Source organism: Phormidesmis priestleyi ULC007 (assembly GCF_003003695.1).
GTDB lineage: Bacteria > Cyanobacteriota > Cyanobacteriia > Leptolyngbyales > Leptolyngbyaceae > Phormidesmis_A > Phormidesmis_A priestleyi_A.
On the sequence record NZ_PVWG01000005.1, the window covers coordinates 112,322 to 169,312 of the forward strand.

The following is a 56,991-nucleotide window of genomic DNA, read 5'->3' on the forward strand; positions in this document are numbered from 1 at the left end:
ATTGCAGCCGTTTGATTGAGTAGCGTTTCTGCTGTCTGCTGGTTTGCAAACTCACGTTTTAGCGCCGCAGTCGCTTTATAGACTTTTCCATCACTTCCATCAATGAGCAGCGAGTCTCCCGTTTTGATCCGTTGGGTTGCCTGCATCGCCCCCACAACCGCAGGGATTCCTAACTCGCGCGCGATAATTGCGCCGTGACTGGTCATTCCGCCTTGTTCGGCAATTACACCCGCCGCTTGTTTGAGCAAAGGCAACCAGTCAGGCATGATCACAGACGTGACCAAAATCGTCCCCGGTTTGAGGTCGATCGGCAGATGTTGAAGATTGGTGATCACGCTGGCTTGAGCGATCGTTCGTCCTGATGCGGCGGCTAACCCAGATACGATCGGGGTGCCAAATCCCTGATTTAGAGAATCATCCAGGTTAATCAAAGCGGACTCGATCGATTGAGCCATCAAACCATCATCACTTTGAGCTTTAATTTGAGTCAGGTAAAGCCGTGGGGGATTTTGATCGGTGCGATATAGCGCCCATTCCAGTAAGAGCCGTGACCCAAAATCTGCGGTTAATCGTCGAGCAAGCTGCACAAACTGCTGCAACTGGTCAGCCTCTAAAACAAACTGCTGATCTTGAAGTTCACTCAGCGAATCGAGTTGCAGAGGGCGCACTCCTTCACCTGTTTGAGAATCTGCTTTCTCGTTTGATGAGGAGCCAATGTGATAAGCGATCGTCTTGCTGCCCATTTGAGAAGACACCGTGCCATTGTCGAGATTCAGTCGATAAAGGTCGGGTAAGACTTCTCCATTGGCGATCGCGGGTTCTAGCCCCCAAGTGGCGAGAATCTCCCAATCAATTTGAGTGTTTTGCAGATAGCCAGAGGCGATCGCGACTCCGATCGGCTGCACCAACACAGCCAGGTGAATCTGGTGAAGTGCAATGTTCGATCGCTGCCAATAAATCAGATTTCTCGCCCGAAACATTTCTGCCCAAAGCTGTTTTAAGCCACTTTCCAAAGAAATCTGATCCGACCAGCAAACTTGAGCCTCTAGCAGATCAGCCGCTTCTGAATGCAAGGATGTGGTTAACTCTCTCGGTTTTGAGGAGGCAAGCGCTAGCGAGGGGCGCAAAATCACGGCTTGGGTGGGTTCATCAGTCACAGAATGTAAGGCTTGTACAGTGGCTTCTAGCTCAATCGTCCACTCGATCGGCAAAGGGGTCAGCAAGATCGTCTGTCTAATTTGCTGCGAGATCGCTTGCAGTTGTCTCGCGTCTTCGACATTGAGCCGCAAAGACGAGTGCGCGAGGTCAAAAAAGAGCGGATCTGACCACTCGATCGTTTCTAAAAACTCTCGAAACCAGCGAGCAGAAAGCACAAACCCAGAAATAACGGGATATCCCTTCTGCCTCAAACGGCTCAGGTGAAAGGCACGATCGCCGACTTGCAGATGCTGATTTGATGAGATCCGATCGAGCCAGTAAAAATTGTCCACACGTCAGAGTGATTGAAATTTAGGTTCGATTGATCTTAAAACACGATTCCCTCACTCTTTGATTGCTCAACATTTAATCAATATTCGGCTTGAGTTTGGGTACGTTAACCAGGTCTTCACATTTGAGTCTCCTTGATGATATCTTCTGTGCGATCGTTGCTCAGTCTGTTTCTCCAGTCGGCTTGTCCGCTCTGCCAGCGCTCTACTCCGACAGAATTTTGCCCTAACTGCACGCGGCAGCTTCAGCAAAGTCAACTCCCCAATCCCGCCCAGTTTTGGCAAGAACAACCCGCTGTCTTTGCTTGGGGATGGTATGCCGGAAATGTGAGGCAAGCGATCAGGCAGCTTAAATATGAGCATCAGCCTCAGATTGCGCGTCCTTTAGGGCAGTGGCTAGCGCAAGCTTGGTTAGAGGCTAATCTCGATCGGGTGCCCGTGATTGTGGTGCCGATTCCGATGCACGGTGAGAAGCAGAGGCAGCGAGGCTATAACCAGGCAGAACTGATTGCCCAAAGCTTTTGTCAATTTACAGGTCATTCGATGCGAGTCGATGGTTTAGAGCGACTCCGTTCAACTGAGGCGCAGTTCAATCTCTCAGCCGCTCAACGAAAACAAAACCTACTTCAGGCGTTTAAGATTGGGAAAGCCTTTCAAAAAGAGAAACCTAAGTATCCCGTTCTCTTGGTGGATGACATTTATACGACTGGCGCAACCATTCAAGCCACCACACAGATTTTGCATCAACACGGAATTCGAGTGCGGGGTGTGGCAACAGTCGCCAAGGCGAGACTGTGGAAGGATGAATGAATCAGCAAGAACGCGCGATCGAGGGTGGCGGAAACTCAGAGGTGCCAAAAATTGGACTGGGGTCTAGCCCGGTAATTTGCTGAAATTCTTGGGGCGTTAAGCTGCTAGATATTGAGTGAGTTTCCCAATTTTTTAAGCGATCGTGCGTTTGCTGCAAAAATAAAATGCCTTTTTGCATCGGCACATTCATCCAGTTAACTATCAGAGTTTCGGCAAGTGCTAACTCAAGTAACGGCATCGCATAGGTTTGCAGCAGTTCTTCTAAATAGTCAGCAAACGCTTCCGTCTCTTTGCCTTCTAGCTGATAGCTGCTGACAATATGTTTGACTCGCTGCTGATTAATTTTTTCCTCAAGGGTCATCAAACTCCAGTTAATATTGTTGTAGTTTGTTGGCTTTATAGGTTATTGACTAATTTTAGAATATCAGGTTTCAGGAATTGGGGTTTGCTCAACAAAACGCGATCCTCACGTCAAAAATCTCTTCATTCGATCGTGATTGAAATCATTTCTTTTGATTGGGTGGCGCGAGCGAGATGACAAGTGACTACAAGTTGTGAGATAACCCAACTCATATCCTATCGCTCTCAAACTTTTTATGGATCTCAAAGCGCTGATTCGCGAAATTCCAGATTTCCCTAAACCCGGCATCTCGTTTAAAGACATTACGACCCTGTTGAGCAACCCAGAAGGGCTGAACTATACGATCAATACCTTGGCTGAAAAGTGCGGCGATCTGGCTCCTGATTTGATTGTTGGCATGGAGTCTCGTGGCTTTATTTTTGGTGCGCCATTGGCTTACAAAATGCGGGTCGGGTTCGTTCCCGTTCGCAAACCTGGCAAACTTCCTAGTGCCGTTCACTCGATCGAATACCAACTGGAATATGGCACCGATCGCCTAGAGATTCATCAAGACGCGCTGCATTCTGGTTCACGAATTTTGATTGTGGACGACCTAATCGCTACAGGCGGCACAGCCGGGGCCACTGCGCGACTGATTCAACAAACCGGGTGTGAGTTGGTCGGCTGTGCTTTTGTGATCGAGCTAAAAGACCTCAACGGGAGACAGCAGCTTCCCAAGGTTCCGATCATTACGCTAGTTGAGTATTAGGATAATGCTAACTGTCACTGATTTTTTAACCCCTGAACCCTGACCCCAAAATGACTGTATCTGTCCTTGGAAGACTCCAATCGGGCTGGGAGCGATTCACCGACGCAATCACCAGCGACACCTCGATATTTGTGGTAAAGCGTCTGCTGCAAGCGTTGCTGACATTGCTGTTAGCTTCGGCTCTGAGTTTCTTTATCATTCAACTGTCTCCGGGTGACTATCTCGATACGCTGAAAGAAAATCCCAAGATTTCCCCCGAACGTATTGAGCAACTCAGACAACAGTTTGGGTTAGATAAATCTTGGATAGAACAGTACTTTCTGTGGCTGTGGCGCATTGTCACTCAAGGCGATTTTGGCACGAGTTTTGCCTACAATCGATCGGTGGTGTCGCTTTTGATCGAGCGAGTTCCGGCAACGCTGCTGCTCGCAATTTCATCGCTAGTGGTGACTTGGGCGATCGCGATTCCGATGGGCATTACCGCCGCTATTTATCAACAGCGCTGGGTCGATCGTGTCCTGCAAGTCGTGAGCTACACGGGACAGGGCTTTTCTAGTCTAATTACGGCGCTGCTGCTGCTGATCTTTGCCCAAAACACGTCCCCCCTCTTCCCAGTCGGAGATATAACCAGTATTGATCACGCTGACTTATCGTTTTTGGGCAAAATTGTCGATGTTGGTTGGCACTTGATTTTGCCGACGATCGCCCTCAGCGTCGCTAGCTTTGCTGGATTGCAGCGAATTATGCGCGGGCAATTGCTCGACGTTTTGCGGCAAGACTATATTCAAACCGCACGAGCCAAAGGGCTGCCTGAAAATCGAGTCATCTACGTCCACGCTCTCAGAAATGCAATTAACCCGATCGTTACCCTACTCGGATTTGAGTTTGCCAGTTTGTTAAGCGGAGCCTTTATCACTGAGTTTTTCTTCAACTGGCCAGGGCTAGGACGATTAATTCTGCAAGCCGTTCAGGTTCAAGATTTATATCTAGTCATGGCAAGTCTAATGATGGGCGCAGTGATGCTGATTCTAGGCAACCTGATTGCTGATCTGTTGTTAAAAGCGGTTGATCCTAGAATTGACCTGGCGGATATTAACTAGGCACGGCATTGTTAAGGGGCACGGCAATGCCATGCCCCTACCTGAATTCGGGTTTTGTGGTTCGCAATTTTAATCTTTATGCTGTCTGAAACTTATTATCTAATTCGCTCTAGAGCCGATGGCAGTTATCTTGCCGCTTACCCTGATCGTAACGATCGTGACGAAGCTCGTTCGCCGCAAACGGGCTATGTTCTTTTGTTTCGTGAACACTTTGACGCATTGAGCTATTTAAACAAACATGCAGTTGGTGTCAGCGATCGCTTCTCAGTCGAAACGATGCCCGGAACGCAGTTGACTAGGGTGCTCGATCGCTGGGGCTTTAAGGGCTTTGGAGTCGTAGAAGATCCCCTTTTACCGCGAGTAGAATTTATGTCTAAAGGACAATAAAAACGCTTACATCTATCCTCCGATAGACAAAATAATTGCCTAAAACCAGCAAAACGTCACTCCAGATACAGACGCGAACACGCTGGAAATTGTGGGTAGATAGACACAGACTAAAATTGAATTTATTGCCAATCTCAAAAAATTTAGCTTCTATTTGGAGGAAGTTTGTATGAAGTCTCTGTTATCAACGGTTCGCTCTGTTCTCACGGCTTGTCTATGTGCGGTTCTCATGTTCTCACTAGCCATGCCCGCACTAGCTTCTGGTTTGCCAACCAAAGATCAGCCGATGAAGAACGAAGCCAGTGAAACCGCTAAGACGTATGAGCGCACAGCTAAAGACGCGATCGACCAGGGCGGTCCTCAAGGTCTTGAGGCCATAACCGAGCGGGCGCAAGGTGGCGCACTTAATGACATTCAAGGAACGGCTGGCGCTGAAAACATGAAGCGTCCTTCCAATTCTCAGGGCGCGGGTTCGATTGAAGACACCTTAAAGAAGTCACTTGAAAAAGCCCAAGACAAGTGATGCTGTCAAGTCCGTAAAAGATTCTGTACGTGAATTCGTCTCATCCAAGTCAAGCAGCATTAAATTTCAGGATTTAGGGGTAGATTCAAGATCTGCCCCTATTTTTTGTGACCTACTTCTCGACCCGGACAGAAATCACGCTAGTCGAAAAATTATAGGCTGGGCCATCTAGCTCGATCGTAGTGCCGACTTTGACTTTTTCACCCCCCAAAACAGGGCCATCTTTAGTCATCTGCGCCTTGCTCACCAGTGTCAAAACCATATCGTTAGCAAATGACACTTCAGGTCTGGGGTCTGGCAGCGCTTTCACAGAGCCATCAGGCTGAGGCACGATCGTATTTCGAGGCAAAAACTTCACCACCTTAAGGGTGGCTTCTCCCGATGGCTGTTTGCGAACGATGATGTTGGTTTTGTCACCCTCTTTAATCAAACTTTTAGGGTCGGTGGCACTCAGTCCGCGAACGACCACATCAACTTCGATCGGCTTCGGAGAAGAGGTTTGAGCGATCGAGCCAGACGTTCCTGGGAAGAAGAAAATCCCAAAAATCACCATCAAAATGACGAGTCCTGCCCCGACATCAAGAATGCTGACTTTGCCAAATAATCGACCTTGAGAATCTAGAAGAGCCATAAATACTAATCCCCGTTGCGATGTCAGAGAAGAAAACTGATTGCAAAAACGTGCTAAATTTCGCCCATACGGTAATGAGTTATAGCACGCTACTGACTGCCAAAATTCTAGAGTTTGCTTCAGATGATCGGCTGACTTTTAGCTCCCTAGATTAGCATGATCAATAGCAGCAGAAGACAGCGAACTACGGGTTCTTCTCGACGATCGTTCTGGCTGATAGAGAACTTTAGGGCAGACTGCAACCAATTTTCAATCACACCCGTCTCCTGTTTAAATGGTTTGCTCTTGGGCTGGTCTGAGCGCAGCGAATCCCTTCTTTATCTGAACTCGCACTTTTATGATTCATCAACGTTTTCAACGATCGTATCGGCGCTGGTTTTATCCCCTCATTTCTCTGGTGGTTGCCCTCAGCATTTGGGTAGGTCAACCGCTCGCTTCTCAAGCGTTTTCTTGGGCAGACTTGCTTTTAAGAGGCATTCAAGTCGTGCAGTTGTCTAGCCTCAACGATCGCCAAGAAATCGCGCTGGGTCAGCAAATCAACGAAGAAATTACCGGAAGTCAGGTCAGACTAGTTCGCGATTCTAGAATTACGAACTATGTAAATCAGGTAGGGCAGCGGCTTGCGGCTAAGAGCGATCGCCCTAATATTCGCTACACGTTTCAGGTTGTCGATGCTGACAGCATCAATGCCTTTGCGACAATGGGCGGTTTTGTTTACGTCCACCGTGGTTTATTAAAAGCCGCCGATAACGAGGCACAGCTTGCCAGCGTCATGGGTCACGAAATTGGTCACATCGCTGCCCGTCACGCCATCAAGCAAATGCGAGAAAAGTCAATTGCTCAAGGTTTATTGGGAGTTGCGGGCCTCGATCGCAGCACGGCAGTCAATATTGGCGTTCAACTCGCTTTAAATCTCCCCAACAGTCGCAAAGACGAATATGAAGCCGATCAGCGAGGGCTGGCGACCTTGGGGCGATCGGGATATGCTCAATCGCAAATGGCTGCCTTCATGCAAAAACTGGTGACTAGCAGATCAGCGCCGACCTTTTTGAGCAATCACCCAGCGGCCAGCGATCGGGTGGTGCGATTACGTCAACTCGCCCAGCAAAATCCGACCAGTGGCACCGATGGGCAAAACAGTGCAGACTATCGCTCAAGAGTGCAGGGAGTTTAAATCACAAAAGAGGGTCGATCACGAGCGTTGTTTCATCCCTTCTTCATCCTTTCTTTCTTTACCCTTTGTTAAGCTGTAGTCGCTGTCAGACCCCAGACGATGCACAGACTTCTCACAGGTTCGCTAAAAGTTGACCGATTGACCATTCCGATCGTGGGGTTGCCCCCCGCCCTAGACGGCACGACGATCATCCAGCTTTCAGATTTGCACTACGACGGCAGGCGATTGTCTGACACTTTATTGAGACAGGCAATCGAGGCGACTAATCAAGCCGAGCCTGATTTAGTGGTGATCACAGGTGATTTTGTCACAGACGATCCTGCCCCGATCTATCCCTTGGCTCTGCAACTCAAACATCTTCGCAGCCGCGCCGGGGTCTGTGCAATTTTGGGCAACCATGATCTCCATCACCGCTCTAGCAGAGCCACGATTACAGAAGCGCTCACTCGCATTGATGTGTCTGTTTTATGGGATCAGGTGATCTATCCATTTGGGGAAGGGCTGGCGATCGTTGGGCTACCCGAATATTGGTCGCCGGACTTTAAAGCGTCGAGAGTTCTTGATCAAGTCCCTCAAGCGGTGCCGCGCATCGTCCTTGCCCACAACCCCGATTGCGCCGAGCTGCTGAAACAGTGGCGAGTCGATCTGCAACTGTCAGGGCACACTCACGGCGGTCAGATTGTGATTCCAGGGTTGGGGAATGTTTCGGCGCTGTCTGCCAAACTCTATAGCAGCCTTCCGACGCGCACCCGAAACCGTCTGCCTTTTTTGCGGGCTTGCTATCGAGTCATGAAACACTGGGAATGGTCACAGGGCTTGTATCAGGTTGGTGACAATCGCCTCTACGTCAATCGCGGTTTGGGCACTTACTTTCCTGGGCGATTGTTTTGTCCGCCAGAGGTGACGGTGATTACGTTGGTCAGAAACCTGCGGCAAAGCGTCAGTAAATGAGACTTGACCAAATTGAGCGACCTTTCGCTTAAGCCGCTAGCACCTCTCGTAGTACGATCGGGGATAATCCTGGAACTGTGCGAAATTGACTGTCATTCGTCAGAAAGATAGTGCATCCCCCACTTAAAGCAGTTGCGGCATGAACTGCATCAGGCGTTTTCAAGTTTGTTGTTGCCCGTAGCCGAGCCGCACCGCGTAATACAGCCTGGTCGATCGGCACTAGCTGAATATCAGAAGACTGCAAGAACTGCTCATAAGTGCTAACAAGACCTGTATTGGCATCACGTAGCGGCACTACTAATGCTTCCATAAGAGTCAATTCGCTGCTGACAATCTCGACCTGCTTTGCCTGAACCATTGCCCACAAAGGCTGGAGCAACCCATAATAGTCTGGGTTCACCTCAATCGTGTAAATAAAGATGGAGGTGTCTGCATACACAACCGCCGATGCTGGAATGGTTAACTGTCCCATGCCTCCCGCTCCGATCGAATTTGCTGATCAATGTCCTCAGCCGTTCGGAAAGCATAGCGTTTACGAGCTTGCTCAATCATGTCCAGAACATTACTCTGAGAAACCGAAGCCTTTTGCGGCAGGACAACAAACACATCCACCTCGTCGCCTTCAGAGCCAGATGGCAATTGAATCTCAATCTTGTTACCTGGCAGCACTTTTGTGGTCACTTTGAAAGCAGCTTGCATAACGACTATTCCAAATCAGCTTCTACAGAAATTTTAAGTCAGGTTGCATAACCTTGGAGCTAAAGGTCACCGCCGCCAAATCGATAGCCTTTGCCATAGACCGTTGAGATTAGAGGCGTTTCTCCTTCAGATTCAATTTTGCGACGCAGTAAGCGAATCTGAGCCGCAAGCGCATTACTGGTCGGCTTTTCACCGTCGCTCCAAAGGTGTTGATAGATTTGGTCATGGGTCAGCAGTTGATTGGGCTGCCGCATGAAACACTCCAGCAGTTGGCTTTCTTTTTCAGAAAGCTCGATCGCCCGTCCTTTGCGATAAGCAATTTGATTTTGAGAATCTAGCTCTAAATCACCGACGTGGAGCCGCAGATCAGGAGCAGATTCTAACGTCGCGGGACGACGCAGTAATGCTCTAACTCGTGCCAACAATTCTCTTAGCTCAAAGGGTTTGATTAAATAATCGTCGGCTCCAGCGTCGAGTCCTTGCACCCGATCGTCGATCGTGTCTTTAGCCGTGAGAAACAAAACTGGGGTGGTGTCGCCGCGCGATCGTAACTGTTGGCAAATGTCTAAGCCTGACTGGTGGGGCAACATCCAATCTAAAATCAATAAGTCATAGTGATTTTGTTCGACGAGGTGTGACCCCTGACGACCGTCATAAGCCACATCTAAGGTATATCCTTCGCGCATTAACGATCGGCTCAGAGGGTCAGCCATTTCAATTTCGTCATCGACTAGAAGTATTCGCACGTTAAAACTCAAAACTCTACTTATGATTACTGTCGCATTACCCAAAGGTGCTTTGCTCAAAGACAGCATTCGACTGCTGCAAGCGATCGGGCTTGACTTTAGTGCTTTTTTAGAGGTGGGCAATCGTCAACTGCAAATCACCGATCCGACTAACACCGCTAGAGCACTGCTGGTGAGAAATTCTGATGTCTCAGTCTATGTCGAATATGGGCAAGCACAGTTGGGCGTAGTCGGCTATGATGTGCTGCGAGAAAAAAGCGCCAATGTTGCCCAATTAGTTGACTTGGGGTTTGGGCAATGCCGAATGTCTGTGGCAGTGAAGGCATCAAGTCCTTATCGATCGTCGCTCGAACTGCCGCTCAACGGACGGGTCGCTTCTAAGTTTGTCCGTTGTGCTCATGACTATTTTCAGAGTTTAGATTTGCCTGTGGAGATTATTCCGCTCTACGGTTCGGTAGAGTTGGGCCCGATCACGGGGATGTCTGAGGCGATCGTCGATCTGGTCGCGACGGGCAACACGCTGCGCGAAAATGGCTTGATTGAAATCGATGTTTTGTTTCAAAGTACGGCGCGGCTGATCGCCCACCCTCTCAGCTATCGCCTTGACACCGATGGGCTATATAACTGCGTTGAGCAGATTCGCAAACAGGTGAGTCAGCCCGTCGCGACGTGAGATTCGTTAAGCTTAAACAAACGTCAGTTCGGCGAGTTTTTTCGCTTCGTTGTCAGCGGCTTCTGCCCCCTAAATCCCCCAATTTGGGGGACTTCAAGCCAAAATTTTCGGTTCTAAGTCCCCCAAGTTAGGGAACTTAGGGGGCTTCCGAATTCACAGGTGAAACGAACCACTCCTGTCGAACTCACGTTAAACAAATGTCTGCCCTAAGCTCTGCGTGCGATCGTGCCGCAAGCTTTTTACAAAATTGCTATGACCCACTCTCTCGCTGATCAACCCAACCGTCGTCCTAAAGAAACGGATTGGCGACTTTTTTTGCGGCTGGTTCCTTACGCTAAAAAGAACATGCGGCTGCTGCTGCTGTCGATGGTGTTTTTGGTGCCATCGGCGATCGCCAATGCTATGCAGCCGATTTTGATCGGTCAGACCGTCTCGTTGCTCAAGCGAGAGCCTACGAGTTGGAGCTTTTTTAGCATTGAAATTGACTTTCTTAGTAGCCGATCGCTGACTGAGGGACTCAATTTTTTGGCGGGGCTATTGTTAATCACGATTCTGACGCGATTGATTTTAGACGGCACCCAAAGCTATCTCGTGCAAAAAGTTGGGCAGCGCATCACCGCAGACATTCGCAACGATTTGTTTGATCACGTCACGTCGCTGGGAGTCCGATTTTTCGATCGCACTCCAGTTGGGCGGTTAATCACGCGGCTCACTAGCGATGTCGAAGCGCTAGGAGAAGTGTTTTCAACGGGCGCGATCGGGGTTGTGAATGACCTATTTTCGATTCTGGTGATCACCGGGTTCATGTTCGCTCGGCAGTGGCAATTGGCAACGCTGCTCGTGCTGTTGCTGTTGCCAGTGACAGGGCTGATCATCTATTTTCAGCAGCAATATCGTAAAGCAAACTATAAGGCGAGAGAAGAATTGTCTTCGCTCAACTCGATGTTGCAGGAAAACATTACGGGGATCAGCGTTGTTCAGCTATTTCGACGAGAGCAATTTAACGGCGGACTCTTTCGCACCGTTAACAAACGCTATATTCACGAAGTCGATCGTACGATCTTTCACGATTCTGCGGTGTCTGCCACGCTAGAGTGGATTTCTCTCGTCGCGATTTCGGGCGTTTTGGGCGTGGGTAGCTGGCTCGTAATGAACCGTCAGCTTGACTTTGGGCTGTTGTCTACCTTCATTTTGTTTGCCCAACGTTTGTTTGATCCCCTGCGCCAGTTTGCCGAAAAATTCACCGCGATTCAAGCTGGGTTTACGGCAGTCGAGCGGGTCAGCGACATCATGAACGAACCGATCGAGATTCGCGACCCAGAAAAGTCACACAAGGGAACATCCATAACACCCACGACCCCCGGCGAGATTCGGTTTGAACACGTCTGGTTTGCCTATAAACAAGACGATTATGTTCTGAAAGATTTAGATTTCACGATTCGTCCCGGTGAGAAAGTTGCGCTAGTGGGGCCCACCGGAGCGGGAAAAAGCTCAATCATTCGCCTATTAAGTCGGCTTTATGAGCCAACCAACGGACGAATCTTACTCGATGGTGTTGACATCAGACAATTGCCCCAAGCTGAACTGCGGCGACGAATGGCAATCATTCTACAAGACGGATTTTTGTTTGCCGGAGATGTCAAAAGCAATATTACACTGGGCGAAACCTATACCTTTGATCAAATTCGATCGGCGGCTGAAGCTACCAACGTGGCAAGCCTGATCGAACGGTTGCCTCAAGGCTATAACACGATGCTGCGTGAGCGCGGCACCAATCTCTCTGGTGGACAAAAACAACTTTTGGCGTTTGCCCGTGCTGCCATTCGCGATCCCCAAATCTTAGTGCTCGACGAAGCCACAGCAAACCTGGATGTCGGCACTGAGTCACTGATCCAAGAAGCCCTAGAACGGTTGCTAGAAGATCGTAGCGCCATTATTATTGCTCACCGACTTTCGACGATTCGCAACGTCGATCGCATCTTGGTGCTGAAGCGAGGGCAGCTCGTTGAGTCGGGCAGTCACGAAGAGTTGCTCAGTCAAGGCGGGCTTTATGCGAGCCTATATCAATTACAAATGCTAGAGAGCTGAGTCTCCCTAGGATCATTGCCATTAAGTTGCCCGTTTTTGATGGCGATTCAATTCTAATCCTGCTTTTTTGCCTGCATGAATCGCTCAATATCGGCCACTGCTTGCTCTAACGTGTCGAGATTAATTTCTACCGGAGTCTCAGAAGGATGATCAACCACCTCTTCAACGGCTTCCGGTTCAGGGGTGACGACTTGACCTGCATCAGAGCAGAGCGTTTCTTGCAGTTTATCGAGCGACTCAATAAATGCTCTAGCTGCGGCACGTCGTGCGTCTTGCTGTTGCAGATCCATCATGCTTGACTCCAAATTCAAGGATCAAAATTCTAATCGGCTGAGGCTTTAAAAAAGTCAACATCCTTATAGGCTCAGTCGATCACGGTTTCGCTAAGTATCTACCCAGATCAGAATGCCCAATCTAAACTAAATGGTTTCATTACGATCGAGACTTCGTTGTTGATAATAACTTCATAGGGTTTGGTTTTCTTTAAAGTTTGGGGTTTTCTGAGGCACTCTTGCCTGAAAGGTTGTCTGATCCGCCCTTGTCAGACGAAAATAAGTAGAGCAATCAGCACCAGGAGGCAGATGTGACTGACGGATTTGATTACGATTTAGTAATTATTGGCGCGGGCGTTGGTGGGCATGGTGCAGCCCTCCATGCGGTTGACTGTGGGCTAAAAACTGCCATTATCGAGGCGGCAGAAATGGGCGGCACCTGCGTTAATCGGGGCTGCATTCCGTCTAAGGCGCTGCTAGCGGCGGCAGGTCGAGTGCGAGAACTTCGCAACGCTCACCACTTAAAAGCATTAGGAATTCAAGTGGGCGATGTCTCATTTGATCGAGGCGCGATCGCTAATCATGCAGGCGGCATTGTCACCAAACAGCGAGACGGGCTAATCAACAGCCTGAAGCGGGTCGGAGTCGATGTGATTCACGGCTGGGGTCGTGTCGCAGGTTCTCAAAAAGTGGCGATTACCACCGACGCAGGTGAGCAAGTAATCACCGCAAAAGAGATTATTCTCGCACCGGGATCAGTGCCCTTTGTGCCTCCGGGTGTGCAGCTAGACGGTAAAACCGTGTTCACCAGCGACGACGCAATCAAGCTAGAGAGTCTGCCACCCTGGATCGCGATCGTTGGCAGTGGCTATATTGGTCTCGAATTTGCCGATGTCTACACCGCTCTAGGCTGCGAAGTGACGATGATCGAAGCGCTCGATCAGCTCATGCCGGGATTCGATCCCGACATTGCAAAGCTGGCGCAGCGAATTCTGATCGCCCCTCGCGACATCGAAACCAAAGTCGGAATGCTGGCAATGAAAGTCACCCCCGGTTCGCCTGTGGTAATCGAACTTGCAGACGCAAAAACCAAAGAAGTCGTCGAAGTTCTCGAAGTCGATGCTTGCTTAATCGCCACAGGTCGAATTCCGGTCGCCAAAGAGATGGGGTTAGAATCGGTCAGCGTCGAGCTAGATCGGCGAGGCTATATTCCCGTGAACGATCGCTTAGAAGTCCTCTCAGCCGGAGAACCCGTTCCTCATTTATGGGCGATCGGCGATGCCACAGGCAAAATGATGTTAGCTCATGCGGCGGCGGCTCAGGGCGTGATTGCGGTTGAAAATATCTGCGGACGCGATCGCGAAGTAGACTATCGCAGCATTCCGGCGGCGGCGTTTACGCATCCTGAAATTAGTTTTGTGGGCATGACCGAACCCGCAGCGCAAGAATTAGGCAAAGCCGAAGGATTTGAAGTGTCTGCGGTGCGGACTTATTTTAAGGGCAACGCCAAAGCACTGGCTGAAGGAGAAGTCGAAGGAATTGCCAAACTGATCTATCGATCGGACACTGGAGAGGTTTTAGGCGCTCACATTATTGGACTCCACGCCGCCGATTTGATTCAAGAAGCGGCAAACGCGATCGCCAATCGCCAATCAGTTCGATCTTTGGCGTTCTTAGTCCACACCCATCCCACCTTGTCTGAGATTTTAGACGAAGCCTATAAACGAGCCGCAATCCACTAAGGATCGTGGATCAAATAACCTGTCAATCTTGTGATCAACTCGCTTGATTCGTTATGGCTGAGATTTTCGCCCCCTAAATCCCCATTCTGGGGGACTTTGAAACCGGGAATCTTGGCTCAAAGTCCCCTACTCGTGGAGGATTTAGGGGACACAAGCCGACTCAAACGGAGCCATCAACGAACTTAATAAACACGCTAGTTGAGTCCAAGAAGTTGCACCTTAATAAATCCACGTTCCTAGGAGAAGTTTGAGTTGAGAAACGTCAGTGATCCCAATTGCCCAAAACTCAGAACTATTCGGGAATTGCGTTACGCTACTAATTAGGGTTTTGTGTGGGTCAATGGTCGCAACGGCTCTGACTTAGACCGACTCAAATCATGCTGATTGTTTGTTTGTGGTTTCTGGCTACCTAAATGGAGATTCGTCGTCGTCCGCCTAATCCTGCAATTACTATCCCTTATGTCCGCTATCAGGCGAATGTTTTTGATGCAGAGCCGCGCCACATTTTAGAGGAAATCGTTTGGCAAAAAGAAGCTGAAGTCGCGAAGATGCGCGATCGACTCCCGCTTGCAGAGTTGCAGAAAAAAATGCAGTCAGTTGCCCCAACGCGCGATTTTGTAGCCGCCTTACGCCAAGGGAAAACTCACCCGGCGGTGATTGCCGAAGTCAAAAAAGCATCGCCCAGCAAAGGTGTGATTCGAGAAGATTTTGATGCCGTCGCGATCGCTCGATCCTATCAAGTGGGTGGGGCATCGTGTCTATCTGTTTTAACGGATCAGAAGTTTTTTCAAGGCAGTTTTGAGAATCTCGCACAAATTCGTGAAGTCGTCGATTTGCCTCTGCTGTGTAAAGATTTCATCGTTTATCCTTACCAGATGTATTGGGCGCGGCTACACGGAGCCGATGCGGTGCTGCTGATTGCGGCGATTCTCTCTAACAAAGACTTGCAGTATTTCTTGAAAATCGTCAAAACTCTAGGAATGGTGGCTCTAATTGAAGTGCATACGCTCGAAGAACTCGATCGCGTCCTTTCACTCGCAGGAGTCACGATGATCGGCATCAACAATCGCAACCTCAAAGACTTCTCGGTTGATTTAGACACCACTCGGCAACTGCTAACCGCACGGGGCGATCAACTTGCAGCACAGGAAATTTTGGTCGTCAGCGAGTCAGGGTTGCACACCTCTGCCGACCTGGATTTGGTAGTCGAGGCGGGTGCCCAGGCAGTTCTCGTTGGAGAATCTTTAATTAAACAGCCTGATCCGGGTCAAGCGCTTGTGCAATTGGTGACTCGCTAGGCTGATTTTTCTCGTCGATCGTTTTTTCCTTTAGCCAGGTCAGTGTTACATGGAGCCGATTCCCCTTCCTTCGCACATTCACTATGAGTTGTTGCTGCAACTGTTAGAGCGGCAGACAATGTTTGCAGTCAGCCAGAAAACCCAGCAGCGAGAGCAAGTTCACCAGTTAATCATCACGCTGAGAAAGGCTTATTCTCAACAAAAACATCTGGAAGAAAACTGTGAGCGAAATCGATTAGATATTGAATATCGCTGGTCACTCAACAGCCTTGAAGCGCCTCCCAACGTTGAAAAAACGGCAAAGCCTCAAGAACCTAAGATTTGACGATCGGGCGATTTTGGCCAGTCATCTAAGTCGTCGTCAATATTTCTGATTTTGCGTCTACTATAGGAAACTAAGGATTAGCTTCTCAGGTGAGATCAGGTTTTGGGGAGGTTCTGAGTGTCTGAACCGAACGCTGTTCATAGTTTAGAGTCATCGGATCAGCCACCCGATCGCTCTGTCGCGCCAGAAATCTCGGCGAAGTCTAGCATTCTAGCTGAGATAGACCAGATGCAAACCAAGATCCGCCACCAGCTTGAGCGAATTCAGGATTTAGAGTTAGCGCTAGACCAGTCGATTTCTAATTTAAACGAGCTACGGCTGCAAATCATCGATCAGCGCTTTCTAGAAGAGCAGCTTGCTTCCACCGAAGAGATTGCCAACGTTCAGCAACAGGCAATCAATCAGCTAAAGCGACAGTTTGCTGAGAAACAAGCCGCCTTTGAGCAGCAAATTCACCAGGCGCAGACGCGAGAGCAAGACTATCAGAGGTTGCTTGGAGCGGCAGAAACGTTTGCCCAAAATCAACAAGCTGAGTTAGAGCGATTGCGATCGCAGCTTAGTCACGATCGCGCCGATCAGCCTCAGCAAACTCACTTGATCTCCCAAATAGACGAACTGCAAGCGGCAATGCAAACCCAGCAGCAGCGAGTGTTGGAACTAGAATCTCAGGAGTTAACGGCGCGCAGTCTAGCCGCAAATTTAGAGCTACACCTGCAAGAAGCGCAGAAACAGATTCGACGGCTCTACCGCGAACTCAACGATCGACACACGGCGATCAATGAGTTAGAAGCCCGACTAGAAGGCGACTTTGCGATCGATCAGGCGAGTGATTCATCGTTAAATTCCTTCGCTTTGACGCAGACTTCAAACTCTACCCAAAGTTCGCTGCAAAAGGTGGAGGAGTTAGAGGCTCAGATCGTCAAGCAGATGGCAACTCAAGCGCTATTGCAACAGGCGTGTCAAGAGCTAGAACTCGATCGTGAACAAAGCCAAACCCGCATTGCCGAATTAGAGCGACAAGCCGCCGAAATGCAGGAGCAAATTCTTAGTCAAGCACAGCAAGCCAGCGAATATGAAACCGCCGTGCAGCATTGGAAAGATCGCTTTTATGGCACCCAAGATAAAGTCGCGCAATTAAAAGAGCTTCTAGAAACCGACTCGGCTGATGAGTCACCCGAATTAGCGGAGATCTTTGCTGCCATTCAAGCCGCATCGACGATCGCAGTCGAGCCATCCAATCAATTAACGAGCAGAACTGATTCCTTTAACGAAGATCTCAAAATTGATTTGCCCGACTTTTTGACCCGCCGCCGCACTTATCGAAACCGATCGTAACAGGGCATTTCTTGAATATTCAATCATCATTTCAGAACCCTAGATAAGATGGTAAGAGGCGACGATCAGAATGAGGTAAAGCCTATGACACCGCAACTCCGCTACAGCAAAGGCTAAATTAATTTCCGATTGGATTAAACCCGATCGCGGATTACTTATGCGATCCTGGATCATGCACAAAAAATTGCATCCTCCCACTTAGAAGGACATTCTCATGGACGACAAGCTAATGCTGATGATTCCGGGCCCGACCCCTGTGCCGGAACAGGTTTTGCTAGCGATGGCGAAGCATCCGATCGGGCATCGCAGCGCTGACTTTGGCAAAATTATGGCAGAAGTCACCGCCAATTTAAAGTGGCTTCACCAAACGCAAAATGACGTGCTGATTCTCACGGCGAGCGGCACTGGCGTAATGGAAGCCGGGATTATTAATTTTCTGAGTCCGGGCGATCGCGTGTTGGTTGGTTCTAACGGCAAGTTTGGCGAACGCTGGGCAGAAGTCACCGACGCTTACGGGCTAAACACCGAGCGAATCACGGCTGAATGGGGCAAACCTCTCGACCCTGAGCAATTTCGGCTGGCTTTAGAAGCGGATGTTGACAAGCAAATCAAAGCCGTCGTCATTACCCACAGCGAAACCTCAACGGGGGTGATCAACGATCTCGAAACGATTAATCGTCACGTTAAAGCGCACGGCAAAGCGCTGATTATCGTCGATACAGTGACGAGTTTAGGGGCAACAAATGTTCCGGTTGATGCGTGGGGCTTAGATGTGGTGGCATCGGGTTCTCAAAAAGGCTACATGATTCCGCCGGGGTTAGGGTTTGTGGCGGTTGGTGCCAAAGCGTGGGAGGCGTATAAAACGGCGAAACTGCCTCGCTATTATCTGGATTTGGGCAAATATCGCAAAGATGCCGCCAAGAATACGACTCCTTTCACGCCGCCGATCAACCTGTTTTTTGCGCTGCAAGCGGCGTTGCGAATGATGCAGGCAGAAGGGTTAGAAGCCATTTTTGCCCGTCACCATCGACTGTTGGCGGCAACTCGCGCCGCGGTGCAAGCGATGGCGATGCCTTTATTGGCGGCAGATGAGTGTGCGAGTCCGGCGATTACGGCGGTGATGCCAAGCGGTGTTGATGCCGAGCAGATTAGATCGGTGATGAAGAAGCGGTTTGACATCGTGTTAGCAGGCGGACAAGATCACCTCAAGGGCAAGATTTTCCGCATTGGTCACTTGGGCTTTGTCAGCGATCGCGATGTGCTAACGGCGATCGCTGCGCTAGAAGCCACTTTGCAAGAGTTGGGGCATGAGGGCTTTACGTCGGGTGCCGGGGTTGCGGCGGCGGCGAAAGTGTTTGCCAGCCATTAAGATCGTGGATTAAATCGGATCGGTTATTTGCAAGGTCTATGGGCACGGCAGTGCCATGCCCGTACACAGATTCGATCTTTAATTAGACGTAGATAGGGGCATTTCAAAACTGTCCCTATCATGTCACGGATGCCATTTTTTGTTGAACTCGCTCAACTGATAAGCCTGATAGGTCGATCGCCAATTCAGTTCTCTGATTAAAACGCCTTCTTTGATTGAAACATGAATTTTTGCAGAGTCTGAATGAATTGTTTTGGCGACTGGATCTTTTTGATAAGTTTGAAGCACATCAAGATTAAAAATCAGCCCATATAAAAGCTGTAGCCCGATCAAAAGGCTCAAATATCGAGTTTTTTTGACGCGATCGGAAGTTGCCATTAAATAAGTGACACTAAACAAAAGTGGTAACAGATAAGCATATTCATGAGGAAGCCTGAAAAACATGATTTCGTTATAGATAATGCACCATAAAGCACCATGAAATAGCAGTTTCTCAACTCGAACCTTTTGAAAAGGATTCGTGACAATTTTTTGATAGATGCTTCTGTCTTGAATAAAGAAGATGATCAAAAAAACAAAGGCAGGAAGTCCCCAGAAGTAAATATTTTTGTAGACAAATCTAGCAATAATGCCGACAAATCCACCAGAGGCATCCGGCCCAATTGCTAAAAAAGAAAGGGACATTCCAGAGGCGAAAAAAACAGGTAGGTAGAAAACGCCAGAAGCCACCAAAAAAACTAGAAAGCCTTGAATCAATGAGTTTCTAAGCTTAAGTTTTCCTTGAGTGTAAGGAAAGTAAAGTAGAAACGCGATCGCCACCATCGGTGCATAGGTCAACCTCGAAGAAACCGCCGCCGCAAACAGAAAGCCAGCCCATCTCGGCTTTTCTTTGATCAGAATGAAGAGTCCTAAAATAAAGAAAAACACCCCATAAATGTAATCCATTGATGTTGTGGAGGCGATAATCCAAAAGGGATTTGACGCAATTGCCAACACCGATAAAACAGCGATTAAAGAAGTCGTGATTCTTAAAAGCAGCGCATAGAAAATAAATAGACTTGAGACAGAAAGCACCACTGAAATAAAGTTTGCAAGATAAAATCCTCCAATTTCAGAAGCTAGTCCGATCGTCAATTCTGGAATTAAATTGCCTTGAAACCTGGATGGAACATATCTACCCTCGCTAATTAGCGTTTTCCAAGTATTTAACATCCGATAGGTGTCGTCGTCATTTCCATAGCCATTCAAGGCAAAAATGCCGTAACTAATGACTAAGAAACCTAGAATCCAATAAATGTTAATGAGTTTGGATGGTTTTATTACTTGAGTCATAGAGATTACTCCAAACGAGTTGATTCTAAGATTGGCTTACCAACGCTGATTTTGCATAATATTGTCGGGCCGCGATCGTAATGCCGATAAAACCCCACAACACCATGCCAAACGAACTCAACATCACATTATTTAACCCAATTTGAGAAAAGGTCGCGATCGCGATCGCTCTCGCTGCACTCATAAACGAATCATTCATCGCCTCACGACTTTGAATCAAACTCGCAATCAGCAATAGCAATCCTCCTAGATAAGGCAACAGTCCGAGCCATCCGAGTGTTAACAGCAGCGTTAAGATTCCGCTATCGTTGCTGCCAATGCTAGAGTCTTTAAGCACGAATCCCATTCCTAAACCAGGGATATTAGTTACAGCGTCTGTGAGAACTGTGCTGTAACCCTGCGATCGATCGGCGTAACTCACATCATTTTGCCCCGAAAATATGGTTTGAACACGAGTGCTGATTACTGACGCAAACGGATCGATCGTCGTCAACGGCAACACAACAATCATCATGACTAAGAGCGTCAAAATAAGCTGCATTTGTAACTTTGGTTTCAGTGATGGCAAAAATACCACTAATGCAACTACCCAACTCAGCCACGCCGATCGAGCCAACGATAATAGCAGTGAAAGATAACCCACGCTTGATGCTGGAAATCGTAGCGAACTTCGACTTGCAAACAGTAAAAACAATCCTGCGACCATCACACACGCAAATGGCTGCGGAGAATGCATGGTGCTAAAAACTCGGATTCCTAAAGGGTTTGGCGTTCCAAAAACTTGGGTAGTTTGATTCTGGAGCCAAAAACGATCCCATCCTGGCGCAATTAAAAACTGCACGACTCCATAGGCTCCCATCACCAACACGCCCCACACAAAAACGCGCTGAAGCATCTGACGTAAGTCGGGATAAATGCGCCAATTTGCGTAGAGATGATAGCCAAACGCAACCGGAGCTAACCAATTTAGCAACGGGACAACCACCGTTTGCGGTGGGGAGTTGATCAACCCAACCAAAAAGCCATAGACCACTCCCATCATGCAAAGCGCAAAGGGTAAACCTGTTCCTTTTATGGCTTTGGGCAACTCTTTGGCGAAGGTGAGCAGAGAGACGATCGTGACCAAAAACGGCGCTAACAGCACCGGATTGGGATCAGCCCATCCTGCTTGCACGTCTATTAATCGGCGCACAAATGCTGCTAAAAACCAAATCCACCACGTAAACCCCACATAGAGCAGGGGATAGCGCCAGTAGAGAAACGCCCCGATCGCCAGAGAACCAGCCGGAAATGCGTATCGCAGCAATCCACCTGCATGAACCGCTAGACAGAGCGCTGAGAACAGCACAAGACTGAGAATAGCAATCCAGGCGGGGGCAGGGTAGAAGAGGCGAGAGGGAGCAGGAGTCATAGTGAAAGGGCTTTTTCGTAGCATCGGAGATTGTCTTGTGCCACCCGTGACCATTGGTAAGTTTGGGCAGTTTTGTAAGCATTGCGGCGGAGTCGATCGAGCCATTCCCGATCGCCGATCAACTGTTCTAATGCTTGCTCGATCGCACCGCTATCTCGGCAGGGAATGACGATCGCGTCTTTGCCGTCTTGCACAATTTCTAGCGGGCCGGGTGTATCTGTTGTAATCGGCGCTAACCCACACGCCATCGCCTCAATCAGAGCAACGCCAAACCCTTCGGAAATTGTGGGAAAGAGTTTAATGTGATGTCCTTTGAGCAAGGTTGGCAGCGTGTTATTGGCGTAATAAGGAACGACCTTGACGCGATCTCGCACCTCTAGATCAAACTCTGCGTAGACCTCTTCGGCAGGACGCTCGGTGCCTAACATACTCACCTCGACGTGAGGATAACGTTTGAGAATGCGATTGAGCGCAGGTGTGCCATATTGAATGCCTTTGCGGACGATATAGCTGCTGACTTGAGCGATACGTAACGGTTCACCTGGGGCGGGAGTCGGCTCAAATGGCAGATTGAGATAATGATCAGGAATGCCATTGGGAACGATGTGAGCACGATCGGGATGAATGCCTAAATGATCGATCACATATTGACGATCGCGCTGATTGAGCAACAAAACGACATCAGCATAACGCATTGATGCAGCGGCTTCCCAGAGGCGAATGCTGCCGCGATAGAGCGGATATTTCCAACTCAGGCGCAGATTACCTCGTCGCGCTTCTTCCAGATATTCCAGGTGTTCGATGTGCTCTAAGCCGTGACACCGCGCGACTAAAAGAGGACGACGCTTGCGAAACTTGCTCAATAGAGTTGCCCACATCCAAGCATCCCCAGTGGAAGCATCGACCACATCAACCGCATTTTGATCTAACAATTGAGAAATTTGACGAGCGACGAAAATCGGAAATGCCGAAAATCTTGCCAGTTTGTGAAGTCGTTCTGGCATATTGTCGATCGAGTAATAGTGAACGTCGTGTCCTAACTTTTGATATTCTTGACCGAGCCGCCAGGTTACGCCAGCCGCACCCGCGTTGATATCAAAGGGATAATGACACGTAAATAACGTTTTCATTGGCTCACTAGATGAAAGGTCAGAAAGCTTTTACGATTTCAAAGCGCATCGCGGATCGGATACGTTTGAAACTGCATAGGGTGGGGCAATTGCTCCTTTTAGCAGGTTTTCCAGCTTCTCAAAATGCGTTTGGGCATTGAATTTTTGCTCGACTAATTGCCGTCCTTGCTGCCCCATCTTTTGCCCCAATTCAGGGCTGTTAATTAAGTGTTCAATGCTTTGCGCTAGGGCAGTGCGATCGCCCGGTTCAATTAAGAAACCATTTTCGCCGTGTGTGACCATTTCAGGAATCGCGGTGATATGAGTAGCAATAATCGGCAACCCCGCTGCCATTGCTTCAAGAAATACCCAACCAAACGGCTCGGCATAAGTTGGCATCGCAAACACATCAGCCTGGTGATATAACTGCAACCATTCTGGCGTGTAAGCTTTGATGTTTTTGTAGAGATAAATGTTGGGATGATCGGCTTGAATGGGTGTTTGCGTCACGAGGTGCAATTCGGCTCGATCGGCAAACTTTTCGAGAAAGACCTTCACCAAGTCATGTCCACCTTTGCGCTCAAAATCACCGCCCACAAATAGAATTTTGTAAGGTTTAGATTTTGTTGTAGAAGCAGCAAGCGGAATTTTTTTAAGGTCAACACCCGGATAAATGACAGTAACTTTTTCGGGTATAATGCCATAATCGTCGATCACCGATCGTCGCGCAGCTTCAGAGAAAGTCACAACGTCTTTTGCGGCTTCAAAAACTTTTTTATCAAGGCGAAGATTGGGCGAAAACGTCCATCGTAAGTTAGGTTTCGTGTATTCTCTCGAAGCTTGAGCGGCAGTGCGATCGAGGCTGATCACAGTAGGCATTTCTCGCATTAAATCTAGACATAAATAGGCAAGCGGCTGCGTGTGAAAATGCAGCGCAGAATAGTCGGCTTTGCCCAAGTTTCTAAGCAGAACTCGTCTTGACAAATAGGCAAGAGCAAGTTGAACCCGAAATAGAAAAAGATCAAAATTTTGTTTACGAACCCAGTGATTAGATGATTGATAACTTAAAAGGCGACGCAAAAGTTTGCTATGTAATTCTCGGTCTTGATCGTGCCAATAAAGGTCAATGTTGCAGCCGTCGGAGTGGCTAAAATAATTTTGCATCAGTTGCCCATACGTGCGATGCCCGATGTAGCCTTCAATAACCGAAAAGATTCGAGGAGTGTTCATTATGGTAGGCGAAGGTAGTTAGGTTTGTGCAACGTTTAGCAACGCTCTTTCTACTCCACTAATCATGCTTTCTAAGCTGAATTTTTTAGCCACATGATCAGAGCATCGCTGCCCAAATTCAGGATCAGTTTCTCGCCAATAAATTACCTCAGAAATTCGCTTGGCTAAGGCTTTTTCATCTCCAGCGGTCACTAGGTTAGCTGCAAACTCCCCCGTCAAAATTTCAGGAATTCCCCCGATATGACTAGCAACAACGGGCGTTCCACAAGCTAAAGATTCGATGATCGATCGCCCAAACGGTTCTGACCAGACACTAGGTAAGACGCTGATATCACTAGTTTGGTAAAGAGCAGCCGGATTTGATAAGTAACCTACAAATTGAACTCGATCGGCGATGCCTAAATCTTTTGCTAACTGCTCTAGCGATCGCTGATATCCCATGCCTTCCTCTTCGCATTCTTCGCCCTTCAAAACGTTGAAATGAACGACAGGTCTTCCAGCAATTATCAGCTTAATATTTGGCTCTTGAATGGCTAAAAGTGCGATCGCTTTAATAAGATATTCAAGTCCTTTATCCTCGTCAATTCGACCCACATAGGAAACAACTTTTGCACGTTCAGAAATCTCCCACTGTTTGCGGGTGGCTAAGAAATCTTGAGCAGGTCTGAACTTGTGAGTATCAGTGCCATTGTGAACTACCTCAATTTTTGAGTCAGGCAAACCATAGTCTACCCAACTCTGCTTAGTTTGGTGAGAAACGGTAATGCAGTGATCAACGCGATCGAGCGCAAAGCGAATTTGTCGATTAACCTCACAGGAAGGAATCTGAAAATAGCAGACGAAGGGCAACCCTCTTAACCGAGACAAGGCATAACCAAACGTCGCAGTATGACAGACGTTGCTAAACACAACGCTATTGGCGTAGACCGGAATTTTGCCAATTCCGACAACGTTACGAACAAACTGCAAAATGGTTTTGGGTCGGCGGCGATCGAACCCATAAGCGTCAATGTGCAGGGTAGATTCACAAAACTCACGATATTGGTCAAGCAAGTTGCCTTCTTGTTCATAGAGCAGTGTGACTTTGTGACCCCGAGCAGCTAAGTCACGACAGATTTCTATCAGGTTTTTTTCTTGTCCGCCTCGCAGTGAGGTCGGTTCTTGTTCTAAGGCAATTAAGTGCATCGATTTAGCCTCAATAGATGGGTTAGGAACGTGGATTTACTAAGGTGCAACTGCTCGGACTCAACCAGAGTGTCTAAGTTCGTTGATGGCTCCGTTTGAATCGGCTTGTGCCCCCTAAATCCCCCATTCTGGGGGACTTTGAGTTAAAATTCCCGGTTTCAAAGTCCCCCAGAATGGGGGATTTAGGGGGCGAAGATCCCAGACATGACAAATCAGGATATTTGATGACAAGATTGACAGGTTATTTAATCCACGCCTCTTAACTTCTAAGGATTAAACATATAATCTTTTATCCATCAGTTTTCACGTCTACTTCGTGTTGCATTCGGTGATAGTGCCATAGTTTACCGCGCTGATTTAGAAGTTCTTGATAAGTGCCTTGCTCAACAATTTGACCTTGTTCTAAAACAACGACTTTATCAGCCCGAATAATCGTTGATAAACGGTGTGCGATCGCAATCACGGTGCGTCCTTCTGAGATGTCTTCTAGTGATTGCTGAATCAATCGTTCTGACACTGAATCGAGAGCGCTGGTGGCTTCATCGAGAATCAGAATTTCGGGATTCCGCAAAAGGGCACGGGCGATCGCGAGTCGCTGCCGTTGTCCACCTGAGAGCCGTACTCCTCGATCGCCTAGCATGGTTTCAAACTGGTGCGGCATTTCTAAAATGAAATCTAGCGCGTTTGCCTGTCTCGCGGCGTTCCAGACCTGCTCATCGCTGACGGTTTCTAACCCGTAGGCGATGTTATAGCGCACCGACGCATTAAAAATAAACGTGTCTTGACTGACGATCGCCATCTTTTGCCGCAGAGATTTAGTGGAAAACGATCGCAGATCCCGACCATCCATCAAAATGTGTCCCCGTGTCGGGTCGTAGAAACGAGGAATCAAATCAACCAGAGTTGTTTTTCCTGCACCCGATGCCCCAATTAGCGCCGTCATTTTGCCGCGAGGAATGGTTAGCGTAATGTCTCTCAGCACCAGAGATGCCGGATCGTAACCAAAATCAACCGCAACGAACTCGATCGCCGTTTTTAACCCTGCAAACTGATGAGTTCCATCTTGCAAATAGGGTTTGTTGTCGGCTCGCAGCACCTCGGTAATGTTAGCGATCGTGCCTCCATATCCGCTCAACTGTGCCCGGTTGCCGTTCAACTCATGCACCGCCGGAACGAGCCGAAACAAAATAAACAAAAACGTCAGCAGTGACGCAGTTTGCAGCGTTCCATTAGCCACGAAGATGGTAATCGCCACAATAATCATGCTGATTAAAACGGTGGTCGCTAACCCCTCTGCAACGGGTCTCACGACTGCACTGCGGGTTGCCGCTTTCATGCTGGTCTTGAGCATCGCCTGACTGGATTGATAGAAGCGTTTGCGCTCATAGTCTTGAGTCGCAGAAGCTTGCACCGTGCGAATGCCACTGATAAACTCTAACGAAATGGTGGTAAATGCTCCAGCGGCGGTTGACATCGCAAAACTGCTTTCACGCACTCGCGAATTTAGATTTGATAACCCCACTGCCAATAGTGTGAACAACATCAAAGCAATCACCGTCAATTGCCAAGAGATTGTAAACATCAACGCTGCATAGACTACTAGCGTTGATCCTTTAGTAATCATGTAAGCAATCAACGAAAATGCTGACTGCAATCGACCCAGTTCACCCGTCAGCGTATTGATCAACTGTCCCGAATGCGTCTTGCCAAAATAGCTCAGACTTACCGCTTGCAGTTGTTCAAAAATCTGTTTGCGAAGACGATCGACGAGTTTTTGCTGCGTTAACTCGGTGTAAACCTGGGTTAGGTAGTTAAATCCGGCTCGAATCCAAGTGGAAGCGAGAATTAGACCAGACACTCGATAAAGCCGACTCGTCGCGGAGGTATTGACTCCCAAAATCCAAATATCAAACCAGTTCAACCCAGTTTGAAACGGTTTAGCAGTCGGACTAACGAGACTTTGCAAAAACGCTAGCAGGAATCCGAACCCAAATCCTTCAAAGGATGCTGCACACAACGCAAACGTGATCGCTGCGATCGCAACCCCCGGAAAGTATTGAAACTCTCTCAAAATCAAGGAATTATCGCGCCAAAAGCCAGTTGCTTTGACCCCACTCCGCACCACATTAGGAAGCTTAAATCGCATGGATATCAATGAAACTTGGTTTAGCTCAATTCAACACGCCCCAAAGCCTGATAGCACTTTGGGCACTGTTCTTAGAAGAATTTTTAGATCCTCGGTTAATGACCAGTTACGCAGATATTCCAGGTCAAGATCGTTCACCATGTCAATGTCTAACAGATGCGATCGCGCTTGAATCTGCCAAGCTCCGGTAATTCCAGGCAGGGCATTCAATCGCTCTAACATTTCTGGACGAATGCGAACAGCATCATAAAGCGCCCAGGGTCGCGGCCCTACTAGACTCATCTCGCCTAACAGCACGTTAAATAGCTGGGGCAATTCATCTAGGCTATATTTTCGCAACCATCTGCCCAGAGGCGTAATCCGAGGGTCATCGTGCCGCTTATGCAGGTTGGTGTGCGCCTGATCTGCCATGATTTGATGGTGATGCTGTTCGGCGTTGACCGTCATCGTGCGAAACTTTAGCACTCTAAATAATTTGCCTCGCTGCCCAACCCGCCACTGCCGAAACAAAATTGGTCCAGGCGTGGAAACCTTGATTAGAGCTGCGATCGTCAGCAGCACCGGACTCAACAACACCAGCATCAATGACGCTAGGCTGAGATCTAACACTCGCTTACAGCCCCAAAAAAAGCCAATGCGCTTGTGGGGGAGTTTAGAAGCGGCGGGCAATCTCAGATAGAGCGTTTTGTGCGAGCTTTCACAGGCATTTGCCCAAAACCTCAGTCCAGATTCACCCAAACTGGCATCGGCACGCACCAGCCGAATGGGGGAGTGGCTTAGACAGTCAATCAGCCGTCGTTCATTGGTCAGGGGCGGTAGATGGGAAGGATGACTCTGCTGCTGCGATCGCAAGACGAGCAATTGTTTTCGTCGCCATTTGAGTACACAGATAGGAGAATCAACCCCCAATCTTTCCCTGACTAGAGAGCGGCTTTCCTGCAAAATTGGAGGATTAAAAGTCGTCATAGAGGTTTGACTGAAATTGCAATAAAAGACACAAATCGAAGGAGACAAGCCGACAATAGTTGAGCGTTCTAATCAATGTTTTTTCAGGTGCACCCCTGAACGTTTCTCAACCACTCTAAGTATTAAGTAACTTAAATATTAATAGGCTGACGAGAAAAAAAATCTACTCCAAGTTAGATCCGTAGTCGTTAAATTAAACTCTAAAAGTGAAATCTCGCATGGGTCTTTGTCCATAGACCCTGAGTAATTAGGAAAAAGAAAAGACGGCTTCACTTTTGCAAGTGATAGAAGATACAAACCATGAGTCAAAAAACTAAGGGTAAGAGTTGAACTTCTCTCAGGGTAAGGAGAGTAAGTTTATATACAAGAAAATTTTAAGCCTGCGAAAGTCTGACTTGAAATCGAGTCGAGTAGGATTTATTTCAAGAGAGATTAAACAGTTGTTTGAACGCTGTTAGATAGTTAAACCCTCTATTTGTAGCGATCGCTTCTAGTAGTAGATCTACGGAGACGCGTTTTATTAGAGTTTACTAAGTTATTAAGGATCTGGAAGATAATTCACCTATCTTTTGAGGGATTTTGAAGAAATAGGAGTGCCTTTTTACCTAAGAATTGCAAATTAAACAACTCTGATAACTTTGTAGGTCAGCCATTTTGCCTGATTGAAACAGCCGAGATGGCTGTCCTACATTATTTAATCCAGGATACTAAGCTGAACCTCGACTCTTGGTTTAAGAAACTGCCACGTTCCGATAATATTGATTGCCAGGAATCGCTGCGCCATTTGCGATCATGCCAACCAGATTTAAACGATTCATGGCCGTCACTGCTTGGGTCACCTCATTGCGCGTCACCTGTCCAACTTTGCCGACCAGCAACGTGCCATCACAAAACGATGCCGCCAGCATTGCATCGACAATGCCTAACACCGGGGGCACATCGACGATCACCAAATCATAGCTCTGCTCAAACACCGTCATCAGTTCCTTCATGCGACGAGAACTGAGCAACTTCACCGGGTCGCTAGGAGCCGGGCCCGCCGTCAAAACCGAGATCGAAAGATCGCTGTAGGTGCCCGCCAGTTGAATCGCATTTTGACTCAGCATCCGATCGCCCGACAGCAGCGTAGACAGCCCTTGTTCGTTAGGCAACTCAAGCTGTTTGTGTAACCCCGGACGACGCAAATCAGCATCAATGATCAACACTCGCTGATGCAGACGCGCCGCACTGATTGCCAAACCGAGCGCGATCGTTGATTTTCCCTCACCTGCCAGCGCAGAAGTAACCACCAGCGACCTGAGCGGATTCGCCGCCGTCAATAGCTGAATATTCTTGTAAATCAAATCCAGTGACTCGCGGAATGGGGCCCAGTGAATCACCTGCATCATGGAAGGAGCCAAGTTTTCGGCTTTTTGAAAGGGCATCGCGATCGATCGAGGATTGATTTCCCCCAATGGCACTTCTGGCACCATACCCAACAGCGGTAGCGGAACTTGCTGCTTGAAATCTTCAGACGTGCGAACCGCATCATCAGCCGCCTCTCGCAAGAACGCTGCAACGCCGCCTAACATCAAGCCGCCCACCGCTCCGAGCAGCAGATTTCGTAGCCAATTTGGGCCAATTTGTTGCCCGACTTTGGGCTGCTCGACCACCTGCCAATCGAATCCTCCACGCGCAATTTCTAGCCCTAGATCCTGCCGCGCTTTGAGGAGTTGCTGCAAGGTGTCTCGATTCACCTGCACATTGGGCTGAAGGCGATTGTATTCAGCCAGCAAACTCGGAAACCGCTTTAGCTCACCTCGAAGCTGTAGTTCATTATTGGTAAGACTGCGATCGCGCGCTTGGGCAGCAACCAAATTGACTTGCGACTCCACTAACGCACTCGCAAATTTCAGGTCATTTTCTCCGAGTTGCCCGATCGCAACCAGTCCATCACCCGACTGAGCGATCGCCGCCGCTTGTGCGCCTAAAATTCGCTGCACTTCTTGCTGCAAAAGCGCTTGCTGTTTCTGTCGTTGTTCACTCAGTTGATCAATAAATGGGCCCTTTTTAAAGCGTAAGCGTTGCTGAACGATCGCCACCTCGGTTTTTTGAATCTCGTTGAGCAATGCCTGATAGCGCGGAGATTGACTCAGCCGAGCCGCGATCGTAGCTTGTTGAGGCGATCGCGCCAACTGCTGTTGTAGTGCTCCATAGCGAGCTTGCAGATCTTGCAACTCAGTCCGATTGGCACGCTGATCTTTCTGCACTGCCGCCAGAGAATCGACCATTGACTTTGACTGAAGTTCAGGGTCGATGAGATCTTGATTTTTGCGAAATCGCTCTAGTGCGGCTTCTGCCTGATTGACTCGCGCCTCGACTTGCGGAATCTGTTCGTTAATAAACCCCAACCCTTTAGTCAGCCTCGCTTTTTGCTGCTCCAGGTTATATTGCTGATACACCTGTTGAATCGCTTGCAAGACCGCTTGGGTTTGTTGACGATCGTGACCCGTGTAAACCATCTCAAAGATGCTGGTATTGATCTTGTCGTTACCTCTCTGCTCGATCACCTGGCTGACCGTGAGTCCTTTCTGAAGGTCGCCTACGTCAAGGTTTGAGCCGTTGAGTTTTAACTGGTCAACCGCCCGTTGCAGCAGTTGCGACGATCGCATCAAATTTAACTGCGTGGCATTATCGATCTCAACATTAGAGTCTGCAAACGATGGGGTAGCTGGGTTATCGGTTTTGCGACTGCGATAGTTAGACTCACTCAACAGTTGCATTGAGCTACGAAAAGTCGGCTTAGAAAATAGGGTAAATAGGGCGGCTCCGATCAGCGACAACCCTAACCCGCCGATCAGCCACAGCCGCCGCCGCATCAACACCGACAACAGTTGCCCATAGCCCGGATCGGGGTCGGCAGCCGCGATTAAATTTAGATGACTCTCAGCCACGATAGGAACTCCTTTTGCAAAACTCAACTCATCGCTTCTATGCCAGACAAACCTCCTGAATGACGCGATCGACCGACTCGAAAAAGACGCTTTCTGAGAAGCGACTGAGGGCATGGTGACGAATGGTGCTGTAATCCCAGGAGATTTTTCTTGCGTCAAGCAACGCCGTGTGCAGCGATTCGGGAGTTTGTGACTTAAAGAAAATGCCTGTCTTGCCAGGAACTTGAGTGTCTAGCACACCACCTGCCCCATAAGCTATCACAGGGGTGCCACTGGCGTTTGCCTCGATCGGCACTAAGCCATAGTCTTCGAGGGCGGTGACAATCACCGATCGTGATTTTGCCAGCAGTTGTTTACGATCGACATCGCTGACGTGCCCTAAAAATTGAATATTCTTTAACGCACGGGCTTGCAGCGTTTCTCGTTCGGGGCCATCGCCAATGATCATTAACTTCCAGCCCAGCCAGTTAAACGCTTCCACAATCACATCAATGCGCTTATAGCCGAGCAGTCGAGCCGACGCTAGATAAAAGTTTTCTTTTTGAGCCGAAAACGTGAATTGCTCACTGTCGATCGGGTAGTTAATCACCAGAGCAGGCTTATCATAGGTTTCTTGAATTCGACGTGCCACAACGCTAGAGTTGGCAATATATAAATCTGGCTCTTGAGCGAATGTTAAATCTGCCTGCCGCATTCTTTGAAACAGCGACTCAATCAAGGGATAAAACGGCTGATAGGCAGTGTATTCGCGCAGGTAAGTTTTGGTGTCCCATAAAAAGCGGGTAACATTATGACAAAAGCAAATGTGCTTGGCATCGGGGCGTTTTTTCACCCCTTTTGCAAAAGTGGTGCTGCTGCTGATAATCAAATCATAATCACTTAAATCAAGGGCCCGAAACGCTGAGTAATAGAAAGGCGCTAACAGCTTAAAGTATCTAGCTGCATGAGGAATTTGCTGCAAATAAGTGGTGTAAACTCGCCGATCGCCCAGATCGATCGAGTGCTGTGGCTCATAGAGAGACGTGAAAATGTCAGCATCGGGGTAATGCTTGCAGAGCAACTCAAAGACTCGCTCCGCTCCACCCCGTTGCGTCAAATAGTCATGGACGAGGGCTACTTTCATGACTGCACATTGAGTAAAGGCAATGGTCTTGGAGCAAATTTTTGTTAAAAAGAGTTGCTGTTAGGAATGAGAGCTAAAGGACAAATTAAACAGGTTCAATAAACGTCAGTTCATGAGTTCTTTTACTTCGTTCTTCAGGGCTTCTGCCCCCTAAATCCCCCATTCTGGGGGACTTTGAACCGGAAATTTTGGCTTGAAGTCCCCCAAATTGGGGGATTTAGGGGGCTTCCCGAATCCACAATCGGAGCAAACCGCTTCTGTCAAACTGACATTAAATAAATTCAAACCGCGCTCGACCTCAATAGAGTTTTAGACAACGATTCATCGCAATACTCTAGTTTTGCAATAGCAACAGATCATCACTCGATCGGAGGATCATCTCGCATCTTTCTATAGGTCTAATGACATGATCGATTTGACCTATGTGAGATTAGATGTTGGCGATCGCTTAGTCCTCATGGATCTCATCAGAACGCAAATCGTCGGGTTCGTTTAGCATTTCTGGCGCAACTCCAGGATTTTCGATTAGCTCTCTGGGGTTGCCTTCATATCTGCTCGTAGATACCAAATCCATTGGGTTGACGGTTTTGGCTTTTAAGGCTTCGGCGTTTTTGTTCTCGAAATCTGGCAGTCTTTCAGTTGGCTCATTGCTCATAGCAAAAATTTTCAATCACGACTGGCATCAGCTTAAGAATGCGATCGTGTAGAGAACGCCTCTCTATAGGCAGAGTTTGTGAGGAGAAGATGAAGCTTCTGAGACAACGTGCGATCGTTCAACGTCTAGAACTGATCTTCAGTTTTGCCCAATATTGACGGTTCTAGCCAGCCGGGGACATAGTGACTCGACTTGCGGAGTTCGCGATCGAGCGCTTTATAGTCTGATTCTTTCTCAAAAACCAACCCCCAAAACTGAGCAGAATGGTTGAGATGAGTGGTGTGACAAAGCTCGTGAATCAGCACATAGCGCACCAGATGAGTCGGCAAAAATAAGAGCTTATAGTTAAGGCTAATGTTTTTTTGCTGAGAACAGCTTGCCCAAAGCGTCTTTTGCCCCCTGACCGAGGCTTTGTTAAACGGAAGATTTAATTCTTGGCTGACTGACCATAGCCACGGCACCAGCCGCTGATAGGCTTTGTGACTGAGCCACTGCTGCAATAGTGACTTGCAGGCATCTTCGTTTTGAGTACAGCCGCGCAAAATCAGCCGCGACTTGTCTTTCTCGGTGAGCGTGACTCGCTGAGAATGGGTCGGTTGATATTCAACTTTCCAGCATTGGTCGATCGCTCTAAGCTGCAACTGATCGGGCAACTCGTGAGAAGCTTCGAGCGAGAGTTGTTGACGCTGCTCTTCTAGCCGCCCGATCGTTTTCGCAATCCAACTTTGCTTGGTGTGCAAAATTTCAGGAATGCGACTTTGATCAAACCCTTTGGGAACGATCACCTCTAGTCCGTCTTGAACGGTCATTCTCAGGCTGACGTGTTTTGCCTTCAGGCTTTCCCGAACTTTATAGCCAGGTAGCGCCGTAAGCTGACTCGTGATCAGTTTAGACTCAGCCATGTGTATCCATCGCGGCAAATGCTAATCAGTGAAATAAATCAACTTTGAAGGACTAACTGAGGCAGTCAATTTTTTGCCAGATTTTAAACGCTACCGCAACTGGCTGCTAAGAAAATTAATCATTATTACTACTATTAATAATAATAATAATACACAGGATCATCGTAGTTGCTTTGTGATACTCGAGACCCTAACTCCGATTTGGAGAGGCAAGGTTGCGAAACTGCGTAAATTGAGGCTCAAATAAAAGTTTCACCGTCCCGGTCGGCCCGTTGCGATGTTTGCTGATGATCACTTCAGCGATGCCGCGATCGGGTGTGTCTTTGTTGTAATATTCATCGCGATATAACATCATTACGAGGTCGGCGTCTTGCTCAATTGACCCCGACTCGCGAAGGTCAGACATCATGGGACGCTTTTCGGTGCGGGACTCAACTCCTCGGCTCAGTTGAGATAGCGCGATCACAGGCACGTTTAACTCACGGGCAAGACCTTTCAGCGATCGCGTAATTCGTGACAACACCTGCACTCGATTTTCGCTGCCGTTCCCTTCCATTAGCTGCAAATAGTCGATCAGCACTAACCCCAACGCGCCACCCTGCTCTGCCTGAAGGCGACGAGACTGCGATCGCATTTCATTTGCCCCTAAATTAGGCGTGTCGTCAATAAAGATCGGCAACTGCGACAATGTGCTGATGGCGTGTCCCAGCGGTTCCCACTCATTCTGGCTGATCCGCCCTGCCCGTAGTCGCCCACTCTCAATTCGCACTTCACTGGCAAGTAATCGTTGCACTAGCTGATCTTTTGACATCTCTAAACTAAAGATGGCAACAGGAAGTTTATGATAAGCCGCAATGTTGCGAGCCACGTTCAGGACAAAACTCGTGTTATGAACACAAATGTCATTGGCAACGAAATTGTGAGTTTCTGGAATGGTTAAGTCATAAACTTGTTGATTGCCTAGCGGCTCGATCTCAACAATTTCGTCCCAATACACTTCACTAGTTGCCGCTTGAAGGGGACGATCTAGCAAAGCCATCTTGCCCGACTGAACGTTACTTCGTCCAATCTCAAGGGGAATTAAATCTCGACTTAGTTGATCGGATTTGTCGGCGATCGCTTGACTGACTTTTTGAAGTGCCGATTCTTTGCCGAAGATACCGACTTCTGCAATAAATGTCTGCATCGATCGCGTATCGGTAATGTCGAGATGGTATTTAGGCGATCGCGACTTCAATGAAGCAATCACTTCAAAGCGCAGCAGCAGATGCTGAATCTGTTTTGCTAACCGATGGTTGACCGCAGCATAGCCTAATTGAGATTCACCACTCGCTAAAACCGTTGCCCAGCCATCAGTCACAAACAAGCGGTTGAGAAAGAGTGCCACCTGCGATCGCGGCAATTTGAAGACGATCGCCGGAATTTCCTGCATCTGAGTAGCTGTGTCGCAAAGCAATTCGACTTCAGAATCTCGAATGGACTCCGTACCAAAAACTTCTAGCTTGCGAGGCACGGCAATCTTTTCACCGAGGTTAAGCAGCGCTAGCGATCGCCAGCCGTCGATCGTCAAATAGGGATGGCTCAAAGTCGAATCGACTGAGCGACCCGATCGCGTCGTCACTCTAAAAACGGGCTTGATCCCATCATCGACAAACGCTGAGGGCCGGGTAAATCCAAACTTCCAGTCAGTGTTTAAGGTCAGGAGAGTGGCACAGCCGTGATGATAAATTTGCTCGATCGTCGTCACGCTGCCGTCACTTAAAACGATTTCTGAGTTAGCTGCCAGACATTTTCCCATCGACGGGCGACCTGCAACAATGATCAGATCCGATCGCTGAAACCCCTGAGTCATCGCGTCTAAATCATAGAAGCCGCAAGATAAACCGGGCGTTGCCATGCCTGTTGAAAGGCGCTCGATTTCTGAAAAGGTTTGAGTCAGCACATCGGCTGCTGAAACAAGTCCCTGCTGTGGGCGCGCTTGAGTGACGTTAAAGACCTTCTGCTCTGCGTCATCTAAAACCGTTTCTAACTCTTCAGCCGTTTTGTGACCGAGTTGAGAAATTTCTTGCCCGACCTTGATTAGCTTACGGCGCAAAAATTTATCGGTGACAAGCTGCGCGTATTGGTCAATGTTGACAGCGCTCACCGTGCGATCGACCAACTGCACTAATTTGTTTTGTCCGCCCACCTTATCGAGCAAGCCGCGATCTTGCAGCCAAGTGGTGACGCTCATCAGATCGGTTGGGCTGCCCTGATTTTGAAGGGCGATCGCCGCTCTAAAAATTTCTCGATGAGCGCTGAGATAAAAGGCTTCTGGTGCAATTAGATCGAGAATGCGAGTCAGCGCTTCGGGGTCAAGCAAGATGCCTCCCAAAATCGCTTCTTCTGCATCAATATTTTGAGGCGGAACTTTATCTTGAAACGGCTGAAAGTTAAGCTGTTCTTGAGCCATGACGGGGCAGTTTCAACAAGGTGAAGGCAAATCAAGGGGTGAGCTACCGCCTCGCTGCTCTACTCGCCCCTCAATATACTGTTAACAATAGTCTAGCAGAGACTAGTAAAAATGTACTTGCTACAGAACTTTGAGTGAAAAAATTCAAAGTTCAAACCCGATCGCTAGCTGGCAACGACTTGAATGATCACCGTTGCGGTTACTTCAGGATGCAGCTTAATTTCAGCCCTATATTCACCAATCTTGTGAACATCGGGGAGCGTAACGCCACGGCGATCGATTTCTTGCCCCGTGATTTGTTTGATCACATCTGCCACTTCTTGGTTGGTGACGGTGCCAAAGATCGCGTCATTCTCACCGACTTGTTTAGCGATCGTAAAGCTGCCCGCTTTTTCGAGTGCCGCTTTTTGAGTGGTTGAGACTTCCTTCAGTTCTGCAAGACGCTGACGCTCTTTCTCTTTGCGCCGCTCAACCTGCTTGAGAAGACCCGCCGTTGCATTTTGTCCCTTACCTTGGGGGATCAAATAATTTCGGGCATAACCGGGGGCCACTTCGACCAAATCGCCCGATTTACCCAGCTTACTCACGTCCTGATTAAGGACTAATTGAACACGCTTCGCCATAATATTCCTGTTGTCAACTGTGCCGCAGAACTTCTTATTTTACCACGGTGTGATGGGTTTAAAGCCTTGCCCTTCAGGGCAAAAAAAGCTATAGTCCCTATACGTTGTCGGGGCATCGACCGTTAGGTTAGGCAATGTCAGACAGGCTACGCCTGCAATTGCTGTTTGATCCTAGAATTCTTCAGGCTTTAGCCAGAGGAGTATGTCAATGGAGAACGGAGAAGAAAGGCTTAATTTTGAGTTTGAGAGGTGCGATCGCGCGTCTTTTCACCCTTAAAGTCAAGCCTCTAATCCCTTATCCAATTCTCATCTTAATTTAGTGACTAAAGACTATCAGAAAGAGTCACTTTTAACGGGATTGAGAGTGGATTAGGCATTCGATCAGAAAACCAGAACCCTTGTTCCAGAACCATTGTCGGCACCAAACGATACTCTCCGGGCAAAAGGGGAGCTTGAATGGTTGCCACGATCGCGGTCGATTCGCCAGGATTTACATCTGAAGGCAGCAAAGTTCTGAGAGGCTCTCTAGGTAACCGCCCTGATAGGTCAAACCATCGGTAGGAAAAATGGGTTGGGTAACGCCCCCAAGATGACCAGGTGAAGTTGCTCGTGTTCTTAAGAATCACAGGGAGTTGAAAAGAGTCGCCTGTTTTCAGAAATTTTGGAAGAGTACTCGGCAGATATTGAATATCCACCGCAGGAATGGGAGAAATCGGAAGCTGATAGTGAGTGACTCGAAACTGAGGTTCATGTGAGAAAGTTAGTTTCGAGCCACCCTCAGTTTTTGAAAGACGAGAAATCAGGCAAAGCCGCTGAGGTTTTTCAATCCCTCCCTTTTGAGACTGCATCAGCCAGTTCGCCACTTGAGGAAAACTCATCGGCTTGTCAGAGCTGTAATAGTTAGGCGGTAAATTTCCTGAATAACCATTCACAACGGGCACATTTGCCTTTAGCCCGGCCCACATTGCGGTCAGTTGATCCACAACCTGGGCTGGAAGAGTTTGCGTATACGCAACTTCACAGCCCTGCATCAATTGGGCCGCCTCAGCTTCTAGCTTTAAGTAGGGTGTTTTATCGTAGGCAGGAATATTAAAAGTTATCTGCTCTATCAGGCACAAACCGAGGAAGATAGATGGAAGTGATGTCATCCTCCTTTGTCCTCCCAAAGCTGTTCGTCGATTTAGAATCGAGTTGAAAAACGCATCAGCACTTAAGCAAATTGCAATGAGTAAATAGCAATCTATTATCGTCCAGATTCGTGACACCGCCCGAATCGCAGTCGCTCCTGGAACCAGGCTATACACAAATTGCCAAAGGGAAAAGCCGTTCGGGAATCGTAGCGAGATTGCGAACAGCAGAGCCGACACCCCTAGACAAAGCTTGACGAGCAAAAAACGCTGAGGTGGAATTTTCTGTGCTATCCCAGCATACAGACCCAGACCTAATAGACCAATCACCGTAAAACCTAGAAACAGCGAATGTTCCCAAAAAAGCGGCAGTTTAGCAGAGACCGAATCATACCAAACCATTCCCCAAGGTGACTGAGGAGACGGAAGAAACCAGGAAACCAGACGAGGAAGTATTTGACTCACCTCTGCGTAAGTGCGTTCCCCAATCAACGCTTTAACTTGCAGATAAGGCATGAGCGTAAGTACCATACCGAGTCCCCATCCTGTAAACATGAGCAGAACAGATGCCCAGTGAGTTCGGCAAAAAGCGGCAAATCGAACCCCAAAGCTTCCAGTCCCTTCGCTGTAACCAGGGCGTTCCATAAACCAAAGTAAAGGGATGGCAACTAGCAAACTCAGCAACAGAAACCAGCCTAGATAGATCCCAGAAAGAACCTGCAAATAGATCAGCAGCAGCGAAAGTGCTAATCGTCGGCGAGTAGGCTGGCGGCTAAACTCCCAAAGACACAGCAATGCCAATGGAGTAAAGAATTGGGGAAACAACTGCGAGTGGGAAATCTGAGAGATTCTAGGCATTCCAAACGCGAACAGGAACGCGCCCAGTCCTGCGAGTTCCCGTCTAATGTGTTGACGGTGTAGCACAAAAGCGAAGCCAAAGAAGTTCAGCGCAGAAACCAGCATCATCCACAGTTGGAATGCGGTATCAGTCGAGGCAAAAGCTCTGAGCAACCAATAGATAGGTGCTGCTCCCCACAAGTTGTCTGAAAAGGCTAGGACATTGGGAAAAGGATAGAAAAAGGCAGGAGACCACGGGGAGGCAGTGTAATTTCTGTTAAAGACAAGCTGGAAGGAATGCTCTAGAAAGTACTGATTCAACCAAGGATCTCCTGGATCTCCTGGCATTTTAGAAAAGCCGCTAAACAGAGTGGGATAAAACATCATGATCAATCCCAGCAAGCAGAGAAGCAGATAGAACCACCCAGTGCGAGAGCAAAACTTTACCCACTTCTCCAAAAGCCTTGAGGCGTTGTGCTTCGATCGGGTTGGGTTAAACATCGGGCGTAAACCTTTCGTAAGACTGACCAGAGGCAGAAGAGACCTTTTTAGAGCGAAAGAGGTTGTATTTGAGAATGCAGAAAACTGCTCTCACTCCGTCTTTCCAGGTAATTTTTTTACCCTCTTTGTAGGTGCGTCCGTAATAGGAGATGCCGACTTCGTAGATCCGGCAACCCATTCCTGCGACTTTGGCAGTGATTTCTGGCTCAAACCCAAATCGATTCTCTTCAATTCTGATTGACTGAATCACGTCTCGCCGGAATGCTTTATAGCAAGATTCCATATCGGTGAGATTGATATTAGTCAGCATATTGGAGAGCGTGGTTAAAAATTGATTGCCAATCATGTGCCAATAGTAGACGACGCGATGGGGCTGACTGCCCATAAACCGTGAGCCAAACACAACGTCTGCTTTGCCTTCTAAAATCGGTCGAATCATCACGGAAAATTCTCGCGGATCGTACTCCAAATCAGCATCTTGGACGATCACAACGTCTCCAGTCGCAGCAGCAAACCCTGTTCTCAAAGCCGCCCCTTTACCCCGATTTCTAGGGTGGTAGATAACCTGATCTACCTGGGATTCAACCACTTGTTTGAGTAAATCTATCGTGCCGTAGATCGAACAGTCATCGACGATGATTACTTCAATCTCAACACCCAGATCTTTGACTGGAGAAGCTTTTACGGATTTAACAACTTGACTAATGGTGGAAATTTCATTGAAACAGGGAATGACCACTGATAGTTTCATAGGGGAAGTCCGATCGCTTTAGAAACCTGCAAACAGCAGAATAAACTGGATTGAGTCGCAAAAGCTATCGCATCTAATTAATCAACTCCACCCATGCCATCTAAGGGTTGTGAAGTCTGTCTGTTTAGTTATCAAAATCGGACAATCTTGCTTTTTCTGTTATTCGTTTGTCATAGTTTGATCGCTTCTCCCACCTTCATCACTCGTAGTTGGCTCTTCACCCCTTGCTGCCTGAGCGCTTGAGCAAACGCTTCAGGAGTCCCTGTTAAGGCTGGAAACGTGCCAAAGTGCATAGGAATCACCGTGACAGGATTGACCAATTTAACCGCCTCTGCTGCCCGTGTGGGGCCCATCGTAAAGTGATCTCCAATGCAGGCAAGCATCAAGCTGACTTTGCCAAACCGGGGGATCAGCGTCATGTCTTGAAATAAATCAGTGTCGCCCGTGTGGTAGATCACAGGCCCATTTTTGACGCTGATTAAAAATCCACCAGGGTTTCCGGCATATTGAGCAGGGCTGCCATCAGATGCCACCGCAGAGCTATGAACGGCTGGAATAAACGCCACTTTGACATCACCATTCAGCAGCGTCAGTTCTCCCCCAAAGTTTCCTTGAGTCTCTAGCCCTACGAGATCTTTTGGATAGCTGCCGTAAGCTACTAGGGCTTGACCTAAATCAGCCGTGCTTACGAGTTTAGCTTTTGTTTTTTGAGCGATCGCCGTCGCGTCTCCAACGTGATCAAAATGTCCGTGAGTGATTAGGATTAGATCAGCGCGATCGAGCTTTGCCAAATCTGCTTTTCCAGTCGGGTTGACTGGGTTAGTGAGCCAGGGATCAATCAGCAAAACCTTACCCGAAGGGGTAGTTAGCTTGAAGGCAGATTGTCCATACCATAAAAGTTGAGTGTTGAGGGCAGGTTGAGCAGTGCTGCTAAAAACGTTGCAGCCAATAACAACCACCGCCAAAATCAGTGCCGCTAAAACACCGCCAACCTTTGCAGATCTCATCCACTTCAAAATCGTCATTTCGTCAAATCCTTAGCATCAGCATCTCTTTGTGAAGATTAATCTTAAGCAAAATAGTGACAAGCCACATCATCTTTAAAGCGAAATCTGACTTCAGCAAAATTTCGTAGTTGATTGCGTCAATTTACCATTGACATTGCAACACGGATACCCTTGCTGACCTCTTAAAAAGGCTATACAGTTGAGTCAGCATTATTTGTAGGTTCGCCAGTCTTAAAGAAGCAGTTTTACCAGATCTGACTTTTTTAGAACTCTGGCGGTGCCTGCAAACCCTAACGCCCCTGGGGGAGATGAACACCTCGAAAAAGACCACTGCCTGAGCAGTTTGTGGAGTCTAGGGATGAACAGAAAGTTTGAAAAGTGGTTGACGATCGTCGCCTTGGGCAGTTGGGTCGCTTCGATGGGGGCACTGGTTGCGATCGAAGTTGCCTCGACTCAACCCCCGTCTGATCAGTCTTTGCTTTCAGAGTCCCAGGCGATTCGTCCTCAACGGCGAAACTCACAGTTTGCCTCGGTTTTAGACTCGCAGTTTTATCAGCAACTCAAACAGTCTGACGCTCTGGCGAGTTTAGAATCTGATCGGGGGCACTGGCTCGATCGGACGCGGGTCAGCAGTGAGGTTTTAAGTCGAGATTTTTCTGAGTTAGACGTTAAGAACCAGAAACCAAGCATCAGCAGTTCTCTTAACCTCTTTGCCGTTTCACCTCATATAGGATCAATGCAGCAGAAATTGCCACGTTGAGCGACTCTACACGTCGACTTAATGGAATTGTCACCTGTCGATCGGCGAGATCATTTAATGCCTGAGACAGCCCTGCGCCTTCGTTTCCCAGCAAGATCAGAGTCGGCTGACAAAAATCAACTTCCCAATAAGTCTGAGGTGCGGTGGGAGCGGTAGAGATGACTTGCATCCCCGCAGCTTTGCACTTGAGAACCTCTGCCGTTAGATCAGCACTCACCGCCATTGGCAACCGAAACCACTGACCTGCTGACGATCGCAGCACTTTAGGGTTATCTAAATCAACACTGTCATCACTGAGCAGCAAGCCTTCTGCGCCTGCCGCTGCTGCCGTACGGATAATCGTTCCTAAATTACCAGGGTCTTGAATTGTTTCTAACATCAAGCCCAACTGGGTGAAATGCAGAGGTTGAGCGTGAATGCGCCCTGCGGTCGCCACAACGCCGTCAGGTTCAACAGTGGTGGCGATCGCCCTAAGCACGTCTGGACTCACTAACTCAATTCGCTGGGCAATGTCTGTGAGGTTTTGCCATAGCGTTGGGTGCTGCGATCGCCACGCTTCAGTGTGGCAAACTGTTTCTAACGTAGCCTCAGCCGCACAGGCTTCTTCCAGCAAATGCGTCCCTTCTAATAGAAAAAGCTGCTGTTCTCGCCGTTCTTTGGCACGATGCAGCTTACGCAATTGCTTGATCAAAGGGTTTTGCAGGCTCGTCAACATTGCGTTAGAAAAACTGAGAATAGGGCAAGCGATCTTCACCGATCAGATGAAATGGCAAGACCGATTGAAGAAAATTTTTACGAAACTGTAAAATAGCTGACCTGGAATGATTGAAGTTTCGTTACAAAACTTTAGTTATCCATAAGTAAATTTACAGTAGTCGGGGAGATGATTAGCTTCACAAGAATCTTGATTTCTCACGAACCCCTGAGAAAAATATCTCCCCCAACAATGCGGAACCCGGGACTTGAACCCGGAAGTCCTTGCGAACACTAGAACCTGAATCTAGCGCGTCTACCAATTCCGCCAGTCCCGCATGAGACATTTAAGCGTCACGACCTCCAATCTTGCAGTAGATTGGTCTACCTGTCAACAACTTTTTGGTCGGGGTTGAGCGATCGAGATCACAGTTACACGGTTGACTTTTGTGGGCTGTCAATCCAAAGTCTGGACATCTGCGATCTTTCCGGTAGAATCGAAACCAAATTTAATGTTAAACCAGGAGGACAAGCCCATTACTTCCGCTCTCAGCCTGCCCAACTCTCAGTCTTCACCCGAAGAAACCAGTTCAGTGCTTCAAATCTGGGGAAAAACCCCTCTGAGTGGACATGTCAACATCAGTGGCGCAAAAAATTCGGCGCTAGTGATCATCGTCGGAGCGCTACTCTGTTCACAAGATTGCCGGATTCGCAATGTTCCCCTATTAGCCGATGTCACCCGGATGGGCGAAATCTTAGCGGCGTTGGGGGTCAAGCTCACTCAAAACGCAGATGTTCTAGATATCGATGCGTCTCATATCAGCCATACAAAAGCGCCCTATGAATTGGTCAGCCAACTTCGGGCCAGCTTTTTCATCATCGGTCCCCTGTTAGCCAGAATGGGCGTAGCACGGGTGCCCTTGCCTGGAGGTTGCTCGATCGGGGCCCGCCCTGTCGATTTGCATGTCCGCGGTTTGCGAGCGATGGGTGCCCATGTGCAGATTGACCACGGCATCGTTCATGCTTATCTGACGGGTGCCAACAAGCGACTCCAGGGTGCCAAAATTTACCTCGACTACCCTAGCGTCGGCGCGACTGAAACGCTGATGATGGCAGCCACCCTAGCCGACGGTGAGACGACGATCGAGAACGCGGCTCAAGAACCCGAAGTTGCAGATTTAGCTAATTTCTGTCGAGCAATGGGGGCGAAGATTCGCGGCGCAGGCACGAACACGATCGTGATTTCTGGCGTTTCTAGTCTGCACTCGGTCGATTACAGCATCATTCCCGATCGCATTGAGGCAGGCACCTTTTTGCTGGCGGGAGCAATGACCCGATCGGAGATCACTCTATCGCCAATTATTCCTGACCATTTGACTGCGGTTCTCGCCAAGATGCGAGATATTGGAATTCGAGTCGTGATGGATAGCCCTAAGCAAATGAGAATCTTGCCGAGTCAGAGCTATCGATCGACAGACATCGAAACGCTTCCCTATCCCGGCTTTCCTACGGATATGCAAGCGCCGTTTATGTCATTGTTGACCCTGGCTCAAGGCGATAGTGTAATCAGCGAGACGGTGTTTGAAAACCGCCTGGGTCATGTGCCCGAACTGAATCGCATGGGTGCAGATATTCGCGTTAAGGGCAATCACGCGATCATTCGCGGGGTCGCGATGCTGTCGGGTGCGCCTGTGGTTGCAACTGACTTGAGGGCTTCGGCGGCACTGGTTGTGGCAGCTTTGGCAGCAGAAGGCAAAACGACGATTCAGGGATTGCATCACCTCGATCGTGGCTACGAACACCTGGAATTAAAGCTGAAAAAGCTCGGCGCTAAACTCCAGCGCGTCCAAGAACCCTCTGATCTGGAACCTGCGACACCGCCGATCGAGTCAGGCTCATTGAGTTCGCCAGCTTAGAATTGTGGACTCAATTGCAATCTCCATGAGATGTGATAGCCATTTCAAAAACAACTGCGGCGGATTGGGCAGATTGTAACGATCGCGAGAGGGCACGACAGGTCGTGCCCCTACCCCACCCACGCCGATTTGTTACATTCACACATCGAATTTGGTATGAACCCCAATTCTGAGAAGAACCGAGAACGGATCAACGTCTTTTCTACCTTCGTTGCTTCATGCTCAACGCTATACTGGCTTTGAGAGTCCCTTTCGACTACCTGCATGTCTTTCTCAAAGTCGCTCCTTATTGGCTTAAAGGCTGATCAGTTCCGTCACCCCTTGGATTTGGCAGCCACCAACTCGCTAAAACAGCTACCTGGATTAGATCTGCTGATCCGCAATCTGCTGGGCCCTGTGGCGGAACAGTTTTTTTATTTAGAAAACATCGCTTCGAGCATTCTCGTTGGCGAACAACAGCTTCCTCAAATTCATAATTTGTTGCTAGAAGCCTGTCGAGTGCTAGATCTTGAGCCGCCACAACTCTACGTGCGTCAAAATCCTGTGCCTAACGCTTACACCTTCGCGATGCGGGGCAAACAGCCGTTTATCGTGATGCACACCTCGCTGATTGAGTTACTCACCCCAGAAGAGATTCAGGCGGTGATCGCCCATGAGCTAGGGCACCTTAAATGCGATCACGGCGTTTATCTAACTCTTGCAAACATCATGGTTTTAGCTGCCGGACAGCTTCCTCTGGGCGGCGCGATCGCCCAAAGTTTACAGGCTCAGATTTTAGAGTGGGTTCGCTGTGCAGAATTTACATGCGATCGGGCTGCCTTACTCGCGACCCAAGATCCCAAAACCATTATGTCTGTGATGATGAAGCTCACAGGCGGGTCGCCCTCTCTAGCGAGTCAACTCAATCTAGATGCCTTCATTGCTCAGGCACGCGCCTATGATGAAGTGGGTAACACCGACGTGGGGCAACTGCTAAAACAGATGCAGACCGCTCAGTTAACGCATCCGGTTCCGGTTTTGAGGGCGAGGGAGATCGATCGCTGGGCAAGCAGTCAAAGTTATCAGTCGTTGTTAAAAAAGCAAGCCGTAGGCTATAATAGCGAAACGCAACCCAAGGGCGGATGGCGAAATTGGTAGACGCACCACACTCAAAATGTGGCACCGAAAGGTATGGGAGTTCGATTCTCCCTCCGCCCATTTTAATAACACGTATTGGTTTCAGCGTTTTTAGGGTTGTCTATAATGCTGTAAGAAGTGCGAGAGAATTAACTTTCATTGATGGAACTGGTAGAAGACTGGTAGACATGCTAGAAAGTACTTCCTTAAAGCCTTACCAGACCCTATTCATGCAGTTCTTCTAAGACTCTGATTTGCGAAATCGATAGCCCACGCCTCGGATGCTTTCGATCCAGCCTGCGCCTCCGATCGAGTCAATCTTTTTGCGAATGCGCTGCACACACATCTACCACATTGGTATTGGTGTTGAAATCGTAGCCCCAAATATGTTCCAAGATTTGCGTTCGCGTGAAGACGCGTCCGGGCGATCGCATCAGATATTCCAACAAATTAAATTCGCGAGTGGTCAGTTCGATCATGTGTTGATCACAGGTGACTTCTCGTGTGATGCGATCGAGCTTAATCGGCCCGACCGACACTAGATTTTGACGATCGCCCGTGCTGCGACGCATGACAGCATGGATGCGGGCAACCAGTTCTTCGACAAAAAACGGTTTGGCTAAATAATCATCGGCACCCAGGTTTAGACCTTCTAAGCGATCGTCGAGTTCATTGCGGGCGGTTAGCAAAATCACTGGCACATTTTGCCCTTTGCGGCGCAGACTTTTGAGAATAGATAGCCCATCTTTTCCCGGCACCATGATGTCTAGCACAATCACGTCATACTCGTTTTCGGTCGCACAGACATAACCACGATCGCCGTTGTCGCAATAATCTACGACAAACCCCTGTTCCTTTAAGCCAGCACGAACGAAGTTAGCAATTTTGGCTTCATCTTCGACAAATAAAATGTGCATACAGATTTTGTGCGGTCAAGCATTGTTTTTATTGTCGCTTGTCACTTGCCAGTGCAGTGCCTTTATATCAATTTGGGAAATACTTGCTACGGATGAACGATCGCTGAGGGCATAGCAGTGCCGTGCCCCTACGAGGATTTGTCGGACTCATTAGACCTCCTGCATGAATAAAATTCTCGACGTAAACCCCCCTTAGAACTCGCCCCCTAACCCCCAATTCTGGGGGAACTGGAGTTCAAAGTCCCCCAGAATTGGGGGATTTAGGGGGCGTTCTCGGATTCGTGCAGGAGGTTTATTGATGAAATTAGTATTAGATTACAAAACTGTAATTTAGAGAATGGGCAAACCGTCATTTTGGGGTGCGCTTAATAGAACCATAGACCGCTACTCAATCAAAGGAGACTGCTCATGATCACGACCCGACGACTGCTGACCTTAATGGCACTGCCTGTTCTAATTGGCTCATTTGGATCTGCGGCTTTGACTGCAACCGCTCAATCTTCAAACCGACTTGCTCAAAATTCATCGCAGCCTGGTGAGCAGGGCAAGAGACATCGAGGTCCAGATTTCGCCGCCGCCGCTCAAAAATTGGGCATTTCAGAAGCCAATTTGAAAGCAGCCTTGGGCGTTCCGGCAACGCCTCCAACTCCTGGCACACTGGGGCAACGCCCAACCCGACCCGACTTTAAAGCGGCAGCAGCCAAGCTTGGCATTTCTGAGCAGCAATTGGTGAGCGCGTTGGGCGTTCCCTCTCGTCCGCCTGGTGCAAATTTTGCCACCGCCGCTCAAAAGTTGGGCGTGTCAGAAGCTAATTTGAAGGCAGCGTTAGGAGTTCCAGCAACGCCCCCGGCTCCGGGACAGCGCTCGCCTCGACCCGACTTTAAAGCAGCAGCGGCAAAACTCGGCGTGACTGAGCAGCAACTTGTGAGCGCGTTGGGAATGCCGCCCCATCGATCGCGAGATGGCAATCGTCCTGATGGTGCGCGTCCTCCTCAGCAATAGGTTAAGTGGGCTAAGTTAAGTGGAGATGAGGGATGAACGAATTATTTCATCTCTCTCTTCCGCTCTCTCAAGCAATTAATTTCTGAAGGATTATGAATCGCATCTTTCGTCAATATCATCGCTGGCTCGCGATCGTCTTTGCGCTTCCCTTGCTCACGACCCTGATCACTGGCATCAGTTTTCCGATCGCTAAATCACTCAACCAGCCTCAACTAGCAGAGTTGCTAATTCAGATTCATACGTTAGAAATTGTTGGACTTGAGAATATTTTTCCCATTATCAACGGGATTGGATTACTCGGTTTATTGTCCACAGGAATTTATATGACCCGTCTTTTTCGGCAGCGTCACTATCCCTCTTAAAATCTCCATTTAGGAACCACCGTGCAACGCAAACTGTTTAGCAATGGCACCGGGTTGAATGAGAAAATTCGCCTTCAGGGAGAGATTTACCGCGTCATCGGCGTTATGGAATCGAAAGGTAGTCATGGGTCCATGGATCGCGATGATACGATTTATATCCCATCGACTACGATGTCGTCTCGAATTGTGGGTAACAATGCTCTTAAAGGCGTTTCGGTCAATTCCATTCTGGTCAAAAGAGAGAATCAAGACGCACTCGTTGCTGCTCAGTTTCAGGTTACTAATCTATTGCGGCTGCGGCACAATATTTCTAACCCCAACAATGATGATTTTCGGGTCACAAACCAGGCTGATTTGATCAGCACTTTCTCAAATGTGATTGGCGTTTTGACGATTTTCGGATTTGTGTTTCAACAATTTAATTTGCTTCCTCGTGCAACTGCCCTCGAAAATGTGATGTTGCCGATGGTCTATGCCAATGTTTCAAAATCGGTTCGTCGAGAACGAGTAACTCAGGCATTAGTGCGAGTGGGCTTAAGCGATCGCTTGCACAATCGCCCCAATCAATTATCTGGCGGACAGCAGCAGCGAGTAGCAAGGGATTACGATCGTGCTCGTCACTCACAAACCTGACATTGCGGCACAAACAAAACGTATTATTTGGACTTTCCTCGATTAGCCCGTACTTCCGTGCAGGGCGGAACAGCATTGAAGCAGAGGGATTTTTTATGCTTTTCAAACACCCTCTGTTGCCGCTTTAGCCAACTGCTTGATAGGATCGGCAGCATAGTTGGTGGAGAAAGTCATGACGATTCAGAATCGCGATCGCGCCTCAGCGTTTTCCTCAGCCCTGGGAGTGCAGACCGATGACTGACTTTTGGAGCCAACTTTTTAGTCTGAATTCGTTTGTGCCTCACGGACACTGCTACCTATGGCAAACCAACCTGGTGAGCCTGCACGTCCTCTCCGACGCACTCATCGCCCTGGCTTACTACTCGATTCCGATCACCCTGTTCTACCTGGTGCGGAAGCGGCAGGATCTGCCCTTCGAGTGGGTCTTTCTCTTGTTTGCTGCCTTCATTGTCGCCTGTGGCACCACCCACGTGCTAGAGATCTGGACGCTCTGGTATCCGACTTACTGGTTATCAGGACTGGTCAAAGCGTTCACAGCCCTAGTTTCAGTCGTCACTGCCACCCAGCTATTCCCCCTAATGCCAAAGGTTTTGGCTCTGCCCAGCCCAGCCCAACTTGAACACGCCAACCTGGACCTTCAGTCTCAGGTGACAAAGCGGCTCCGCATTGAGGAAGAACTGAAGCGCTATCAAACCCAGCTTGAGTCTTTGGTTGCAGAACGCACGCACGAACTAACGCAAGCAAACCAAACGCTGCAACAGGAAATCGCCGAACGCAAGCGGGTAGAAGCGGAACGGAAGCGGCTACTGGCACGAGAACAATCTGCCCGTGCTGAAGCCGAACAAGCTAATCGGATCAAGGATGAGTTTCTAGCGGTTTTGTCCCACGAACTCCGTACCCCTCTCAACCCGATTATCGGATGGTCGAAGCTGCTTCAGAGCGGCAAGCTCGATCGCGCAAAAAGTCGAGAAGCCCTAGAGACGATCGAGCGTAACGCCAAACTACAGGTACAACTGATTGATGACTTACTAGATGTGTCGCGAATTTTGAGCGGCAAGTTGAGTATCAGCGTCACCTCTGTTGACCTGAATGCAGTGATTGCAGCAGCAATGGAAACGCTTCGGTTAGCAGCCGAAGCCAAAGCGTTGCAGATTCAGACAACGATTCCTGCCAGTGCCAACATTGTGACGGGAGATGCCGTCCGCTTGCAGCAGGTAGTGTGGAATCTGCTATCAAACGCGATTAAGTTCACGCCCACCGGAGGGCAAATCGAGGTAAGTCTGACCCAGGCAGACACCCAGGTGCAAATTCAGATCAAAGATACAGGCAAAGGAATTCTGGCTGATTTTTTGCCCTATGTGTTTGACCACTTTCGACAGCAAGATGGAACAACCACCCGTAAATTTGGCGGCTTGGGGCTGGGGTTGGCGATCTCCCGTCAAATTGTGGAATTGCACGGCGGCAGAATTGGGGTCGAAAGCCCAGGTGAGAACCAGGGGGCTACCTTCACGGTTGAACTGCCCGTCTTGCACACCCCAAATGCTGTCGAAGCAGTTGCCGACATAGCTTTGACTGCATCAGACGATCGTCCCCTGGCAAATCTGCGGGTGTTAGTAGTGGATGACGAACCTGATTCACGCGAGTTTGTGGCGTTTGTGGTAGAACAAGCAGGAGCCGAAGTGATTGCGGTTGACTCTGCGATCGCGGCGCTGCAAACGCTTCAATCCATCCATCTCGACATTCTCTTAAGTGACATCGGCATGCCAGAAATGGATGGTTATGCGCTCATGCGGCAGGTGCGTCAGTTACCTATTAATGGGCAAATTCCGGCAATTGCGCTCACGGCTTATGCGGGAGAAGTGGATCAGCAACAGGCGATCGCAGCGGGTTTCCAGACCCATTTGTCTAAGCCAGTTGAGCCAGCCGACATTGTTGCGACTGTTATCCGGGTATATGGGCGAAAGTAGAGCAGATTCGACCCCAGCGAGTGTTTATTGATGCCATGACGCAGTTTTGCTATTTGTCGAGTGATGTCTTTCAATCGCTGACCGCTTATCCAGGCGAAGCCGATGAACAAAGAGCAGCCTTGGTCGGGTTTCAAAAGCATCTAGCTAAACCACTCGATCCGACTGTTGGAATTGCAGCCGTCTCGGAGTTAGGCCAGTTGTACAAGAACGGTCACTCAAGCTGATTTCCTTTGGCAATCTACTAGACCATTCGACCAAAAAGCGATCGTTGAGGAGATAACATTGCTGGTAGACAAACTTACGCATTTTGACCAAAACCTCGGAGGTTTAAGCCACTCTGTCGGTCACGATGCTTGATTCTTGGTTAAAACCTCCGAGGTTTGCGTAAGTCCTAACAAAGAATCATCGTAGTGAGTGCTGAAACTGTTGAAGGGCTGACAGTGCCGTTAGCAGAGTAGTTTGACGAGTTTCTAAAGGCAGGTCAGGAGCATTGATAAGAAACTGAATCTGGGTTTGCAACGCTTCTAAAAAATCGTGAATGTTGGGTGTTTCGCCATCATTGAGTAGACACAATGGGGCAGGTAAATGGGTGTCGTCGTCGATCGCTGCCAATACTTTGTTGGGGTCTAGCCCTAATCGCTGAAGGGTGCGCTGTAAAGTTTCAATCACGTCGTGCATTTCGATCGGATCAAAAACGCGCAGAAGGCTGGTTTGCGTGATGATCCCCAAATTTTTCCCCCAGTTCCAAGACACCACAAGCCGCCGCACTTGTCGCTGTTCCATTTCTTGGTGTGCTGTCCAGAGAGAATCTTCGCGATTGAGGACAAAGAGCGGTGTACTCATCACCGTCTGCGCTTGAGTTGTATTCATATCTAAGCCCAACGCCTGAAAGTGAACGATATCGCGTTCGGTCACAATGCCAACCGGATGCTGGACTGAATCTTCGCTAGATGCTTCGACGATGACCACACAGCTAATGCAATGAGTTGCCATGAGTTCTGTCAATTGCAGAACGGATGTGGTGGGTGATGCAGCAATGACTTGATGAGACATCACCTCAGCCACTCGCCGGATTTTTAGCAAGTTGGTGGGGCGCAAAATGTGGCGAATGCTATCGAGGGAGATCACCCCAACGAGTTGATGTGGCTCGTTCACGATCGCCAGATGTCGAATGCGATGACGACGAAACAGGAACAATGCTGCAAAAACGTTATGGAGCGATTCTTCAGTCATGCTCAACACGGGATGGTGCATCACATCAGAAATCTGAGTGGACTGGAGCGAAACGCCCAAAGCAGTTAATTGCACTAAATCGCGCTCGGTGAAGATTCCAAGTAATTTCTGATCTTGCATTACCAGTACGCAACTCGATCGTGCCCCACAGAGCGGATCTCGCGAGTTTGATTGTTGAGCAAGTTCGGCGGTTTTGTGCATCAGGGTAGCAACTTCACTCACCCGCGTATTCGGCATCACAATCAGGGGGCTACGATCGATTGCCTCATCGAGCGGAGGTGCCCCTAACGATCGGTCAAAAGACGTAACCATAATAAGAAATTAAGACAAACCACTTTTCAAAATTATGAGACTTGGCTGTGTAATTTCTGCACCATTGGTCACGAAATTTTCAGGCCCACAAAATTTGTTGCTGTAAATTTTTCGTTGACTGTAGGGGTAGCGCCCCCGTGCCTACCCCTGGCGGAGGGCTTTGCCAGATTCCTCGATTTGCGGTTCTAAGCCTGAAATTCTGGGGGTGCGTCCATATAAGCGATCCAAGACTCGTTTGACTGAAATGCGCTGCCACTGCTGACCGCGCTTGGTGGTGTAACCATTCTGATTCAGCCAGTCTGCAACCTGCTGGAGAGATTTGCCAGATTTGTGATGTCGGCGAATCAGTTCGATCACCTGCTGTTCATTGGGGTTTTCAATCAGTTCTCCATCGATCGATCGCTGTCCAAACGCAGGAGAACCATAGCCGATATATCCACCCTGAGCTGCTTTTGCTCTGCGTCCTTGCTCTAGCCGTTCCCAGATCTCGCGGTCTTGAAAGTTCTCGGCAGCCATCGTCGGTAATCGGGTTTACTGAAATTGACTCTTAGAGCAATCTATGAAAATCGCTCATTTAACTGAGATAACAGTTTTTGCAGTCTATAACATCTTCCCTAAAACAGAATGTTCTAAACGACGGATTTTTTAAGTAACTGTTGGGCGCGATCGATCTCCTCTACAGTTCCTTCAACCATTAGTAGAACATTGCCGTTCGCGACCAGCCGACTATATTTTTTAGCTTGCTCGGCGGTCATCCCTAAGCCAATTAATGCACCGATTAAGCCACCCGCAGCCGTGCAGATTCCGCCACTCAACAGCGTGAACGCGATCGCAGAAGACAGCACGACTTGACCGACACCGGGAAGGGCAAGCAGTCCGGCTCCGAGTAACAGCCCAGACGCACCGCCGACGAGATTTCCTAAAACGAGTCCTTTCTTTAACCCCGTCGCTGTTCCCGTAATTGTTCCAACGTTAGAGGCAGGAAGTTTTAACAAGGCAGTATCTTGAGAGGTATTGTAGTTTTGACCGACTAAGAAGGCTTGCGCGATCGGGAAACCAGAGAGAACTAGTCGATCGAGCGCTTGTCCGGCTGCTTCAATCTTAGAGAATGTTCCGATCACTCGTCGCTGCTGCAACACTTCCTTAAGCATTTCTTTTTCCTATGGAATAAAAATTTCTGTATCTTTAACTACAGTTTATCTTCTTCTTTAGAAAAAACGAGCAGCAGTCAACATATTGTCAGCGTGTTGTGACAAGAAAAACGATCGCCGAATTTTGATCTAGCGATCGCACTGAGGGGATGAAATAGCTGTAGGGGTAGCGCCCCCCTGCCTACCCCGGACGGAGGGCAACCACAGGGAGATTGCCCCTACCTATCCCTAAATTGTTCACCGTCGGGGCGCGTACATGATTACCAAAACGCCGAGCAGCGCGATCCATCCGCCGAGCCAATCGTATTTGTCAGGTCGAACTTTATCGATCAGCCAACCCCACAGAATCGATAGGACAATGAAAACACCACCGTAAGCAGCGTAGGCCCGTCCAAAGCTAACAGGTTGCAGCGTGGGAAGCACACCATAAATTGCGAGAATGATCACGCCAAAAACGGCAAGCCAAACGCTTTTCCCTTCACGTAGCCACAGCCAAAATAAATAGCCGCCGCCAATTTCACACAGCCCAGCCAACACGAACAGCAGTAAAGATTGAACCATTATTTTTTGCGAGAATCGCTCACCGTTGCAGGCTCTTCGATCGTTAAAGCCGCTTCGTTTTCTTCACTGGTGCGAATGCGAATGGCTCGGCTCACCGGAATCACAAACAGTTTACCATCGCCGATCGTACCTGTTTTGGCGGTTGAAACAATGGTATCGACCACAGCATCCGTGATGTCATCGTTTACCACAATTTCAATTCTAACTTTGGGAACAAAATCGATCGTGAACGGTTTGCCTTCCATGTCGAGCAGTCCGAGAAAGGCCAGCGGTCGCCCTTTTTGCCGCCCAAAGCCCTTTGCCCCTGTGACTGTCATTCCCTGAATACCCAGCTTGACTAAGGCTTCTTTGACAGCATCTAACTTAGCAGGCTGAATGATAGCAAGAATTAAGTTCATAAATTGCGATCCTAGTGATTGACTTTAGCGCTGTTAAGTAAGTAGCTGGAACTAAAGATCCTCATCCCCAACCCTTCTCCTAGGGAGAAGGGAGCAAGATTCAAAGTCCCTCTCCCCAAGGAAAGGGATTTAGGGTGAGGGCAGTTTGCAGCATCTTACATTTGATTGAGTCTGTTTACTTAGCGAGATTTTGAGGAGCCGACGTTATCGCGCAGCGGGTGACTCAGATCTGATGGTAGGAACAGCGGTTTGCCTTTGAGTAAGCTATCACCAATTAAGTAAGCAAAGCCTGCAACAAAAAACGCGATCGCAATTCCGATCGCCGTAATTGAGTTGATTTGGGCATTTCCCGTTCCGGTTAAACCATAGTAGAAAATGCCGCAGACCATCGCCAGATTCATCACTAAACCCAGCGATGGAATCACGATCGTTTGGAGAGGATTGTTTTCACCATCAAGCAGATGTTCTAACGTTGCGATCAGCGTCACACCGCAGGTAATTCCGTAAAGCATGAACGTGCCAATGTTTGAGACTAGAGTGACGATCGTCACGTTATCCACACTCTGCACAGCATACGCACCGATCAATGCGGATAATCCCGTCAGAAAATAGATTCCTAGAGAAGGCGTGTTGTAGCGACCATGTAGAAATCCAAAAACGGCGGGCAGCTCTCGATCGGCTCCCATTGCATAACTGATTCGGACTCCAGTTGAAAGCGATGACAAACCTGTCCCAATCAATGCCATCACAACCGTACTCGCCATGATGATCTGCAAGAGAAATCCGTTGCCAAACAGTAAAGCATCGCCCAGAATTTTCGCCATATCTCCGATCGGCGCACCCGATGATAATGCGGCTGCAAACCCAGTCACCGTTTTACCGTCAACCGTTGCAGTATATTGATCGCCAATAAAAAAATTAGCGGCAAAATACTCGAAAAAGTAACAGATGCAAGCCTGGATAAACAACGATAAAATCACACTTCTAGGAATATCTCGCTGCGGATTTATAGCTTCTCCTGCCATCGCGGTGGCAGATTCAAACCCAACGAGTAGAAGAATTGCGATCGTGGCTTGATAAACCAACCCAGTTAAATCATGTGGAACGACAACGCTAATCGCATTCGCATGTTCATAATTGACGTTAGGATGACCCAGGCGATAAATAATCATTAACAATCCTAAAAACGTCAGCGAGGCAATTTGCACCACGTTAATGATGATGTTAATCAATGTAGAACCTGTCACACCGATTAAAGCAATCCCGCCAATAATTCCAGCAAAGACAAAACAAATCAAAGTTTTACTAAACCAATCTGAGGCAAAATCAGGGTTAAACAGTTGCCCAATGTAAACGATCAACGTTCCCATAAAGCTCACCATGATGCCGGGATAAACCCAGTAATAGAGGTGGGCAGCCCATCCTGTCACAAACTTTGCCAGCCGCGCTAGGCGAAAATGTTTGTGGTTTTCTTTCGCTAAAATTGCCGCCTCAGCGTAGTAATAAGAACTGCCTGCACCCGCATTTGGGTAAGCCTTGGAAAGCGTCGCATAACAGCTTGCTGTTAACAGTGCAATGCAAGTTGCAAGCGCGATCGCTGCCCACATATTTTTGGCAGAGTTGGGCAGCGCTTGAAGCTGGTAGGTCGTCCACAAGAAAGCGCCTGGTGCAATCAGCGCCATTGCGTTAATTGTAATTCCTACCAATCCTAAGGTAGGCTTTAGTTCACCGCTTGAGTTTGTCATAGTCTGCTGTTACATCCGTCTAACTCGCTAGACTATCTTTAAGAGCGAATCCTCTATAAATCGGTATTAAAAGGTACAAAAATTGCTCAATGTTCTGCTCAATGACTTTACAACATCAGTAAATCCAGGGATAAAAGCATTAAATTCTAACTCAGGATTAGACTTTTGTTAGTTTTCAAACTATTAAGTTAACGTCAGTTCGACGAATTTTTTCGCTTCGTCAACAGCGGCTTCTACCCCCTAAATTCCCCATTTTGGGGGACTTAGAGGGCGAGATAGACTGGTAACGAAGTCGTCGAATTCACGTTAATTTATGCAAAAATTTTGATATTTCTTGAGCTTAGTATTTTTCGATACAAAAATCTTAGATTCCTGTTTCTACTATGTACTAAATACAAAGACCTTTAGCACTGTCCAAATGCTGTTGTTTGGGGATTTGAACCGAGCATCTTGTTACATCTGTCGGTTCTATGTTCGGGCTTCTCAAACGCATGGGAGACATGATAGGAGATATGGCAACGCTGCACCTGTTATGAATCGAAGTATCAAGTCGCTTCTGGAAAGCGCTCTCTATTGATTTGAAAGAGTGACGCAAAGTAAGGTCTTTCCCACTAGTTCACCAGGAGGTCAGCGCAATGGAACAAGAGTTTAATGGCTCACTTGGGTTACAGGAAAAAAAACAATTATTCGAGGAAAAGAAGCACGAAAAGCCCAAAAAACACAAAAAGCATAAAGTCCATCTCGAATTTCAACCGAATCACAGTGAAAGTGAACCTCTTGAACAAAAGAAGCTTGACAAAAGCGAGTATGAGAAAGAACTTGCACGACTACAAACAGAACTTGTGAAGATGCAGTACTGGATCAGACACACAGGCTATCGCTTAGTAATTTTGTTTGAAGGACGCGACGCGGCCGGAAAGGGTGGTACCATCAAGCGGATTGCCGAACCGCTCAACCCTCGCGGTTGTAGAGTTGTGGCTCTAGGAACGCCCTCCGATCGCGAAAAAACTCAGTGGTATTTTCAGCGCTACGTCGAACACTTGCCTGGAGCAGGCGAGATTGTGTTGTTCGATCGAAGCTGGTATAACCGAGCAGGTGTTGAACACGTCATGGGCTTTTGCACCGAAGCTCAATACTCCGAGTTTATGCACTCTTGTCCAGAGTTTGAGCGAATGCTCGTACGATCGGGCGTGATGCTGTTGAAGTATTGGTTTTC

Annotated in this window: 54 protein-coding genes, 2 tRNA genes and 3 pseudogenes (2 of these 59 only partly in view); 26 read left to right on the forward strand and 33 right to left on the reverse strand. The window is 48.4% G+C overall.

All coding sequences use genetic code 11. From position 1 onward, the window contains the following. Positions 1–1,490, reverse strand: partial view of a putative PEP-binding protein gene (locus C7B65_RS06910; RefSeq protein WP_073070094.1) — the 5' portion only. It extends 907 nt beyond the left edge of the window; only the first 1,490 of its 2,397 coding nucleotides appear in the window; it begins with the start codon at positions 1,488–1,490; the stop codon falls past the left edge of the window. 135 nt (positions 1,491–1,625) lie between these two features. On the opposite strand from C7B65_RS06910, the gene C7B65_RS06915 reads away from it, so the two are divergent. After that, the gene (locus C7B65_RS06915; protein WP_073070095.1) at positions 1,626–2,297 is read left to right on the forward strand and encodes a ComF family protein; all 672 of its coding nucleotides are present in this window, start codon (positions 1,626–1,628) and stop codon (positions 2,295–2,297) included. Position 2,298: 1 nt separating this feature from the next. Here C7B65_RS06915 and C7B65_RS06920 read toward each other — a convergent pair whose 3' ends face one another. Next, on the reverse strand, positions 2,299–2,658 hold the full coding sequence (locus C7B65_RS06920) for a hypothetical protein (protein ID WP_073070096.1): 360 nt from the start codon (positions 2,656–2,658) through the stop codon (positions 2,299–2,301). A 235-nt stretch (positions 2,659–2,893) separates the two neighbouring features. Between C7B65_RS06920 and C7B65_RS06925 the strand changes: the two genes are divergently transcribed. The 4 genes from C7B65_RS06925 to C7B65_RS06940 all read left to right on the forward strand — a co-directional run bounded on the left by C7B65_RS06925 (position 2,894) and on the right by C7B65_RS06940 (position 5,416). After that, positions 2,894–3,406 carry an adenine phosphoribosyltransferase gene (locus C7B65_RS06925; RefSeq protein WP_073070097.1) on the forward strand — a complete coding sequence of 171 codons (513 nt, stop codon included), beginning with the start codon at positions 2,894–2,896 and terminating at the stop codon, positions 3,404–3,406. A gap of 50 nt (positions 3,407–3,456) precedes the next feature. Next, the gene (locus C7B65_RS06930) at positions 3,457–4,506 is read left to right on the forward strand and encodes an ABC transporter permease (protein ID WP_073070098.1); all 1,050 of its coding nucleotides are present in this window, start codon (positions 3,457–3,459) and stop codon (positions 4,504–4,506) included. Positions 4,507–4,584: 78 nt separating this feature from the next. Then, positions 4,585–4,893: a hypothetical protein gene (locus C7B65_RS06935; RefSeq protein ID WP_073070099.1), complete on the forward strand. Its 309-nt coding sequence runs from the start codon at positions 4,585–4,587 to the stop codon at positions 4,891–4,893. Positions 4,894–5,062: 169 nt separating this feature from the next. Beyond that, the gene (locus C7B65_RS06940; protein ID WP_073070100.1) at positions 5,063–5,416 is read left to right on the forward strand and encodes a hypothetical protein; all 354 of its coding nucleotides are present in this window, start codon (positions 5,063–5,065) and stop codon (positions 5,414–5,416) included. Between the two features lie 112 nt (positions 5,417–5,528). On the opposite strand, the gene C7B65_RS06945 is transcribed toward C7B65_RS06940, so the two are convergent. Further along, the gene (locus tag C7B65_RS06945) at positions 5,529–6,047 is read right to left on the reverse strand and encodes a DUF4330 domain-containing protein (protein ID WP_073070101.1); all 519 of its coding nucleotides are present in this window, start codon (positions 6,045–6,047) and stop codon (positions 5,529–5,531) included. Positions 6,048–6,384: 337 nt separating this feature from the next. Between C7B65_RS06945 and C7B65_RS06950 the strand changes: the two genes are divergently transcribed. Both C7B65_RS06950 and C7B65_RS06955 read left to right on the forward strand, forming a co-directional pair. Next, positions 6,385–7,221 carry a M48 family metallopeptidase gene (locus C7B65_RS06950; protein ID WP_073070102.1) on the forward strand — a complete coding sequence of 279 codons (837 nt, stop codon included), beginning with the start codon at positions 6,385–6,387 and terminating at the stop codon, positions 7,219–7,221. Positions 7,222–7,320: 99 nt separating this feature from the next. Then, positions 7,321–8,172, forward strand: coding sequence for a metallophosphoesterase (locus C7B65_RS06955; protein ID WP_073070103.1), 852 nt, complete (start codon positions 7,321–7,323; stop codon positions 8,170–8,172). Positions 8,173–8,200: 28 nt separating this feature from the next. Here the strand turns inward: C7B65_RS06955 and C7B65_RS06960 are convergent, their stop codons facing one another. Genes C7B65_RS06960 through rppA form a run of 3 tightly spaced genes read right to left on the reverse strand, consistent with a single transcriptional unit; the run spans position 8,201 to position 9,617 of the window. Further along, complete coding sequence (locus C7B65_RS06960; RefSeq protein ID WP_073070104.1) at positions 8,201–8,644, reverse strand: type II toxin-antitoxin system VapC family toxin; 444 nt, start codon at positions 8,642–8,644, stop codon at positions 8,201–8,203. After that, complete coding sequence (locus tag C7B65_RS06965) at positions 8,632–8,871, reverse strand: hypothetical protein (RefSeq protein WP_073070105.1); 240 nt, start codon at positions 8,869–8,871, stop codon at positions 8,632–8,634. The genes C7B65_RS06960 and C7B65_RS06965 overlap by 13 nt, the downstream gene beginning before the upstream one ends. A gap of 59 nt (positions 8,872–8,930) precedes the next feature. Then, a complete protein-coding gene (gene rppA, locus C7B65_RS06970) occupies positions 8,931–9,617 on the reverse strand; it encodes a two-component system response regulator RppA (protein WP_073070106.1) in 687 nt (228 codons plus the stop codon). A gap of 22 nt (positions 9,618–9,639) precedes the next feature. On the opposite strand from rppA, the gene hisG reads away from it, so the two are divergent. Together hisG and C7B65_RS06980 are read left to right on the forward strand one after the other, a co-directional pair. Then, positions 9,640–10,290, forward strand: coding sequence for an ATP phosphoribosyltransferase (gene hisG / locus C7B65_RS06975; RefSeq protein WP_073070107.1), 651 nt, complete (start codon positions 9,640–9,642; stop codon positions 10,288–10,290). Positions 10,291–10,542: 252 nt separating this feature from the next. Continuing rightward, positions 10,543–12,378, forward strand: a complete 1,836-nt coding sequence (locus C7B65_RS06980; protein WP_073070108.1) for an ABC transporter ATP-binding protein — start codon at positions 10,543–10,545, stop codon at positions 12,376–12,378. A 53-nt stretch (positions 12,379–12,431) separates the two neighbouring features. On the opposite strand, the gene C7B65_RS06985 is transcribed toward C7B65_RS06980, so the two are convergent. After that, the gene (locus C7B65_RS06985) at positions 12,432–12,671 is read right to left on the reverse strand and encodes a hypothetical protein (RefSeq protein WP_073070109.1); all 240 of its coding nucleotides are present in this window, start codon (positions 12,669–12,671) and stop codon (positions 12,432–12,434) included. A gap of 290 nt (positions 12,672–12,961) precedes the next feature. Between C7B65_RS06985 and lpdA the strand changes: the two genes are divergently transcribed. From lpdA to C7B65_RS07010, 5 genes are all read left to right on the forward strand, one after another. Further along, the gene (gene lpdA / locus C7B65_RS06990) at positions 12,962–14,392 is read left to right on the forward strand and encodes a dihydrolipoyl dehydrogenase (protein ID WP_073070110.1); all 1,431 of its coding nucleotides are present in this window, start codon (positions 12,962–12,964) and stop codon (positions 14,390–14,392) included. Between the two features lie 413 nt (positions 14,393–14,805). Next, positions 14,806–15,690 carry an indole-3-glycerol phosphate synthase TrpC gene (trpC, locus tag C7B65_RS06995; RefSeq protein WP_073070111.1) on the forward strand — a complete coding sequence of 295 codons (885 nt, stop codon included), beginning with the start codon at positions 14,806–14,808 and terminating at the stop codon, positions 15,688–15,690. Positions 15,691–15,739: 49 nt separating this feature from the next. Beyond that, complete coding sequence (locus C7B65_RS07000) at positions 15,740–16,015, forward strand: DUF5340 domain-containing protein (protein WP_073070112.1); 276 nt, start codon at positions 15,740–15,742, stop codon at positions 16,013–16,015. Positions 16,016–16,132: 117 nt separating this feature from the next. Further along, positions 16,133–17,350: a coiled-coil domain-containing protein gene (locus C7B65_RS07005; RefSeq protein ID WP_073070113.1), complete on the forward strand. Its 1,218-nt coding sequence runs from the start codon at positions 16,133–16,135 to the stop codon at positions 17,348–17,350. 214 nt (positions 17,351–17,564) lie between these two features. Further along, entirely contained in the window at positions 17,565–18,719 is a 1,155-nt protein-coding gene (locus C7B65_RS07010; RefSeq protein WP_073070114.1) for a pyridoxal-phosphate-dependent aminotransferase family protein, read from the forward strand. A gap of 123 nt (positions 18,720–18,842) precedes the next feature. Here C7B65_RS07010 and C7B65_RS07015 read toward each other — a convergent pair whose 3' ends face one another. From C7B65_RS07015 to rplI, 13 genes are all read right to left on the reverse strand, one after another. After that, positions 18,843–20,051 (reverse strand): glycosyltransferase family protein, encoded by a 1,209-nt coding sequence (locus tag C7B65_RS07015; protein WP_073070115.1) that lies wholly within the window; start codon positions 20,049–20,051, stop codon positions 18,843–18,845. A gap of 25 nt (positions 20,052–20,076) precedes the next feature. Continuing rightward, complete coding sequence (locus C7B65_RS07020) at positions 20,077–21,462, reverse strand: glucose-6-phosphate isomerase (RefSeq protein ID WP_083582753.1); 1,386 nt, start codon at positions 21,460–21,462, stop codon at positions 20,077–20,079. Beyond that, entirely contained in the window at positions 21,459–22,592 is a 1,134-nt protein-coding gene (locus C7B65_RS07025) for a glycosyltransferase family 4 protein (protein WP_073070117.1), read from the reverse strand. The genes C7B65_RS07020 and C7B65_RS07025 overlap by 4 nt, the downstream gene beginning before the upstream one ends. Positions 22,593–22,622: 30 nt before the next feature. Continuing rightward, positions 22,623–23,801 carry a glycosyltransferase family 4 protein gene (locus C7B65_RS07030; protein WP_073070118.1) on the reverse strand — a complete coding sequence of 393 codons (1,179 nt, stop codon included), beginning with the start codon at positions 23,799–23,801 and terminating at the stop codon, positions 22,623–22,625. Positions 23,802–23,819: 18 nt separating this feature from the next. Further along, positions 23,820–24,986 (reverse strand): glycosyltransferase family 4 protein, encoded by a 1,167-nt coding sequence (locus C7B65_RS07035; RefSeq protein ID WP_073070119.1) that lies wholly within the window; start codon positions 24,984–24,986, stop codon positions 23,820–23,822. 289 nt (positions 24,987–25,275) lie between these two features. Then, positions 25,276–27,132, reverse strand: coding sequence for a heterocyst formation ABC transporter subunit HepA (hepA, locus tag C7B65_RS07040; protein WP_073070120.1), 1,857 nt, complete (start codon positions 27,130–27,132; stop codon positions 25,276–25,278). Positions 27,133–27,162: 30 nt separating this feature from the next. Beyond that, positions 27,163–28,098, reverse strand: a complete 936-nt coding sequence (gene hepC, locus C7B65_RS07045) for a heterocyst development glycosyltransferase HepC (protein WP_073070121.1) — start codon at positions 28,096–28,098, stop codon at positions 27,163–27,165. 731 nt (positions 28,099–28,829) lie between these two features. After that, positions 28,830–31,031 carry a GumC family protein gene (locus C7B65_RS07050; RefSeq protein WP_073070183.1) on the reverse strand — a complete coding sequence of 734 codons (2,202 nt, stop codon included), beginning with the start codon at positions 31,029–31,031 and terminating at the stop codon, positions 28,830–28,832. A 37-nt stretch (positions 31,032–31,068) separates the two neighbouring features. Continuing rightward, positions 31,069–32,154 (reverse strand): glycosyltransferase, encoded by a 1,086-nt coding sequence (locus C7B65_RS07055; protein ID WP_073070122.1) that lies wholly within the window; start codon positions 32,152–32,154, stop codon positions 31,069–31,071. A 448-nt stretch (positions 32,155–32,602) separates the two neighbouring features. Further along, positions 32,603–32,809: a hypothetical protein gene (locus C7B65_RS07060; protein WP_073070123.1), complete on the reverse strand. Its 207-nt coding sequence runs from the start codon at positions 32,807–32,809 to the stop codon at positions 32,603–32,605. Between the two features lie 125 nt (positions 32,810–32,934). Beyond that, positions 32,935–33,711: a M48 family metallopeptidase gene (locus tag C7B65_RS07065; RefSeq protein ID WP_073070124.1), complete on the reverse strand. Its 777-nt coding sequence runs from the start codon at positions 33,709–33,711 to the stop codon at positions 32,935–32,937. Between the two features lie 190 nt (positions 33,712–33,901). Continuing rightward, positions 33,902–36,163 carry a replicative DNA helicase gene (dnaB, locus tag C7B65_RS07070; protein ID WP_073070125.1) on the reverse strand — a complete coding sequence of 754 codons (2,262 nt, stop codon included), beginning with the start codon at positions 36,161–36,163 and terminating at the stop codon, positions 33,902–33,904. A gap of 164 nt (positions 36,164–36,327) precedes the next feature. Further along, positions 36,328–36,786, reverse strand: a complete 459-nt coding sequence (gene rplI, locus C7B65_RS07075) for a 50S ribosomal protein L9 (RefSeq protein WP_073070126.1) — start codon at positions 36,784–36,786, stop codon at positions 36,328–36,330. A gap of 134 nt (positions 36,787–36,920) precedes the next feature. On the opposite strand from rplI, the gene C7B65_RS27350 reads away from it, so the two are divergent. Next, a complete protein-coding gene (locus tag C7B65_RS27350; RefSeq protein ID WP_143162016.1) occupies positions 36,921–37,106 on the forward strand; it encodes a hypothetical protein in 186 nt (61 codons plus the stop codon). A 3-nt stretch (positions 37,107–37,109) separates the two neighbouring features. Here the strand turns inward: C7B65_RS27350 and C7B65_RS07080 are convergent, their stop codons facing one another. The 3 genes from C7B65_RS07080 to C7B65_RS07090 form a co-directional block, all read right to left on the reverse strand. Further along, positions 37,110–39,251 (reverse strand): COG1470 family protein, encoded by a 2,142-nt coding sequence (locus C7B65_RS07080; RefSeq protein ID WP_073070127.1) that lies wholly within the window; start codon positions 39,249–39,251, stop codon positions 37,110–37,112. Continuing rightward, a complete protein-coding gene (locus tag C7B65_RS07085; protein ID WP_073070128.1) occupies positions 39,244–40,002 on the reverse strand; it encodes a glycosyltransferase family 2 protein in 759 nt (252 codons plus the stop codon). The genes C7B65_RS07080 and C7B65_RS07085 overlap by 8 nt, the downstream gene beginning before the upstream one ends. A gap of 170 nt (positions 40,003–40,172) precedes the next feature. After that, the gene (locus C7B65_RS07090) at positions 40,173–41,027 is read right to left on the reverse strand and encodes a metal-dependent hydrolase (RefSeq protein WP_223257310.1); all 855 of its coding nucleotides are present in this window, start codon (positions 41,025–41,027) and stop codon (positions 40,173–40,175) included. A gap of 340 nt (positions 41,028–41,367) precedes the next feature. Between C7B65_RS07090 and C7B65_RS07095 the strand changes: the two genes are divergently transcribed. Then, complete coding sequence (locus tag C7B65_RS07095) at positions 41,368–41,769, forward strand: hypothetical protein (RefSeq protein ID WP_143162017.1); 402 nt, start codon at positions 41,368–41,370, stop codon at positions 41,767–41,769. Here C7B65_RS07095 and C7B65_RS07100 read toward each other — a convergent pair. Beyond that, positions 41,711–42,460, reverse strand: a complete 750-nt coding sequence (locus tag C7B65_RS07100; protein WP_342353002.1) for a TrmH family RNA methyltransferase — start codon at positions 42,458–42,460, stop codon at positions 41,711–41,713. The genes C7B65_RS07095 and C7B65_RS07100 overlap by 59 nt on opposite strands. Positions 42,461–42,716: 256 nt before the next feature. Then, positions 42,717–42,800 (reverse strand) — tRNA-Leu (locus tag C7B65_RS07105). 174 nt (positions 42,801–42,974) lie between these two features. Between C7B65_RS07105 and murA the strand changes: the two genes are divergently transcribed. From murA to C7B65_RS07120, 3 genes are all read left to right on the forward strand, one after another. Then, positions 42,975–44,378 (forward strand): UDP-N-acetylglucosamine 1-carboxyvinyltransferase, encoded by a 1,404-nt coding sequence (gene murA / locus C7B65_RS07110; protein WP_073070131.1) that lies wholly within the window; start codon positions 42,975–42,977, stop codon positions 44,376–44,378. 264 nt (positions 44,379–44,642) lie between these two features. Beyond that, positions 44,643–45,515, forward strand: coding sequence for a M48 family metallopeptidase (locus tag C7B65_RS07115; RefSeq protein ID WP_073070132.1), 873 nt, complete (start codon positions 44,643–44,645; stop codon positions 45,513–45,515). Beyond that, positions 45,494–45,575, forward strand: a tRNA-Leu gene (locus C7B65_RS07120). Before C7B65_RS07115 ends, C7B65_RS07120 begins: the two co-directional genes overlap by 22 nt. Positions 45,576–45,808: 233 nt before the next feature. Here C7B65_RS07120 and C7B65_RS07125 read toward each other — a convergent pair. Next, positions 45,809–46,411, reverse strand: a complete 603-nt coding sequence (locus tag C7B65_RS07125) for a response regulator transcription factor (RefSeq protein WP_244913176.1) — start codon at positions 46,409–46,411, stop codon at positions 45,809–45,811. A gap of 408 nt (positions 46,412–46,819) precedes the next feature. Here C7B65_RS07125 and C7B65_RS07130 point away from each other — a divergent pair, with 408 nt between their 5' ends. The 6 genes and pseudogenes from C7B65_RS07130 to C7B65_RS07155 all read left to right on the forward strand — a co-directional run bounded on the left by C7B65_RS07130 (position 46,820) and on the right by C7B65_RS07155 (position 50,599). Beyond that, positions 46,820–47,413, forward strand: coding sequence for a hypothetical protein (locus tag C7B65_RS07130; protein WP_073070133.1), 594 nt, complete (start codon positions 46,820–46,822; stop codon positions 47,411–47,413). 92 nt (positions 47,414–47,505) lie between these two features. Then, positions 47,506–47,775, forward strand: coding sequence for a peptidase (locus C7B65_RS07135; RefSeq protein ID WP_073070134.1), 270 nt, complete (start codon positions 47,506–47,508; stop codon positions 47,773–47,775). A gap of 21 nt (positions 47,776–47,796) precedes the next feature. Then, a pseudogene (locus C7B65_RS28685) lies at positions 47,797–48,048 on the forward strand (ABC transporter permease); the annotation flags it as partial. 126 nt (positions 48,049–48,174) lie between these two features. Next, positions 48,175–48,454, forward strand: a pseudogene (locus C7B65_RS07145) (ATP-binding cassette domain-containing protein); the annotation flags it as partial. Between the two features lie 187 nt (positions 48,455–48,641). Further along, the gene (locus tag C7B65_RS07150) at positions 48,642–50,375 is read left to right on the forward strand and encodes an ATP-binding protein (protein ID WP_073070135.1); all 1,734 of its coding nucleotides are present in this window, start codon (positions 48,642–48,644) and stop codon (positions 50,373–50,375) included. 20 nt (positions 50,376–50,395) lie between these two features. Further along, the gene (locus C7B65_RS07155; protein ID WP_146135822.1) at positions 50,396–50,599 is read left to right on the forward strand and encodes a response regulator; all 204 of its coding nucleotides are present in this window, start codon (positions 50,396–50,398) and stop codon (positions 50,597–50,599) included. Positions 50,600–50,777: 178 nt separating this feature from the next. Here the strand turns inward: C7B65_RS07155 and C7B65_RS07160 are convergent, their stop codons facing one another. The 7 genes and pseudogenes from C7B65_RS07160 to C7B65_RS07185 all read right to left on the reverse strand — a co-directional run bounded on the left by C7B65_RS07160 (position 50,778) and on the right by C7B65_RS07185 (position 55,775). Further along, positions 50,778–51,728, reverse strand: coding sequence for a CBS domain-containing protein (locus C7B65_RS07160; protein ID WP_397428386.1), 951 nt, complete (start codon positions 51,726–51,728; stop codon positions 50,778–50,780). Positions 51,729–51,737: 9 nt separating this feature from the next. Further along, positions 51,738–51,920, reverse strand: a pseudogene (locus C7B65_RS29550) (CBS domain-containing protein); the annotation flags it as partial. 141 nt (positions 51,921–52,061) lie between these two features. Then, positions 52,062–52,436, reverse strand: coding sequence for a recombinase family protein (locus tag C7B65_RS07165; protein WP_073070138.1), 375 nt, complete (start codon positions 52,434–52,436; stop codon positions 52,062–52,064). A gap of 113 nt (positions 52,437–52,549) precedes the next feature. After that, positions 52,550–53,071 carry a hypothetical protein gene (locus tag C7B65_RS07170; protein ID WP_073070139.1) on the reverse strand — a complete coding sequence of 174 codons (522 nt, stop codon included), beginning with the start codon at positions 53,069–53,071 and terminating at the stop codon, positions 52,550–52,552. Positions 53,072–53,308: 237 nt separating this feature from the next. Then, positions 53,309–53,632, reverse strand: a complete 324-nt coding sequence (locus tag C7B65_RS07175; protein WP_073070140.1) for a YnfA family protein — start codon at positions 53,630–53,632, stop codon at positions 53,309–53,311. Beyond that, entirely contained in the window at positions 53,632–54,030 is a 399-nt protein-coding gene (locus tag C7B65_RS07180; protein ID WP_073070141.1) for a P-II family nitrogen regulator, read from the reverse strand. The genes C7B65_RS07175 and C7B65_RS07180 overlap by 1 nt, the downstream gene beginning before the upstream one ends. A gap of 179 nt (positions 54,031–54,209) precedes the next feature. Then, positions 54,210–55,775 (reverse strand): APC family permease, encoded by a 1,566-nt coding sequence (locus C7B65_RS07185; protein WP_073070142.1) that lies wholly within the window; start codon positions 55,773–55,775, stop codon positions 54,210–54,212. A gap of 635 nt (positions 55,776–56,410) precedes the next feature. On the opposite strand from C7B65_RS07185, the gene ppk2 reads away from it, so the two are divergent. Further along, positions 56,411–56,991, forward strand: partial view of a polyphosphate kinase 2 gene (ppk2, locus tag C7B65_RS07190; protein ID WP_073070143.1) — the 5' portion only. The gene runs 349 nt beyond the window's last position; only the first 581 of its 930 coding nucleotides appear in the window; the start codon lies at positions 56,411–56,413; its stop codon lies beyond the right edge, outside the window.

Bases quoted from the DNA above. Each gene is read 5' to 3' on its own strand.
- C7B65_RS06915 (WP_073070095.1), top strand. From the start codon at position 1,626: ATGATATCTTCTGTGCGATCGTTGCTCAGTCTGTTTCTCCAGTCGGCT.
- C7B65_RS06920 (WP_073070096.1), bottom strand. From the start codon at position 2,658: ATGACCCTTGAGGAAAAAATTAATCAGCAGCGAGTCAAACATATTGTC.
- C7B65_RS06925 (WP_073070097.1), top strand. From the start codon at position 2,894: ATGGATCTCAAAGCGCTGATTCGCGAAATTCCAGATTTCCCTAAACCC.
- C7B65_RS06930 (WP_073070098.1), top strand. From the start codon at position 3,457: ATGACTGTATCTGTCCTTGGAAGACTCCAATCGGGCTGGGAGCGATTC.
- C7B65_RS06935 (WP_073070099.1), top strand. From the start codon at position 4,585: ATGCTGTCTGAAACTTATTATCTAATTCGCTCTAGAGCCGATGGCAGT.
- C7B65_RS06940 (WP_073070100.1), top strand. From the start codon at position 5,063: ATGAAGTCTCTGTTATCAACGGTTCGCTCTGTTCTCACGGCTTGTCTA.
- C7B65_RS06945 (WP_073070101.1), bottom strand. From the start codon at position 6,047: ATGGCTCTTCTAGATTCTCAAGGTCGATTATTTGGCAAAGTCAGCATT.
- C7B65_RS06950 (WP_073070102.1), top strand. From the start codon at position 6,385: ATGATTCATCAACGTTTTCAACGATCGTATCGGCGCTGGTTTTATCCC.
- C7B65_RS06955 (WP_073070103.1), top strand. From the start codon at position 7,321: ATGCACAGACTTCTCACAGGTTCGCTAAAAGTTGACCGATTGACCATT.
- C7B65_RS06960 (WP_073070104.1), bottom strand. From the start codon at position 8,644: ATGGGACAGTTAACCATTCCAGCATCGGCGGTTGTGTATGCAGACACC.
- C7B65_RS06965 (WP_073070105.1), bottom strand. From the start codon at position 8,871: ATGCAAGCTGCTTTCAAAGTGACCACAAAAGTGCTGCCAGGTAACAAG.
- hisG (WP_073070107.1), top strand. From the start codon at position 9,640: ATGATTACTGTCGCATTACCCAAAGGTGCTTTGCTCAAAGACAGCATT.
- C7B65_RS06980 (WP_073070108.1), top strand. From the start codon at position 10,543: ATGACCCACTCTCTCGCTGATCAACCCAACCGTCGTCCTAAAGAAACG.
- C7B65_RS06985 (WP_073070109.1), bottom strand. From the start codon at position 12,671: ATGATGGATCTGCAACAGCAAGACGCACGACGTGCCGCAGCTAGAGCA.
- trpC (WP_073070111.1), top strand. From the start codon at position 14,806: ATGGAGATTCGTCGTCGTCCGCCTAATCCTGCAATTACTATCCCTTAT.
- C7B65_RS07000 (WP_073070112.1), top strand. From the start codon at position 15,740: ATGGAGCCGATTCCCCTTCCTTCGCACATTCACTATGAGTTGTTGCTG.
- C7B65_RS07010 (WP_073070114.1), top strand. From the start codon at position 17,565: ATGGACGACAAGCTAATGCTGATGATTCCGGGCCCGACCCCTGTGCCG.
- C7B65_RS07015 (WP_073070115.1), bottom strand. From the start codon at position 20,051: ATGACTCAAGTAATAAAACCATCCAAACTCATTAACATTTATTGGATT.
- C7B65_RS07020 (WP_083582753.1), bottom strand. From the start codon at position 21,462: ATGACTCCTGCTCCCTCTCGCCTCTTCTACCCTGCCCCCGCCTGGATT.
- C7B65_RS07025 (WP_073070117.1), bottom strand. From the start codon at position 22,592: ATGAAAACGTTATTTACGTGTCATTATCCCTTTGATATCAACGCGGGT.
- C7B65_RS07030 (WP_073070118.1), bottom strand. From the start codon at position 23,801: ATGAACACTCCTCGAATCTTTTCGGTTATTGAAGGCTACATCGGGCAT.
- C7B65_RS07035 (WP_073070119.1), bottom strand. From the start codon at position 24,986: ATGCACTTAATTGCCTTAGAACAAGAACCGACCTCACTGCGAGGCGGA.
- hepA (WP_073070120.1), bottom strand. From the start codon at position 27,132: ATGCGATTTAAGCTTCCTAATGTGGTGCGGAGTGGGGTCAAAGCAACT.
- hepC (WP_073070121.1), bottom strand. From the start codon at position 28,098: ATGACGACTTTTAATCCTCCAATTTTGCAGGAAAGCCGCTCTCTAGTC.
- C7B65_RS07055 (WP_073070122.1), bottom strand. From the start codon at position 32,154: ATGAAAGTAGCCCTCGTCCATGACTATTTGACGCAACGGGGTGGAGCG.
- C7B65_RS07060 (WP_073070123.1), bottom strand. From the start codon at position 32,809: ATGAGCAATGAGCCAACTGAAAGACTGCCAGATTTCGAGAACAAAAAC.
- C7B65_RS07065 (WP_073070124.1), bottom strand. From the start codon at position 33,711: ATGGCTGAGTCTAAACTGATCACGAGTCAGCTTACGGCGCTACCTGGC.
- dnaB (WP_073070125.1), bottom strand. From the start codon at position 36,163: ATGGCTCAAGAACAGCTTAACTTTCAGCCGTTTCAAGATAAAGTTCCG.
- rplI (WP_073070126.1), bottom strand. From the start codon at position 36,786: ATGGCGAAGCGTGTTCAATTAGTCCTTAATCAGGACGTGAGTAAGCTG.
- C7B65_RS27350 (WP_143162016.1), top strand. From the start codon at position 36,921: ATGTCAGACAGGCTACGCCTGCAATTGCTGTTTGATCCTAGAATTCTT.
- C7B65_RS07080 (WP_073070127.1), bottom strand. From the start codon at position 39,251: ATGTTTAACCCAACCCGATCGAAGCACAACGCCTCAAGGCTTTTGGAG.
- C7B65_RS07085 (WP_073070128.1), bottom strand. From the start codon at position 40,002: ATGAAACTATCAGTGGTCATTCCCTGTTTCAATGAAATTTCCACCATT.
- C7B65_RS07090 (WP_223257310.1), bottom strand. From the start codon at position 41,027: ATGACGATTTTGAAGTGGATGAGATCTGCAAAGGTTGGCGGTGTTTTA.
- C7B65_RS07095 (WP_143162017.1), top strand. From the start codon at position 41,368: ATGAACAGAAAGTTTGAAAAGTGGTTGACGATCGTCGCCTTGGGCAGT.
- murA (WP_073070131.1), top strand. From the start codon at position 42,975: ATGTTAAACCAGGAGGACAAGCCCATTACTTCCGCTCTCAGCCTGCCC.
- C7B65_RS07115 (WP_073070132.1), top strand. From the start codon at position 44,643: ATGTCTTTCTCAAAGTCGCTCCTTATTGGCTTAAAGGCTGATCAGTTC.
- C7B65_RS07125 (WP_244913176.1), bottom strand. From the start codon at position 46,411: ATGCACATTTTATTTGTCGAAGATGAAGCCAAAATTGCTAACTTCGTT.
- C7B65_RS07130 (WP_073070133.1), top strand. From the start codon at position 46,820: ATGATCACGACCCGACGACTGCTGACCTTAATGGCACTGCCTGTTCTA.
- C7B65_RS07135 (WP_073070134.1), top strand. From the start codon at position 47,506: ATGAATCGCATCTTTCGTCAATATCATCGCTGGCTCGCGATCGTCTTT.
- C7B65_RS07150 (WP_073070135.1), top strand. From the start codon at position 48,642: ATGACTGACTTTTGGAGCCAACTTTTTAGTCTGAATTCGTTTGTGCCT.
- C7B65_RS07160 (WP_397428386.1), bottom strand. From the start codon at position 51,728: ATGCAAGATCAGAAATTACTTGGAATCTTCACCGAGCGCGATTTAGTG.
- C7B65_RS07165 (WP_073070138.1), bottom strand. From the start codon at position 52,436: ATGGCTGCCGAGAACTTTCAAGACCGCGAGATCTGGGAACGGCTAGAG.
- C7B65_RS07170 (WP_073070139.1), bottom strand. From the start codon at position 53,071: ATGCTTAAGGAAGTGTTGCAGCAGCGACGAGTGATCGGAACATTCTCT.
- C7B65_RS07175 (WP_073070140.1), bottom strand. From the start codon at position 53,632: ATGGTTCAATCTTTACTGCTGTTCGTGTTGGCTGGGCTGTGTGAAATT.
- C7B65_RS07180 (WP_073070141.1), bottom strand. From the start codon at position 54,030: ATGAACTTAATTCTTGCTATCATTCAGCCTGCTAAGTTAGATGCTGTC.
- C7B65_RS07185 (WP_073070142.1), bottom strand. From the start codon at position 55,775: ATGACAAACTCAAGCGGTGAACTAAAGCCTACCTTAGGATTGGTAGGA.